This window comes from Streptomyces sp. BR123 (genome assembly GCF_013401435.1).
Taxonomy (GTDB): domain Bacteria; phylum Actinomycetota; class Actinomycetes; order Streptomycetales; family Streptomycetaceae; genus Streptomyces.
The window spans coordinates 1-42,846 of the sequence record NZ_JACBGN010000030.1; the positions used below are offsets into that span (position 1 = coordinate 1).

Below are 42,846 nucleotides of genomic sequence, written 5' to 3' on the forward strand. Positions count from 1 at the left end.
CCGTCTCCCCCTCCCCTTCCCCCTGACGACGAGAGGACACGATGCGGCGCATCGCCCGGGCCCCCTGGGAGCTGCTGAAACGGGCCTTCGGCTGGCTGGTGCTCTTCGAGGCCAGGAACAAGGTCCTGCTGGCCCCGTCCGCCGTGCGGCTGCGCCGCTTCGAGGACGCCGAGACCCGCCGGCTCGCCGCCCTGCTGGGCCGGCCGCCGAGCGCCCTGGTCGCCACCGTGATCGCCACGCACCGGCGTCCGGAGGCGCTGCGCGCCGCGGTCCGCTCGGCCCTCGGGCAGACGGTGGCCGACCAGGTGGTGATCGTCGTCGACGACGGCGCGGGCCTGCCCGGACTCCCGGCGGACCCGAGGCTGTTCGCCGTGTCCCTGGCCCGCAACACGGGCACGGCAGGAGTGGTGCGCAACGTGGGGATCCGGCTGACCCGCTCGCGGTACGTGGCCTTCCTCGACGACGACAACCTGTGGGAGCCCGACCACCTCGAGCAGGCGCTGGCGGTGCTGGAGCCGCCCGGCGGGCCGGACGCCGTGTACACCGCCCTGCGCCGGGTGCTCCCCGACGGCTCCGAACGGGACGTGCTGTCGGTGCCGTTCGACCGGCGCCGGGCCGCCCGCGAGGCGTTCCTCGACACCAACGCGTTCGTGGCCCGCCGCACCCGGTCCCTGCACTTCAGCCGCCTGCGGCGCACCCCACAGGTGCTGCCGCGGGAGGACTGGGAGCTCGTACGCCGCTACGGGCGCCGCCACGAGGTCCGGCACCTGCCCCGCCCCACCGTCCGCTACCTGGTCAACCCGGGAAGCTTCTACACCGCCTGGGACGGTCAGGCACCCCCCGGGTGACCCGGTCGGCTCCTCCGGTGAGGCGTCGGCCAGGGCCGTCCCGGCCCTCTTTCGGACCGCAGGGTGCCGGCCTCGTGGCGCCGCGCCCCTCACCGGCAGCGCGTCGCGGACGCCGCGGTCACGCGGGCCCGGCCACCGCCGTGGCGACGCCGGGCGGATCACCCGTTGGGTCCGCCGTCCGCTCCGGATCGGCGCGCTGCGCGCGAGGGACCGGATCGCTGCGCTCGATCACGGTCCGGGCACGGACCGCAGGACGGACGGGGTGGCCAGGGCGCGGGCCGCGGCGAGGCTCGCGGGGCGGCCGAGGGCCGCGCGCGAGGCTTCCCGCAGGAGGACGGCCGTGCGGAACGCGGCGGTCGCGGCCGGGCCGTGGCGGCGCCCGTAGAGGCGTACGCGGTTGAGGGTCAGCAGCGTCCACAGGCGCGGCGAGACCTGCGATTCCCCGCCGAGGTGGACGGCCGAGGCGGCGGGCTCCAGGCGGGTGGCGAAGCCGTGGTCGCGGGCCCGCAGGCAGTACTCGGTCTCCTCCGAGTACAGGAAGAACGACTCGTCCCAGGGCCCGCAGGCGTCCAGGCAGGGGCGGGAGAGGGCCATGAGAGCGCCGGTCGCCCAGTCGGCCACGGTGGCCCGCCGGTACGCGGCCGGGTCGGTGACCAGTTCGCTGAGCAGCGCGTACCGGCCGGCCCGGCGGTTGCCGATCACGGCCTCGCCCAGGGCGCGGGTGACGCGCGACTCCCGGCGCAGCGAGTGGTGGAGGGTGCCGTCCTCCTCGTACAGCAGGGGGACGCTGATCCCGACCCGCCGGCCCCCGGACAGGGGCGCGTCGAGGGCGTCGACGAGGCGGGCGGCACAGCCGGTCCGCATCCGGACGTCCGGGTTGCACACGAGGGCGGCGCGGAAACCGCCCTCCCATCCGGCGGCGGCCGCCAGGGCGGCGTTCACCCCGGCGGCGTAGCCGGCGTTGCGGCCGGTCTGCACGACGGTGGCGTCGGGGGCGAGGGAGCGGACCAGCTCCGCGGTGCCGTCGGCGGAGTCGTTGTCGGCGACGACGAGGCGCCAGTCGAGCCCGGCCGTGCCCTCGGGGAGGGAGGCGAGGAACGCCGGCAGCACCCGGGCGCTGTTCCAGGTGACGACGAGGACGGCTACGGGACCGGTACCCGGGTCGGGGTGACGGGAGGGCATGGGGACTCCGCGGTTCGGGGCTTCGGCGCCGCGCGCCGGATGAAGCCGAGGTAACTGCCTCCGGCGGCGATCGTCAGGAAGAACATCCCTGCGAACATCGGGAAGCTGAGGCTGTCGAAGGTGGCGCTGATGACCAGGGAGACCACGGCCGAGGCGAAGAACGCCTGCCCGAGCTCCCGGTCGGATTCGGTACGGGCCAGGCGGCGGATGGCGCCGCCCTGGTGGATGCCGGTGACGAACAGCACCAGCAGGACGGCGAGGCCCACCAGGCCCATTTCCGCGAGGGTGAGCATGTACTGGTTGTCGGTGAAGAAGTACAGGTTCGGGGTGAACGTGCCGAAGCCCCGGCCGAACAGCGGGCGCTGTTCCAGGTAGGGGACGATGGCGCCGTACTTGACGGTGCGGGCCTGGGTGCTGCTGTCGCCGTTGGAGAGGAACGAGGCGAACAGGGCGGTGATGGTGCCGATCAGGCCGGGGATGATCACCTTGAACGCGGCGACCGCCCCGCACAGCAGCCCGATCGCCGCCCAGCGCCGCTCGGGCTTCCAGCGGGGCAGCATGACCAGGACCACCAGCAGGGCGCCGATGATGGAGGTCCGGGACACGGTGAGCGGAAGTGCGCCGCCCATCAGCACCACGGGCGCCCAGCGCCGCCAGCGGGCCAGGTTCCGGCGGACCGGGTCGAAGGCCTGCTGGACGGCGAAGGGCAGCAGGATGGCGAGCATCCCGCCGAATTCCAGCGGCTGGGCGGTGGTGGAGCGGGGCCGGGTGAACGAGCCGCGGTCCAGGGTGGCGATCTGCGGGACGCTGGACTGCAGGCCCGGGATGCTGATCTTGTCGGCGATGTTCGTCGCGGTGAAGAAGTCGTAGAAGCCGATCGCGGCCACCACCGCCCCCATCACCACCATCCGGCGCATCAACACGTCCAGCCGGGACCGGTCGTGGATGCCGGCGGTCACCAGCACCACCAGGGACACCCACACCAGGAGCCCGATCAGGCCCCGGTCGGCGCCGAGGACCTCCTTGTGCGAGCTGCCCCGGGTCGCGTTGGCGAGGTACGAGCCCAGCACGGCGAGCGCGAGGACGAGCATCACGGTACGGGGCAGCCGGGTCCCGGGAACCGGCCGGATCCGGCCGGTCAGCCAGGTCGCCAGGTACCAGAGCAGGCAGAGCAGGGCGTAGGCGTTGGCCGGGGTTCCGACCCCGCCGAGGCCGGGCAGGGTCAGGTTCGACGGGATGAAGAAGGCCAGCACCAGGTAGCCGGTGAGCAGGGCGGCGGCGTCCGCGCTGCGGCCCCGGCGGCCTCCGGGGAGCCGGTCGCGGGCGGCGTCGCGCAGGGCGGCCCGCCGGGACCTTCGGGGCCCGGGGCTGCCCGCCGTCTCGGCGGCCGCCCGGGCGGCCTGGGCGGCGGTGCGCCTGCGGCGCCGGGCGGCGAGCGCGCCGTCCGTGACGAAGGACAGCGTGAACCCGGCCGTGGTGCCGAGGATCACCACGCCGAGCACCTGCTGGTAGCGGCTCTTGAGCAGCGGCACCGGCGTCTGCGGCAGCACCACCGGGGCGGTCTGCACGAAGTAGGCGGGCTGCACGCCGGCCGCCGCCTGGAGGGCGGCCAGTTGCTCCCCGGCGAAGGAGGTCAGGATGTTGGTCTCCCGGAGCACCTTCGCCCGGTCGGTGCCGGTGACCGACAGCGTGAGCATCGGCCCGGAGGCGTTGGCGGCGAAGCCGACCGCGTACGGGTCGGTGACGCCGAGGCCGTGGAGGGCGCGGGCGGCGTCCGCCCCCGACAGGGTGCGGATCAGCACGTCCGCGGTCACCACGAGCGAACCGCCCGCGTTCGAGATCGGGTTGCCGAAGGTCGGGGCGAGTTCGGCGACCGCGGTGGAGTCCAGCAGGGCCACCGAGCTCTCCGACCGGTACTCCACCGGGACCGAGCGGTACAGGTGCAGTCCGGCGAGCAGGCCGAGCAGGGTCAGCGAGACCATCACGTACCAGCGGCGGCGCAGGACGGCGCCCAGCTCGCGGATGCTCATGCGCGCCCCCGCGAGCTGCCGGATTCGATGGCGGGCCGCCGGATGTCCTGGAAGGATCGTGCAGGACGGAAGGAATCCCCGTGTCGCCTGGTGAGTTGGTCCGTGCGCTGCGTCGGCGCTGGTACGTCCTGGTGGTGGCGGCGGTGCTCGCCGCGGCCGGAGCGGTGCCGGTGCTCCGCCCCACCCCGGTCCACGTGAGTGCGGCGATCGTGGTGCTCAAACCGCCGGTCACCGGGAGGCACCCGAACCAGCTGGCCAACCTGCAACCGCCGCTGGCCGCCGTCTCGTACGCCGTGGTGCAGCAGCTGGAGTCGCCCGAGGGCCGGGCCGAGCTGCGGTCGAAGGGGGTGACGGCCGACTACCGGCTCCTGCCGCGGAACAGCGGCACCAGTGTCACCCCGCGCTATCTGATCCCCTCGCTCCAGGTGCAGGCCGAGCACACCGACCCGGAGGCCGCGAACGCCGCGGTCCGCGCGGTGATCGAGGCGTACGCGCGGCGCGTGACGGCGCTGCAGGAGGCGGAGGGCGTACCCGCCGCGTCGCGGATGAGCGTGGACCAGCTGGTGCCGCCGGCCGCGGTCGCGCAGCAGGGCACCAAGAGCCGGGCGTTGGCCGGCCTCGCCCTGCTGGCGGCGGTCGCCGGGGTGCCGGCGGCCCTGTGGACCGATCGGCTGCTGGTACGCCGGAACCGGCGCCGGCGCGAGGGCGCCGACGCCGGAACCGGGAGCGGTGGAGGGACCCCCGCGCAGACGCCCGCCGGGGCCGGAACCGGCGGCCGGCGGCCGGGCGGGGAGCGGGTGCCGAGCACCGTGGCGGCCGGCTGAGCCCTCGGGGTACCGCGGGCGGGACCGCCGCGGAAGGCGGCGGTCCCGGTCGTACGGAGGGTGCGGATCGTTCGGGTGGTGCGGGTGGCGCGGGTCGTGCCGGTGGTCCATCAGATGCCTCGCCGCTTCCACGACTGCCACCACAGCCACTCGCGCCCCCGGTCGGCGACCGCCGACAGGACCAGCGGCTGGAGGTAGGGCATGGTGCGCGCCCCGATCCGCCGCCGCCGGGCCAGCGCCCGGTACTCGGCCAGTGCCGTGTACCGGGGCACGCATTCGGCGGCGAAGGCCTCCAGCTCGTCCACCGGGACCACACCGGTCCGGCCCCGGTCGTACGCCCGGTAGGCGCGCCGCAGCGCGTACCGGGCGAGGCGGGTCCGGGCGGCCCGGGACAGCCGGACCCTGTCCGGCAGCAGGTCCCCGCACTTGTCGAGCACCGAGTCGAAGGCGACCAGGCGCTGGCGGAGGTCGTCGAGCTGGCCGCCGAAGTCGGTGGTGGACATGTTGTTGCCGTGGACCCGGTAGAAGGCCTGGTCGGCGCCGCGGACATAGCCCACGTCGGCGTGCGCCGCGAGCCGCATCCACATCTCGATGTCGCCGGCGTGCGGCAGCTTCGGGTCGTAGCCGCCGACCTTGCGCTGGAGCGCGGTGCGGACGACCACCTCGGGCGAGGTGATGCAGCCGGTGCCCTCCCGGAAGCGGCGCTCCAGCCACCAGTGGCCGGGGTAGACCACCGACCCGGTGGACCGGGTGCGGGCCTGCGGGAGGGGGTCGCCGTGCCGGAAGCGCAGCGGCCGCCCGTACGCGAACCCGGCCCCGGGGTGGGCGTCGAGCAGGGCCGCCGCCCGTACGAGGGCTCCGGGGACGAGCCGGTCGTCCGCCGAGAGCAGGGCGACGTAGTCCCCGTCGGCCCACTCCAGCAGGCCCTCGTTGTAGGTGGCGATGTGGCCGCGGTTCTGCTCGTGCACGCGGACCTCGATGCGCGGGTCGCCGGCTGCCAGGGCCCGGGCGACCTCCCCGGAGCCGTCGGGCGAGGCGTCGTCGATGATCAGTACGCGGACGTCGACCCCCTGCTGCTCGTCCAGGACGCTGCGGACGCAGTCGGCCAGGAAGTGGCCGTAGTTGTAGCAGGGGATCACGACGCTGACCGTGCTCACCGGGTGCTCACCTCCGAGGAAAGCCCGGCCTGCGCGGCGGGCGGCGGGGTCGTGGTGAAGACCGGGCCGACCCAGTAGTTCACCGAGCCGAAGGTGTTCGCCGGGAAGACGGCGGAGGCACCGTACTTGTAGAGGCCGTTGGCGCCGCCGGTCCCGTCGGCCGGGGCGACCAGCGGGTAGGAGCGGTGTGCTGCGGTGAAGTAGCCGCCGTCGACCGAGTAGTTGCCGTTCGGTGCGTGGTAGGAGGCCACGTACGTGGTGCCGGCCGTGATGGGGACGGGGGTGGCGAAGCTCAGCTGCTGCCAGCCGGACAGGGTCTCGCTGCCGAAGGTGCCGGTCGCGAGCAGCCGGCCGGAGGCGGACCACAGGCTGCCGGTGTGGGTGCCGGTGTTCTTCGGCCCCTTGTAGAAGGTGACGCCGGTGACGTAGCCGTCGACGGCGGACTGGAACCGGGTGCCCAGCTCCACGGAGTTGGCGTCGCCGGCCACGTTGGCGGTGCTCGGGGTGGCGGCGCTGTTCCACAGGGTGCAGGGGCAGTTGACCTGGGGCGGGGTGGGGCTGGTGGTGAAGGTCCAGGTGACCGGTTGGGGCATGGTGTTGCCCCACAGGTCGGAGGCCTTCACGGAGGCCGTGTAGGTGGTGTTGAGGGCCAGTTCGCCGGCCGGGGTGAAGGTGACGCTGTTGGAGGCGCCGAAGACCTTGTTGCCCGGTACGGCCGTCCCGTTCGCGTCCTTGACGGTGAACTGGAGTTCCTCGGGGTCCACGGCGGTGCTGAAGGTGGCGGTGACGCCGGAGGTGATCGCGGTGCCGGTGGCCGCGGACTGCGGGGAGGTGCCGCTGACCGTGGGCGGGGTGGTGCTGGCCGTGGAGGTGTCCAGGACGGCGTCGACCCAGTAGTTGCTGCCGTTGGCCGCGGTGGACGGGAAGCCGCCGGTCGCGCTGTAGCGGTAGACGCCGTTGCCGCCGTCGGTGCCGCTGCGCAGTGCGGTCAGCGGGGCCAGGCCGGCTTCGGCGCCGGCGAAGGTGTTGTCGAAGGCGTAGCCGCCCTTCGGGGCGAAGTAGGAGGCGATGTAGGTGGTGTCGGGTTTGATCGGTACCGGGGTGGCGAAGTTGAGCTGCTGCCAGCCGGAGGCCGTCTCGTTGGTGAAGGTGCCGGTGGCCAGGCGCTGCCCGGAGGCGGACCACAGGCTGCCGGTGTGGGTGCCGGTGTTGGCCGGGGACTTGTAGAAGCGGATGCCGGTGATGGAGCCGGGCGCGGAGGAGCGGATCTTCACGCCGAGTTCGACGGCGCTGCCGTCCCCGGCGTTGACGGTGCCGGGCACGGCCGCGGCCGGCCAGACGGTGCAGGGGCACTGCTGGGGACCGACGGTCAGCGGCACGGTGGTGGTGGCGCCGATGTTGACGCTGTCGTCCACGGCGCGGACCTTGATCTGCGCCGGTCCTGGGGCGGTCGGGGTCCAGGTGTAGCTCCAGGACCCGATGCCGCTGGTCGCCTTCCAGGTGGTCCCGCCGTCGGTGGAGACCTCCACGCGGGCCACCACGCCGCCGCTGTCGGCGGCGGTGCCGGTGATGGTCACGGGGCGCAGTGCGGGCACGGTGGCGCCTGCCGCGGGGTTGGTGACCGTGACGGTCGGGCCAGTGGTGTCGGTGGACGCGGTGGCCGCGACCAGGTCGGCCTGGAGGCTCTTGGGCTGGACGCCCATGTCGGCGAACACGTTCACCGTCGCCTGCTGCATCCGCTTGTCCTCGGTGACCACGACGGCGTCCGGGTTGGAGGTCGGCATGTTGGTCAGGCCCCAGGACCACTGGACGGTGCCCGCGCCGAAGACGAGCGCGCGGGAGTCCGGGTCGCGGAAGGCGAGGAGGCTGTGGGTGGCGGTGCCGTTGCCGTAGGTGTTGCCGTAGTCGAGGCGGAGCTTGCCGTCCTCGATGTCGACGGTGGTGGAGGACAGCTGGATCTGTCCGGGCGGGCGGGCCGCGTCCTCCACGTCGCTGTCCCACTCGTAGCCGAGGGTTCCGGCCGGGAACGTGGCGGTCTGGGAGGGGGTCAGGTTCGCGACGGTGGTGCCCCGCCACAGGCGCATCTTGGCGAAGCGGCCCGGCACGGTGATCGCGTCGCTGCGGTAGCCGTTGACGCTGAACAGCGAGCCGGTCAGCTGGTTCTGCGGCTGGTAGGGCCGCCCGTTGGTGGCGCTGGCCGGGTCCATGAAGGTGCCCGTCCAGATCCCGCTCGGGTCGGGGATGCCGTTCGGCTGGGGGAAGGAGAGCTTGGTCTCCTTGTAGCAGACCAGGGTCCGGTCGGCGGTGCCGGTGCCGTCGATGCTCGGGGCGAGCCGGGTCTTCCAGAAGATCTCGTTGCCGCTGAAGTACGTCTGGTGCTGGCCCGCCTTGCGGGCGCCCAGGGCGTTGGTGAACTGGTCCTGGGTCCAGTACTCGTCGTGTCCCGAGGACATGAAGACCTTGTGGTTGCGGAGCAGGGTCGCGCCGCGCCTCGACATGTCGATGCCGGACATGTAGCTGACGTCGTAGCCGTTGCGCTCCAGCCACGAGATCATCTGGAACTCGGATCCGTAGATCCCGTTCTCCCCGCCGATGTCCATGGGCCGGTTGTAGCTGACCTCGTAGGCGCGGCCGTCGGGCGCGGGGCCCGCGCCGTCGTACAGGTCCTGGCCGCCGTAGTTGTTGTACGCCTGCCAGGTCTGGTCGCTGGTCTGGACGATGATGTCGGAGTGGCCGGCGTCGTTGCGGACGACGAACGGGTAGGGCATGACGCCGTTGCCGTCCGCCTGGTCGAAGTTGGCGATGTACACGCCGGAGACCGCGTCGGCGGGCACCGTCCACGTGGCCGTGGTCGGCCAGTTGCCGCAGTCGACCAGGCCGGTGGAGGCCTTGGTGGTGCAGCTCTGCGGCTGGCCGCCCGCGGCGAAGTTCGCCGGGTGGGTCTGGGCCGCCTGGGCCGCGGTCGACATCAGCCGGGCCCCGTTGCCGCCGTAGTGGCCCAGCCGGTAGACCGAGATCCGGTACGGGGTCGGCGACTGGACCTTGAACTGCACGGTTTCGCCCGCCTGGACGCTCATCTGGGCGCTGAAGCCCTTGATGTCGCCGTAGGCGCTGGGCGCGAACCAGTCGGACATCGGTGTGCCCGGCTTGGAGTTCTCGCACACGATCGCGTTCGTGCCGGGACCGCAGGGGTCCACCGCCCCCGCCGACGCGGACGGAGGCAATACCGTGGCCATCAGGGCCGCGACCACGGTGAAGAGGCCGTACCTGGCCCACCGTGTCCGTCTGTTCATCTGTACCTCTTTTTTTGCGTCAGCGCAGGGCGTTCGTGAAGGCGTCCACGACCCGCTGCTGCTGGGCGGCGGTGATCTGCGGGTAGAGCGGGAGCGAGAGCATCAGGTCCGCGGCCCGTTCGGCATGCGGGAAGTCCCCGCGGCCGTGGCCGAGGTGGGCGAAGGCCGGGGTGAGGTGGACGGGGGCCGGATAGTGCACGCCGGCGCCGATGCCCTCCGCGTTGAGCTTGCCGACGACCTCGTCCCGGTCGGCTCCGCTGATGCGGACGACGTACAGGTGCCAGACGTGGACGTTGCCCTCGTCGGTGGCGGGGAGGGTCACGCGGCCGGCGGCGGCCAGGCCGCCCAGCAGGTCGCCGTAGCGGGCGGCGGCGGCGCGGCGGGCGGCGTTCCCGTCGGCGAGCCGGGCGAGCTTGGCCCGCAGCACCACGGCCTGGAGGCCGTCGAGGCGGCTGTTGAACCCGGCGACGTCGTGCCGGTACTTGGTGGTGCCGCCGTGGTTGGCCAGGGCCCGGACCAGGGCGGCCGCTTCCTCGTCGTCGGTGACGACCGCTCCGGCGTCGCCGTACGCGCCGAGGTTCTTGCCCGGGTAGAAGCTGGTCGCGGCGATCGTTCCGCTCCCGGCCGGGCGGCCGTCGCGGGTGGCGCCCTGGCTCTGCGCGGCGTCCTCGACGATGCGGGCCCGCCCGGGGAGCCGTGCGGCGACTTCCGCGGCGGGGGCGCACTGACCGTACAGGTGGACGGGGACCACGGCGCGGGTCTTCGGGCCGACCGCGTCGAGTGCGGCCTGCGGGTCGATCAGAAGGGTGTCGGGGAGGCAGTCCACGAGGACGGGGCGGGCACCGATCCGGTGGACGGCGCCGGCGGTGGCGATGAACGTGTTGGCGGGCAGCACCACCTCGTCGCCGACGCCCACGCCGACGGCACGCAGGGCCAGTTCGAGGGCGTCGGTGCCGTTGGCGACGCCGACGCAGTGGGCGACCCCGGCGAAGTCGGCGTACTCGCGCTCGAAGGCGCGGACCTCCTCGCCGCCGATGAAGGCGGTGCCGGCGAGCACGCGGTCGAAGCCGGCGCGTAACTCCTCCGCGATCTCGGCGTGCGCGGCCTTGAGGTCGACGAGCGGTATCTGGTTCATCCGGCGGTGCTCCCCATCCGTGTCTCCGGCCGGTGGCCGGTCTCCTTGCTCTCGGCCCGGGCCTCGTCGGCCCGTGCCTCGTCGGCCCGCAGTTCGTCGAGGGCCGGGGCGCCCGCCTCGCGCAGCCGGCGGGCCGGGCTGCCGGCCCAGACCTCGCCGGGCGGCACATCGGCGAGGACCGTGCTCCCCATGCCGGTCAGCGACCAGGCGCCGACCGTGGTGTATTCCCGGACCAGGGCGCCCGCGCCGACGTAGGCCCCCCGTCCCAGCCACACGCCGCCGCCGAGGCGGACCCCGGAGGCGAGGGTGGCGAAGTCCCCGACCGTGTCGTCGTGGGTGAGGACCGCATGCGGCATGACGGCCACGTGCGCGCCCACGCGTACGGCGGCGGTCAGCGCGCAGTGCGCGAGCAGCACCGTGCCGGGACCCAGCACCGAGGACGCCGAGACCGCGGCCGTGGGGTGGACCACGGTCGCGTAGCGGCTCTCGGGCAGGGCCAGGCGGCGCACCAGGCGGGCCCGGACCCCGTAGTCGCGGGGGCTGCCCGCGCAGACCACGACCCGGGCGGTGGTGGGCAGCCGGTGCACCAGGTCGCAGTCGCCCAGGACGGGCACGCCGTCGACGTCCCGTCCGCGCAGGGCCGGGTCGTCGTCGAGGTGCCCGGCCAGCCGCCAGCGGGGGGCGCGGCCGCACGCCAGGTCGGCGGCGGCCGCGTCCCGTACGGCCTGGGCGGTCTCGCGGGCGAAGCCGCCCGCGCCGACGATCAGCAGGTCCTCGGTGGCCGGCCCGCTCATCCGCCGGCCTGCCCGCGCAGCACGGCCACGACCCGGTCCTGCTGCCGCCCCGTCATCGTGTGGAACAGCGGCAGGATCAGCGAGTCCCGGGTGATCCGCTCGGTCACCGGAAGCGGGGCCGCCCCGTGTCCGGCGTACGCGGGCTCCAGGTGTGCGGCCATGATCCCGCGCCGGGCCGAGATCCCGGACTCGGCGAGCACGGCGAGCAGGTGGTCCCGGCCGACGGGGAAGTCCTCGCCGAGCAGGACCCAGTACGACTGGAAGTTGCCCTCGCCGTACGCGGGGTCGCGGACCGGGGTCAGGCCGGGGATGTCGGCCAGGAGGTCCGCGTACCGGGCTGCGAGGGCCCGCCGGCGGGCCACGATCGCGTCGAGCCGGCCCAGTTGCACCAGGCCGACCGCGGCCTGGATGTCGGTCATCCGGTAGTTGTAGCCGACCTCCAGGTAGCTCTCGGCGATCGGCTTGCTGCTGGCGTGCCGCTGGGCGGCGGACACGTTCATGCCGTGCTCGCGCAGCCGCCGCAGCCGCGCGGCCCACTCGGCGTCGTCCGTGGTGACCATGCCGCCCTCGCCGGTGGTGATCACCTTGCGGGGGTGGAAGGACCAGGCGGCGATGAGGGCGCCCTGGCCGACGGACTTGCCGCCGACGGTCGCGCCGATGCCGCAGGCGGCGTCCTCCAGGAGGGCGACCCCCCAGTCGGCGCAGGCGGCGCGCAGGGAGTGCACGTCGGCGGGTACGCCGCCCTGGTGGACGGCGAGGACGGCCCGGGTCCGCGAGGTGCGGACGGCGTCGACGGTGGCCGGGGTGAGGTTCCCGGTGGCCTCGTCGACGTCGGCGAACACCGGGTGTGCTCCGGTGTGGCGGACGGCGTTGGCGGTGGCGATGAAGGACAGGGAGGGGACGACGACCTCGTCGCCGGGGCCGAGGTCGAGCGCGATCAGGGCGAGGTGGAGGGCGGTGGTGCACGAGCTGACGGCGATGCCGTGTTCGGCGCCGACGCGCTCGGCGAACGCCCTCTCGAACTCGGCGACGCGGGGGCCCTGGGCGACCCAGCCGGAGAGCACCGCGTCGGCGGCGGCCCGTGCCTCCTCCTCGCCGAGCCAGGGGATCATGACGGGGATGCGGGCGGGGGTGTCCGGGGCGCTCATCGGGCCGCCTCCCCGGCCGCTCCTGCGGCGGTGCCGGCGGCGCGTTCGGCCCGCCACCAGTCGACGAGGTCCCGCAGTCCGGTGCGCAGGTCGATGCGGGCGGTGAAGCCGAGGCGTTCGGCGGCCTGCGCGGTGTCGGCGAGCCGGCGGGTGACGCCGTTGACGGCGCGGGCCGGCCCGTGCTCGGGCGCGAGCCCGTCGGCTTCCATGGCCTCCAGCAGGCCGAGGGCCAGCTCGCGCAGGCTGGTCTCGGTGCCGCTCGCCACGTTGAACACCTCGTCGGTCAGGTCCGATTCGGCGGCCAGCAGGTTGGCCCGCGCGATGTCCCGGACGTGGACGAAGTCCATGGTCTGGGTGCCGTCACCGAGGATCAGCGGCGGTTCGCCCGCGGCGATCCGCTCCATCCACCGGATGAGGACCTCCGTGTACAGGCCGTGGATGTCCATCCGGGGCCCGTACACGTTGAAGTAGCGCAGTGCCACGTAGTCCAGGCCGTACATGGCGTGGAAGCTGCGCAGCATGCCCTCGTTGAAGGCCTTCGCAGCCCCGTAGAAGGTGTCGTTGTTGTACGGGTGGTGGCGTTCGGTGGTGGGGAAGGCCTCGGCCAGCCCGTACACCGAGGCCGAGGAGGAGGCGATCACCTTGCCCGCTCCGGCGGCGACCGCGGCCTCCAGCACGTTGAACGTGCCGTCGACCATGACCTCGTTGGCCAGCCGCGGCTCTTCCGCGCACTGGGTGATGCGGATGGCGGCCAGGTGGAACACCAGGTCGGCGCCCTCGGTCGCCTTGCGCACGGCGGCCGTGTCGCGGATGTCCCCTTCGACGACGTCCACCACGCCGCTGGGCAGGGAGCGGGCCAGGTTGGCCCGGCGTCCCCGTACGAAGTTGTCGAGGACGACGACCTCGCGGGCCCCGCCCTCCACCAGCAGGTCGACGACGTGCGAGCCGATCGTGCCCGCTCCGCCCGTCACCAGGATCTTCTTGTCTCGAACCGTGCTCAACGCCTTGCCCCCACTGAGTCTGTCGTGTTGCTGCGTGCCGGGCCCGCCGCGGTGTGCGTCGCGGCGGGCCGTGGCGTGACGTGCGGTCGAGTGGTCAGTGTCCGGTGCGCAGTCCGACGACCGCGCCGCGGAATTCCAGGCTCCGGGAGGCTGCCTCCAGGATGTCGAGCAGCTGGAGGCCGGACCGGCCGTCGGTGAGCGGCCGGCGGCCCGTCCGGACGGCGGAGGCGAATTCGTCGACCATGCTGCGCAGGGCCTCCTTCTCGCCGATCGCGGGCGCGACCATGTCGCCGCTGCGGTAGGAGACGAGCATGTCGCGGCGCTCTGCCTCGCCGATCTCCTGCGGGGCGGTCAGCTCCACTCCGCGGTCGTAGACGGCGATGCGCTGGGCGGGGTTGAGGTCGTCCCAGACCAGGGTGCGCTTGGAGCCTCCGACCATGGTGGTGCGGACCTTCACCGGGGACAGCCAGTTGACGTGGACGTGGGCTATGGCGCCGGTGTTGAGCTGGAGGGTCAGGTAGGACACGCAGGACTGGCCGGCGCCGATCGGGTCGGCGCCGTGGGCGGCGACGGCGACGGGCCGGACCGTGTCGGGGAGGATGAAGTCGAGGACGGACAAGTCGTGCGGGGCGAGGTCCCACAGGACGTCCACGTCCTTCTGGACCAGTCCCAGGTTGATCCTGACCGAGTCGAAGAACTGGATCTCGCCGAGTTCGCCGGAGCGGACCATCTCGCGGATGCGGACCGCCGCCGGGGTGTAGCAGTAGGTGTGGTCGCACATGAGGGTGAGGTCGCGCTTCTCGGCCTCGGTCACCAGCCGCAGGCCGTCCTCGTAGGTGGCGGCGAGGGGCTTCTCCACGAGGACGTGCTTCCCGGCGCGCAGCGCGGCCAGGGCGACGTCGAGGTGGGTGCCGGCCGGGGTGGCCACGGCGACCGCGTCGACGGCCGGGTCGGCGAGGACCGCCCGGAGGTCCGAGGTGGCCTGGACCGTGGAGTACCCGCCGAGGACCTGGCGGGCCCGGTCGACGTTCAGATCGCACAGCCAGCGGAGCCGGAACTCCGGGCTGGACTGGAAGTTGCGGACGAGGTTGGGGCCCCAATAGCCCGCGCCGACGACGGCGACACCCAACGGCTTCACCGGCCTCGCGCCCGCCGCTGCGGTGTCCTGCCCCGCGTCCTTCGCGGTGTCTTTCACAGTGTTCCCCTTCTCCGTTCCGCGCACGCCCGCGGGCGTGACGACAACCCATGGCGGGGACGCGTGCGAAGGAAGGGGGTGCCGTCGGCGGCGGGCCGGGCGCCTGCGCGACCCGAGCGTGACCCGCCCCACGGTGATGGCCCCCCACGACCGATGCCCTACGTGTTCCACGTACTTCCGCCCCCGGCCGGCCCCGGCACCCCACGCGCCGTTCCGGCCCGCGGACGGGCAGCCAGTTTCCCCCCGGCCGCCGCACCCGCCTCTTCCCCAACTGCCCTGCTCCGGCGGGACGTCAGCGCTGCCGAAGCACGCCGAATCCGGTCGGCTCCGTTCAATCTAGACCACCGGCCCTGTGGCCGGGGCGAGTTGGGGGAAACAGCCGGCAGCGCGGTTCGGCGCGTGCATACTTCCCGGGTGACCAGCATCGTGATACCGGCCCACAACGAGGGCCGGGTCATCGGCCGCCTGCTCGACGCGCTCCTGGCCGAAGGCGCGGAAACGGGCCGCCCGCAGCCCGACATCGTCGTGGTGTGCAACGGCTGTACGGACGACACCGCCGCGGTGGCACGCGCGCGGGGCGGCCGCGTCCGCGTGGTGGAGATCCCGACTCCCTCCAAACACACGGCGCTCCGGGTCGGCGACGAGCACGCGCGGGGCTTCCCCCGGCTGTACGTGGACGCCGACGTCGTCCTCGGCGCGGCCGGCGCACGGGCCCTCGCCGATGCCGTCGCCGGCCCGGAGCTGCTGGCCGCGGCCCCCGGCCGGGACATCCCGCTGTCCGGGTGCGCCTGGCCGGTCCGCGCGTACTACCGGGTCTGGCAGCGGCTTCCGGCCGTCCGCGAGGGGCTGTTCGGGCGCGGGGTGATCGCGGTGTCGGAGCAGGGGCACGCCCGGCTCGCCGCCCTGCCGCCGCTGATGGCCGACGACCTGGCCGCCTCGCTGGCCTTCGGGCCCGGGGAGCGGCGGGTGGTCGAGGACGTGCGGGTCGTGGTGCGGCCGCCGCGGACCTGGGCCGACCTGATCCGGCGGAAGGTGCGGGCGTCGACCTCGTCGGCCGAACTGGAGCGGTACCAGGCGCAGTCGGGGTCCGGCTACGGCGGGGGCGCGGGGTCGCCGGCGCCGTCCGCCCGCACGGGGCACGGCGACCTGCGGGCCCTGGCGGTTGCCCGGCCTCGCCTCGTCCCCGCGATCGCGGTCTTCGCCGTGGCGGCCCTCGCCGCCCGCCGGGGGTCCCGCAAAGCCATCCGGGCCGGGGACTTCTCCACCTGGCTGCGCGACGAGAGCAGCCGGCAGGGCTGACGCCCGCCGGGCGGGTCACGGCCGAATCCCGCCGTACGCCGCCCGGTTGGCCCGTACACCCATTAGGGTTCCCCTCGCGTGGGCGAACGCACGTGCCCACCCACGCACGGCCGTGCCAGCGCGGCCCGGACCGTCGGCATCGGGAGCTGCAAGCGCATGTACCTGGCGGACCGCTCCGCGCCCGGCGGCACCAAGGGCGTACCGGGCGGCGGGCCCGCCGCCCGGTCCCGCGCCGTCGCCCCGGCCGTCCTCGCGCTGGGCACGGTCAGCCTGATCACCGACGTCTCCTCCGAGATGGTCAGCGCCGTCCTGCCGCTGTACCTGGTCGCCGGGCTGGGACTCAGCCCGCTCGGCTTCGGCGCGCTGGACGGCCTGTACAACGGGGTCAGCGCGCTGGTGCAGCTGGCCGGCGGCCACCTCGCCGACCGGGTCCGCAACCACAAGCTGGTCGCCGGCATCGGCTACGGCCTGTCCGCCCTGTGCAAACCCCTGCTGTTGCTCGCCCACAGCCTCGGCCCGGTGAGCGTCGTCCTCGCCCTGGAACGCACCGGGAAGGGGCTGCGCACCGCCCCGCGCGACGCGCTGATCTCCCTGTCCACCCCGCCCGGGGCGCAGGGCCGGGCCTTCGGCGTGCACCGCGCCATGGACACCGCCGGGGCCCTGCTCGGGCCCCTCGCGGCCTTCCTCATCCTGGGCGCGGCGGTCGACGGGTACGACGCCGTCTTCGGGGTCAGCGGCTGCGTGGCCGTGCTCGGGGTGGTCGTGCTCGTGCTGTTCGTCCCGTCCGGCGGCGGGCCCGGCACCGGACGGGAGAAGTCCGGATCCGCCGGCGGGGGTGCCCGCGCGGAAGCCCCGTCCTCAGCCTCGGCAGCCGGTGCCTCCGCGGGGCCGGAGGCGGCCAGCCTGCGGGAGGCGCTGTCCCTGCTGCGCCTGCCCCGGCTGCGCGCCCTGGCGGCCTGCGCCGTCCTGCTGGGGCTGACCACCGTCAGCGACGCCTTCCTGTACCTGCTGCTGCAGGACCGCACCGGGATCGGCGAGCGCTGGTTCCCGCTGCTCCCCCTCGGCACCGCCGCGGTGTTCCTGCTGCTGGCCGTTCCCGCCGGCGTCCTCGCCGACCGGATCGGGCGCCGCACGGTGTTCCTCACCGGACACGCCCTCCTGCTGGCCGGGTACGGGCTGCTGCTGTGGGCGCCCGGCTGGCCGGCCCTGCCGTTCCTGGTCCTCGTCCTGCACGGCTTGTTCTACGCCGCCACCGACGGGGTGCTGCCCGCCGCCGTCGGTGCGGCCGTGCCCGCCCGGCTGCGGGCCACCGGGCTCGCCGTCGTAGGCACCGGCCAGGCGCTGGCCCGCTTCGTCTGCTCGCTCGCCTTCGGCGGCGCGTGGACGCTGTGGGGGCCCGGCCCCGCTCTCGCCGCCGCCGCGGCCGGCCTGTGCTGCTGCGCGGCCGTCGCCGGCCTCGTACTCCGCCCCATCGGACCGGACGGCGCTCCCGCCGCGGCCCGACGCTCCCGAGGAACCCGATGACGCGCTCCCGCCGCCTGCTCGTACTCGCCCTGGCCGTGCTGCTCCTCGGCGGACTCGCCGTCGTGCTGGTGGTGCGCGCCGCCGCCCGCACCGAGCAGACCCGGGAGGGCGACCCCGCGGTCGCCGGGGGCCGGGTCACCCTGGACCGGCCGGACGGGCTGGCCTTCCTCAACGGCGCGCAGGGCCCGCACCGCGGCTCCCTCGTCTCGGTCGCGGCGCGGGAGCCCCAGGGCGGGCGCACGGCCTCGGGCCTGAACTGCAAGCGCTTCCACGCGGCCGGCGGAACCGGGGTGTGCCTGGTCTCCACGCCGGGCGCGCTCGCCCAGGACAACCGGGCCGTGGTCGTCGACCGGGAGCTGCGCACGGTGCGCAGCTTCCCGCTCGCGGGCACGCCCTCCCGGGCCCGGGTCTCCCCGAGCGGCCGGTTCGCCGCGTGGACCGTCTTCGTGTCCGGGGAGTCGTACGGCTCGGCGTTCTTCTCCACCCGCACGGCGATCGCGGACACCCGGACCGGGGCCCTGGAAGGGGACCTGGAGAAGTTCTCCGTCGTGCTCGACGGCAAGCCCTACGCCGCGGCGGACGTGAACTTCTGGGGCGTCACCTTCGCCAGGGACGACGACACCTTCTATGCCACGCTCGCCACGGCCGGCCAGACGTACCTGGTGAAGGGCTCGATCACGCAGCGCAGCGTCACCACGCTGGCCCGGAACGTCGAGTGCCCCTCGCTGTCTCCCGACGAGACGCGGATCGCGTACAAGAAGCGGGTGCAGGGCGGCGCGCAGCTGTGGCGCGAGCACGTCATGGACCTGCGGACGCTCCGCGAGCACCCGCTCGCGGAGAAGCACAGCGTGGACGACCAGGCCCTGTGGCTCGACGACCGCACCGTGGCGTACGCCCTGCCCTCCGAGGGCGCGGCGGACACCTCGGACCTGTGGACGGTCCCGGCGGACGGCACGGGCGCCCCCCGCCTCCTGGCCCCGTCCGCCTCCTCACCGACCCGCCTCGGCTGACGGCCCTTCCGCGCCGACGGGACCTCCGCCCGGGAGGCGGCACCCGGGCGACGGGGGCTCAGCGGCGCCGTCCACGCCGTACCTTCAGCTCCCCGAACCGGGGCACATCGCCGTCGCGGACCCGCTGCCAGGCCCGCCGGTAGAGGGCGGCGACCGGTTCGGCCGGGACCAGCACGCCGAGGAGCGGCACCCGACCGGCGAGCAGCCCGTACATCGGCGTCTTCCACTCCTCCAGGGGCAGCGAGGGCGAGTCGGGCTCCACCCAGCCGCCGGGGAGGAACAGGGTGCGTCCGGCCCGGGTTCGGGCGGCCGTGACCACCAGGTCGGTGGCGGCCAGTTCGGCGCGGGCGGCCTTGAGGCGGGCCGGCTTCCAGCCGGTCCACCGGGCCGTGTTCCGGTCGGTGGGATCGGGCATCGCCAGCAGCATCAGGTACAGCACCGCCGCGTCCGCGCCCAGGCCGTACGCCGCCCGTACCTCGGCCACCAGCTCCGGCACCGACCGGCCCGGGTCCTGCGGCCACCACGTCCCGTCCTTGTCCGCCGTCCCCGCCGCCGGGGCACCCGGGTCGGCGAGGAGCGACGCGAACCGCGGCTCGTGGACGCAGCGCAGGGCGGCCTCCACCGGCAAGGGCCGCTGGTCGGTGGGGCGCAGCAGCGGCACGTACGGGTCGCTGCCGGTCGAGTCCAACAGGCTCGGCCGCAGCGCCGGCACGGAGGTCCCCTCGGTGAGGGGCAGGACCACCGCTCCGTACTCCTCGAAGTGCTCGGACGTACCGGTCGGCGCGCCGGCGGCCCTGCGGAACTCCGCCGGGGCGGTGAACGCGCCGATCTCCAGCAGCAGCTGCGGGTGGGCGAGCCGCTGCCGTACGGCGGTGAGCGCCGCCGGCAGGAGGGCCCGGAGCGGGTCGCCGGCCGGCAGCCGGTGGGCCAGCCAGGCGGCCATGGCCACGGCACCGGTCAGCACCTCCGGGGAGAACGCCCCGGCGTCCGGCACCCGGAGCACCGCCCGCCCGTCCCTGACCTCCCACGGCACGTCGGTGCTCAGCTGCGGGGCGGCGGCCGGGTCGAGCACCGCGGGCAGGGAGCGCAGGGCGGGCCACCAGGTACCGACGCCCCGGTGGGCTTCGTTGGTCAGCCACTCCGGGACCGGGACGCGGCGGCCGACCCGCCGGTTCCACACCTCGGCGGCGGCGGCCACGTCCGGGCCGTCGGTCCACAGCCGGGCCGGGTCGGCGGGCAGCAGGGCCGCGACGAGGGACCGGCGCAGGTCGGCGGCGAGGCCCTTGAGGTCGTCGCGTGCCACGGCGGCGTCGCCGGCCTTGACGCCGATCGCCTCCCGCTGTCCTGCGGTCAGGAAGCTGTGCTCGTGGTGGTCCACGGCGGGCAGGCCGGCGACCACCAGCCGGGCCAGGGTGCCGGACACGCCGGTGAGCCGGGCGAACTCCTCGGCGGCCGCCGGCCGCCCGGGGGCGGGGCCCCGCAGCGCGGCCTCGTCGAGGAAGCGGGTCAGCCAGTCGGGCCGGCGCCCGGGGTCGCCGAGGAGGGTGTGCCGGCGCAGGGTGTAGGGCCCCGGCACCGTGAACCGGCCCGCAGGGTCGTACTGGACGGCCTCGAGCTCGAAGCCGTCGCCCGTCGGCTCGCAGTCCCAGCCGGTGGCGAGGAAGGCCCCGCCGCCGAGGGGGAGGATGCTGTTGCGGTACGGATGGCGTGCGGTGACCGGCTTGTTCAGGAGCTCCCGCCGGGCCAGGTGGATGCGGGCCAGGCGCCACCGGCCGCCGGCCGCGGAGGCCAGGCCCAACCGGTCGACCTCACGCAGCAGGGCCAGCAGGGCTTCGCGCTGCTCATCGGCGATGCCTGCGGCGACCGCCCGGTAGGCGAGGACGGCCGGCTGCTCCAGCAGCCGGTGCCAGGCCAGCAGGGTGGACGGCAGGCACGGCATCTGGGTGTGCAGCAGGCCGGGCTCGGCGGCGGCACCGGTGTCCGCACCGGCAGCGGCGAAGGCGGACAGGTTGCGGAAGACGTTGTCCTCCTGACCGCCGCCCCAGCCGTAGTGGACGGCTCCGGTCAGTCCGGACAGCGCCTGCTCCAGCAGGTGGTCCGAGGGGCGAGGCGGGGTCTGCCCGCCGTCCGCCCCGCCCCGGGTCCCGGAGGCGGGGCGCGCGCAGAAGGCTTCCAGTGCTGCCCGCTGGTCCAGGGCGAAGCGGACCCAATCGGCGACGCCCCGGACCAGTACGGGATCGGTGATCTGCGGCAGCGCGTCCCGGACCGGGGCGGGCAGCATGTCGGTCCCCTCGGTGCCGTCCGCGGTGCCTGCGGCTTCCCGGGCTGCGGCGGCCGCGGCGAGCAGTGCCGCCGCGGCGTCCCGGTCCACGGCGCGCAGCGCCGCCGAGCCCTCGGGGTCGCGCGGGCGCAGGCAGAACCAGTGTCCGGCGGGCGGCATGTCGTTCACGCTGACGCCGGCGGCGGTGCGGTGGCGCGAGCAGGCCGTGACCACGCCGTCCGGGTCGGTGAGCCGGAAGTACTGCCCGTACCCGGACAGCGCGCGCGGACGCTCGTCGCCGGGGAAGGTGACCGCGGCGAGCGGGAGTCCGCCGCCCTCGGGGACGGAGACGCTGCGTCCGGCTGTGTCGCAGGCCCGCCGGCCCTGCCCGGGCACCTCCGCGACGCGCCAGCCGAGGAGGCCGTCCACGGGTGCGCCGAGCACCGAGCCCGCGACGGCGGGCGCGGGCCGCAGCCAGCTGCTGTCGGCGCACAGGGTGCTGCCCTCGGGCAGGCCCTGCACGGCGTCGGCGAGGAAGCCGGGCAGGGAGCGGCGGCCCAGGGCGTTCCGGGCCGGGTCGTAATCGGCCCAGCCGGCGGGCTCGTCCGCGCTGTCCCAGGCCCAGTACGAGACTCCGTCGGACAGGATCGGGCGTTCGTCCGGCAGCGCGGTGTCGCCACGGTGCAGGACGCCCGCGCCGGTGGTGAGACCGCCGTCGGCCAGCGGCAGGGCGGTGTGCCGGGGGCTCAGCCGCCAGGGGTCCTTGCCGGTGTCCACGGTGAAGACGCGGTCGGGGGCGGTGTGCCAGTAGCCCTGCGCTTCCCTGTCGCCGTACGAGGGCCGCCAGCAGACCAGCAGCGCCCCGTCGACGTAGTGGAAGCCGAGGTGGCGGCTGGCGGTGCCGGGGGTGCGCAGGTCGTGCACCAGAACGGTGGAGTGGGCGTCGATCACCCGCACCTGCCGTTCGTTGGCCACGATCAGGTGGGGCCAGGCGGCGACCACGGTCAGGTCGCGGTGGACCCGGCGCGGCGCCAGCTCGTCGACCGCCTCCTCCCAGGCCGGCCAGGTCAGTTCCTCGAACAGCCCGCCGTTCAGGGTGCGGGCCAGCAGGGACTCGACGTCGGTGGCGGCAGCGGCGGCCACTTCCTCCTCGGCGAGGGCCAGTGCCTCGGCGGGCAGCCAGGTGAGGCGGCCGAGGGCCTCCGGTATCCCGGGCAGTCCGGTGTCGGCGCAGGCCAGGGCCACCTCGCGGACCCACTCGGCGAGCATCGGGCGGCCGCCGGGCGACTCGGCCAGGCGCAGGATCACGTCGTGGGCGGACTCGTTGCCGCTGTAGATGTACAGGGCACGCTTGAAGGCGGGCCGGAACCGCTCGTCGGCAGCGAGCCCCAGGAGGTCGCACGGCTTCTCCCGGGCCGCCCAGTCGGCCAGGTCGAGCACATCCCGTTCCCCTGGTGCGGCGACGGGGATGCCCAGGGAGAGGAGCCGGTCGAGCAGGGCGATGTCCTGGATGCCGATCCTCAGGGCTGGCTCCTCCCGGCCCGGCGCGGCCAGTTCGGCGCGCAGCCGGTCGGCCGAACGCTCCACCACGTCGAGCAGGAGCGGCAGCTCGGACCGGGCGCCCCAGCCGGCGTGGCGGGCCGCGTGGAACCGCTCCAGCCAGCCGCTGGTGCCGTCGGCGCAGCGTTCCGCGGCGGCGGGCGCCTCGGAGGCCAGTGCGGCGGTGGCGCCCGCTTCCTCCAGGACCTCCAGCCACAGGGCGGCCATCTCGCCGTTGTCATTGCCGCACTCCGGCACGAGGGACAGCAGGGCGCCGCGCACGGCGGGCTCCCGGCGGGCGAGGGCGGCCAGCGCGGCCCTGTGGGCCTTCCACCAGGCGGCGTTCGCCCGGGGGAAGGCGGGCAGCGGCAGCAGCTCGGCGAGGTACTCCTGCTCGGCCTCGGCCGGGTCGAGTCCTGCCGCGCGGGCAAGGCGGCGCAGGGGGGCGGCAGCCTGCGCCGAGGGCGCCATCCCGCCGACGGTGCGGCGTATGCACAGGCGGCGGAAGCGCTCGTACGCCTCCGGCGCGGGAACCCGCGCCTCCAGTTCCTTGCCGTGGCCGGTGAGCACCCGTACCGGGAGGGCGCCGGCCAGTGCGAATTCGAGGAGGACGGCGTCGAGGCGGTCCTCGTCGACGGGGAGTCCGTGGCTGGTCTCGCTCTTGCGGGCCCGGGCGAACAGCTGTGCCGCGAACGCGGGGTTGTCGGCGGCGAGGAAGAGGCGTGCGGCCTCCTCGCAGACGAGGGGCAGGAAGTGCGGCAGGGAGCCGGCCAGCCGCTCCGCCAGGTCGTGGCAGGCTGCCAGGGCGGCCTTGGGCCTGCTCCTGGCCTGGTGGGCGATCCGCTCCAGTTCGGGTACGAGGGCCAGGGCGTGGTACCCGTCCTGCGGGTGGTGGACGAGCAGCCACTCCGGGAATCCGAGGGTCCGGCGGCGGCCGAGGCCGACCGCGGCCGGCTCGCCGTCGGGCTCCAGGCCGAGGAAGCCGACGGCGAGGTCCTCGGCCGCGCCCAGTTCGGCGGCGGCGAGCCGGACCACGACTCGGCCGTCGTCGGCGAGGCCCGGGTGGCGGTAGGCGCGGGCGGTGAGCTCCACGGCCTCGGGCCCGGCGTCGTCCGTGCCGTACGGGAGGACCGCGCCGGCCTTGAGCAGCAGTTCGGCCTCGCTCGCGCAGTCGCGTCTGCCCGCCGTGGTGCTGACGGTGGTGCCGACGGTCATGTGGGTCCCGCCCCCTTCGGTCGTTGTGGCCGAAGTACGGTGCGGCGGCCCCCGCGTCCCGAGCATCACCCCCTGAGCTGCGGTACGGAGGGACTTTAGCGCCCCCCACCGACAGCGGTGCCGCCCTGCCGGTCAACGGGTGAGGGGCGGTACGGGCGGCGGGGTGTGCCGTCCGTACCGCCCCTCTCAGGGACCGCCGGGGTGAGCTCGGGTCAGCTCGCGGTCAGCTCGCGTCAGCTCGCATCAGCTCGCGGTGCGGCCCGAGACCAGCGGCCACTCGCGGTTGAGGGATCCCAGCGGGATCTTGCGCTCGAACAGCGGGGTGCCGAAGAGGGACAGCTGGAGCTGGAGGTTGCCGCTCAGGTCGAAGCCGCCGTAGAGGGCCCACGCGCCGCTGACGGAGGTCTTGCCGTCGGTCGAGGCGGAAGCCTTGGCCTCGGCCTCGCCGCGCAGGTACGGGGCGAAGTCCGCGGAGACGCCGACGGCCCCGTACAGGCCGATGGACGCCTCGGCGCCGAGGGCGCCCTTGACCTTGCCGGAGGCGGTGACCTCGGCCTTCACCGGGGTGCTCTTGACGTTCGAGGTGCTGACCGGGCTCCAGCCCTTGCCGGTGGCGTAGCTGCCGCCGACGCGGAAGTCGCCCTTGACGTCCTGGCTCACCTCGAGCGTGACGCGGCCGTCGGCTTCCACCTGGACGTAGCAGGTGAGGTCGAGGTTGACGACGACGGGGACGGGGCCCACCTGGATGACGGGCGCCGCGTGCAGCTTCGCGAACGGGATCCGCTTGGGCGATCCGGTGCTCGCGGCGGCGTGCCCCTTGAGGCTCCACTGCGAGGACCAGTCACCGCTCATGCCGAGGAAGGCCGTGCGCGGGCCGACGCCGCCCGAGCCGTCGTAGGCGAACTCCACGGTCGGGGCGAGCTGGACGAATCCGTTGACCGAGGCGCCGGCCGAGACCGGGGCGCCCGGTGCGGTCTCGATCGGCGCGTTCACGTCGAGCCGCAGGTTGCCGAGGGGCAGCTTGGCGCCCTCGGGGCCGAACTTCATGCCGCCGGTCTTGGCCCAGGAGAAGTCGACGCCCTTCATCAGGGGCTCGACCGTGATCGCGGACGGGTCGACGGGGACCTTGCCGTCGGCCTTGTCGTCGTTCAGGACCGAGGCCAGCGTCGTGGGGGCCGTCTTGACCTCGGTACCGCGGTCGGTCTTCCCGACGACCTCGGTGACCTTCGCGAGAAGGCCGTTGGGGGCGCCGGGCGCGGGGGCGCTGGCGATGACGTCGCCGACGGCGACCGGCTTGTCGGCCGCCGGGGCCTGGCTCTGGCTCTGGCTCGGCGAGGCCGACGAACCGGGCGCGTTCTGCGGGGCCTTGGAGCTCGGGGGGTTCTTCGTGGGGGCAGAGCTCTGCGGAGCCGGGCTCTGCGGAGCCGGGCTCTGCGGAGCCGGGCTCTGCGGAGCCGTGGCTATGACGGCCCGGCCGGTCTTCTGGTCGAAGGAGGCGACCTTCAGCGCGGACTTCTCCGGGGTGCCCTTGCCGGCGCCGACCCGGGCGATCTCCACCGGTGCGGGCGCGCCCTGCGGAGCTGCGGCCACCTCGAGCTGCTGCGTACCGTCGGCCACAGGGGTGGGGTTGGCCGGGTCGGCGGGGGCTGCGGCACCGGTGTGCGTGGCCGAAGAGCAGCCTGTGACGGTGAGCGCCAGGGTGGTTATGCCGGGCAGCAGGAAGCGTCTGGCGAGCATGCGCACGTACGTAAGACCTTCTGGTTGGGGGGAAGTTACGCTACCGACAGGTAACGTGAGAGGTGATCATGCCAGGCATGTCCACCCCAACGCACCACAACGGCGATATCCGGCCACCCCGCCCGGAGTGTCACGATCGACAGCCTGTGCGCCGGGCCGTCGCCGTACGTAACGGATCGCCCCGCTCCGGCCGAAGAGCACCCGGGGACCGTACGGCGCATCCCCGGACCTGCGTCCTGCGCCCGCGTCGGAAGTCGGCGCAATCCACTGCGTGTTGCCGTACGCGCCGCCGCGGCCGGCCACCGGCCCACCCGGTGGACGGCCGCGGCTCCCGCGTCACTCCAGCCCGGCCTCAAGGGCGGCCGCGAGCGCCTCGTGGGACGTGAACACATGGCCTTGGAGGCCGAGTTGGCGTGCGGCTGCGACGTTCTCGGCGCGGTCGTCGACGAACAGGATCTCCTCGGCGGGCAGTCCGAGTTCGCGAACGCACCACCGGTATGCGGCCGGTTCGGGCTTCACGCTGCCGATCCTGCAGGACAGGCCCACGACCGCGAACCGGTCCAGCCAGGGCTGGGTGGCTTCGTACCGGGCGGCGAGCTCCTCGGGGATGTTGGAGAGGAGCCCGAGGACGGTGCCACGGTCGGCGAGCACGCCCAGCAGGTCCACGCTGCGCTGGTCGACCTCGCTCCAGCTGGCGAGGTCGGCGGCGATCAGCTCCTCGGTCTGCCGGTCGTCGAGCGGGACGTCCAGCTGCGCGCAGACGCCCTGCCAGTACGCCGGGCCGGTCACGTCGCCCCGGTCGTAGGGGGCGCGCCGGGACCAGTACGCCTCCCAGAAGCGGTCGGGCTCGGCGCCGGCCGTGCGCTCCAGTACCGCCCGGGACTCGGGCGACTGGAGGCGGGCGATGACACCGAACATGTCGAAGAGAACGGCTTTCACCTTTCGCGGTCCCATCTTCTCGGGCTCCTCGCCTTCCTTGTGTTCCTTGGCGTGGTTGCGGTGGTCGCGTGGTTGCGGTGGTTGCATTCCGTGCGCCGCGGGGGCGTTCGTGTGCAGCCACGGGCCGCGGGCGGCACACGCGACGGCGGGTCCGAACAGCACCAGGGGTACCGTCTCCGCTTCCATCGCACCGATCACCGCGCCGAGCAGCGCAGGCCGAGCGGTGCGACGAGGACCGTCCCACGGCCATGGCAGCCCGGCAGGCGCAGGCGGCCGTCACCGTGAGCCGGCTCCCGGGCGGTCGACGCACTGCGGGACCGGGGCGTGGACGTACTGCGTCCCGGACCGGACGAAGACCGGGAGGAGCCGGGGGCACTGGCATGATGCCGGGATGATCGTTTCCATACCCGACGTCGTGCCCCCGGGCCGCCTGGCCGGGGCCGGGCATCCGGTCTTCTCCCTGCCCTGCGGCCTCCGACTTCGCCCATGGGCCCGCGACGACGCCCCCGTCCTCGCGGCGTCGTGCCACGACCCGGACGTCCAGCACTGGAACCGCCCCGGACACCTGACCCTGGACGCGGCCCGCGAAAGGATCGCCCGGTGGGAGGAGCGCCGGCAGGCCGAGGAGGCGGTGATCTGGGCGATCGCCGAGCCGGACGGCGACCGCCCCGTCGGCCTCATCGGGATGGCCGACGTCGACCTGCGCGACGGCAGCGCGGAGTTCCTGTACTGGCTGCTCCCCGCGGGCCGCGGCCGCGGTGCCATGGTCGACGCGGTGGCCCGGGTGAGCCGCTGGGCGCTGGAGGACCTGGGCCTGCACCGGCTCCGCATCACCCACTCCGTCGCCAACGCCGCCTCCTGCGCGGTGGCGACGCGTACGGGCTTCGCCCTCGAGGGCACGCTGCGCAGTGCGCTGCTGCACGCGGACGGCTGGCACGACGAGCATCTGCACGCCCGGGTCCAAGGGGATCCCCCGCCCGTGGAGCAGGCGGGCCGGGAGGCGAATTGACCGGTGATCGAGGAGCCTCTTTGCACCCTGCCGGGGGCCACCCGGCGCTTTGGGGTGCGCAGTGGGCGTGAGGGGGCCGATGCCGCGGTCAGGAAGCGTCCATGACGGACCGTGGGGTGTGGCGCACCGGCCCACATCCCACGGCTCGTCGCCCGGCACGACACGACGAGAGGACTCGGGACATGTTCGCTGTGATCTACCGGTGGCGGCTCCGCGAGGGCATGGAGCAGCAGTTCGCCGACGGATGGCACCGGGTGACGGCCGCGATCCACGCCACGTGCGGCAGCCACGGGTCGCGGCTGCACCAGGCCGACGACGGGACGTGGGTGGCGTATGCGCGCTGGCCCGACGAAGAGACGCGAGCGCAGTGCGCGGAACCCGACCCGGACGGCCTGGCGATGATGCGGGAGGCCGTCGCCGAGGGCTTCCCGGAGACCCGGATGCTCATCGTGGACGACATGCTCGACGAACCGGACGCCGCCGGCGCACACCGTCCTCAACCGTGGGCACACCGGCCCGGCAGCCCGGAACACCCGTCGCCGGACCTTCGTTGAACCCCTCATGAAGGCATCTGTCACACCGGAGACCCCCGAGACGCTGGACCGCCGGGAAGGCCCGTTCGGCGAGGTCGTACTGCGGCGACGGGGCACCACGTACGAGATCATCGCCAACGGCTGCTTCCTGATGGACACCTCCGACGGCCGTTCGGAACGGCTGCTCGTCGACGCCGCGTACCTCGCCCTCGACCCGCCGCCGGGCGCCCCTGCGCCGTCGGTGCTGATCGGCGGGCTCGGCGTCGGCTTCTCCCTCGCGCACGCCGCCGCGCGGAAGGACTGGGGCCGGATCGCCGTCGTGGAGCGGGAGGCGGCGATCATCGAATGGCACCGGACGGGCCCGCTCGCCACGGTGTCCGCCGCGGCGCTCGCCGACCCGCGGACCGAGATCCTGCACACCGACCTGGTGGCCTACCTGACGGACTCCGCCGACCGGTACGACGCGCTCTGCCTGGACATCGACAACGGCCCCGACTGGACGGTGGACGAGGACAACCGGGGGCTGTACTCCTCCGCCGGACTCACCTCGTGCCTGGACCGGCTCCACCCGGGCGGGGTCCTCGCCGTCTGGTCGGCGCAGCCGTCCCCCGCCTTCGAACAGGACCTGCGCGACGCGGGGTTCGCCTCGGTGCGGACGCGGGAGGTCCCCGTGGCTCGCGGCGTCCCCGACGTGGTCCATCTGGCCCGCAAGCCTGCCGACGGCGTCCCGGCCGGGTAGTGGGTTCACTCCGGCAAGGCGAAGACCGGACATGGTCGTGTGCGCAAGGGCGAACCAGGGCAGGGCCGACCGGCCGACCGGCCGACCGGCCGACCGGCTGACCGACTGACCGGCTGACCGGCTGACCGGCTGACCGACAAGAAGGTGGCCGGGCAGCCGCCGGCACGCGCGGCACCTTGGGCCTGGCTGTGTGGAACAGCGCCTGACACCGGCCGAAGGCGACCGCAGCCCCGGGTCGGGGATGATCGGGGCATGAACGATCTCGTGCACTTCACCCGGACCTGGCGCATCTCGGCCTCCCGGGGATACGACACCTCGTGGGGCGGGTTCACCGGGGACGCGATGCACGCGCGGGGCCGGGCCATGGCGCTGGAGGGCGGGCCCTACTGGGTTGCGTACGAGCTCCGGACCGGGCCCGGCCACGTCACCCGGTCGCTGCACGTGCGCGTGGACGGCCCCGGCGATGAGGTGCGCGAAACGGAGCTGCTGCGGGACGCGGGCGGCCGGTGGACCGTGGACGGGCGCGAACGACCCGACCTCGACGGGGCCGCCGACTGCGACCTCGGGCTCTGCCCGCTGACCAACACCATGCCCGTACGGCGCCACGGGCTGCACCTGGCCGGTGCGGCCGGTCCCGGGCGGCGTTTCCTCATGGCCTGGGTGTCCGTGCCCGACCTGGCCGTGGTCCCCTCCGAGCAGACCTACACGCCGCTGGGCGGGGGCCGGGTCCGCTATTCGTCCGGCAGTTTCCGCAGCGACGTGGCCTTCGACGGCGAGGGGCTCGTGCTCGACTATCCGGGACTCGCCACCCGGCTGGCGGACAGCGGTACCTGACGCACAGCCGGCCCTCGGCCCGAGGCGGCCGGTCCGCCATTCGGTGGGGCTCCGCCGGCCGCACGGTGTGGGACCGCGGGGGCTCGGGGGGAACGGACCGATCCTGCGGGGAGTGCCCCTCGCCCGAAAGGCCTCCCCCATGCCGCTGACCCGTCGCAAGGACCTCGGGCTGCTCGCCCTGCGCCTCGGAGCGGGCGGCGTGCTGATCGCGCACGGCACGCAGAAGCTGTTCGGCTGGTTCGGCGGGGGCGGTCTCGACGGCACCGCCCAGGCCATGGAGCACATGGGCTTCACTCCCGGGCGCCAGAGCGCGATGGCGGCCGGGCTCGGCGAGGCGGGCGGCGGCGCGCTCCTCGCCCTGGGCCTCGCGACCCCGGCGGCGGGCGCCGCCGCGGCGGGTGCCATGGCCGGGGCCGTTTCGGTGCACGCGCCGGCGGGGTTCTTCGCGCAGGGCGGCGGCTTCGAGTACCCGGCGTTCCTCGGCTTCGTCGCGGCCGCCCTCGGGGTCTCGGGTCCGGGGTGCTTCTCGGTCGACCACCTGACCCGGCACAGGCTGGACCGGCCCGCGGTCCTGCTGGCGGCCTTCACGCTGAGCGCGGCCGCCGCCACGGTGGTGGTCAGGCGGCGCATCGCGGCGATGGAGACCGCGGAGGCATCGGCGGGCCGGCAGAACGGGCGCCCTGACAACGGCGCCTGAGTCCGGCGGCCGACGGGGCTGACCTGCGTCCGCATGCCGGTCAGAGGCCCGGCGACGCGAAATCTCATGGATTCAGGTCGCCCTGGCCGGAAATATTTGGCCAATTTGGCGGTTACCGGAATGATGTTCCATCATCGTGACTGCACGTCAGTTATCGGCGTGCGTCGAGGAGGCGGGGGCGCGGGGGTTCCCCCGCACCCACCATCGGCCGATGCGCAGGGGGCACGTGGCCCCTCCGCGCCCTGAGGTGGCTCCCGCCCCTGTTCCCGTTCTCCTAGGCAAAGGCCCATGTCCGCCCAGCAGCTCTCGGACCTCATACGTTTCGCCCGCCACAACTCACCCTTCTACCGGGACCTCTACGCGTCCCTCCCGCCGGACGCCGGCCGCCTCACCGACCTGCCGATCGTGGACCAGCAGGAGTTCTGGGCCGCGAACACCCTGCACGACAACCGGGTCCTGACCGGCCCGCTCAGCGAGGCCACGGTCTACAAGACCGGCGGCACCACCGGCTCCCCCAAGTTCTCGGTCTACACCCGCGAGGAATGGCGCACGTTCGTCGGCGCCTTCGGCCAGGGGCTCGTGGACACGGGCCTGCGCCCGGGGCACCGCGTGGCCGACCTCTTCTACGCCGGGGAGCTGTACGCCAGCTTCCTGTTCATCCTGGACTCCCTCGCCCACGCGCCCGTGGACAACGTCCGCCTGCCCATCGGCGGCGCGGCACCGCTGGAGTCGACGGTCCCCACGCTGCGCGACCTCGCCGCTCAGGTACTGGCCGGCACGCCGACCACCCTGTGCCGGCTGGCCGAGCACGTGGTCGCCGCCGGTGTCCGGCTCGACTCGGTGGAGCTGCTGCTCTTCGGCGGCGAGGCCCTGTTCGACGACCAGCGACGGCTGCTGGCCACCGCGTTCCCGCGGGCCGAGGCCCGCTCCGTCGGATACGCGAGCGTGGACGCAGGCTTGCTCGGCCGCCCGGTGCCCGGCCCCGACGCCCGCGTTCACCGGGCCTTCGCCCCGCACTCGGTCGTCGAGATCCTCGACGACACCACGGGTGAGCCCATCACCGAGCCGGGGCGGCCCGGCCGGGTCGTCGTCACCAGTCTGTTCCGGCGCCTGATGCCGGTCATCCGCTATCCGGCGGGCGACCGGGCCGAGTGGACGGGCACCGGGGAGGGCCACTTCCGGATCCTCGGGCGCGCCGAGGAGGGCGTGCGGGTCGGACCTGTCTCCCTCCACACGCAGGACGCCCAGCAGGCGGTGGCGGCGGCGGACACCGCCGGGCGGGTCGTCGGCATGCAGCTCGTCGTACGCCGCTGGGAGGGCCGCGACGGGCTCGTGCTCCGGCTGGCGACCGCGCCCGGGGACGCCGGCCGCGGTGACGGCGGGCCGGGCGGGCTGGAGGCGCTGGCCGACGCGGTCGTCACGGAGCTGGAGAGCGTGCGGCCGCTGTACCCGGACAGTGTGCGCGCCGGGTTCGTGCACCCGCTGTCCGTGGAGTGGGCCCGCCACCGGGACCTCGCCGTCAACCCGCGCTCGGGCAAGCTCGTCCGCGTCCTGGACGAGAGGCCGACCGCATGACCGCCACGCCCGTGACCGAGACGGAGGCCGGGGCCGGGATCGGAACCGGGGCCCGTGCCGCTGACCAGGGCCAGGCCCCGGATCAGGCCGCGGATCAGGCCGACGCCGGCGGACGGACCGGCACGCGGCGGCTGCCGCTGGTCCTGCGCAACCGTGCCTTCGGGGCCGTCTGGCTGGGCCAGGTCCTGACCCAGGGGGCCGTGCGCATGTTCCAGGTCGGCGTGTCCTGGTGGCTCGTCGCCTACGCCGTCCAGGACGCCGGCGGGCTGGCCTCCGGGCTGTTCATGGCCGTCTGCACACTGCCTGCCGTGGCCCTGGCGCCCGTCGTGGCCGGTGCCGTCACCCGGTTCGCGCACCGCTCGGTGCTGCGGACCGCCGCCGCCGCGGCCGGAGCCGCCGCGGCCGCCCTCGCCCTGTGGGCGCAGGGCAGCGGTCTGCCGGTGGCCGCCGTGTACGCCGCCGCCCTCGCCCTGGCCACCTGCCAGGCCTTCTTCGACCCGTGCCTGACCACGTCGGTGCCCGAGCTCGTCGACGACGCCGACATCGAGTCCGCCACCGGCTTCGAGCTGTCCACCCAGTCCCTGGCCGGCCTGGGCGGGGCCCTGCTCGGTGCCCTGGCCGTCGACCGGGCCGGGGTGGCCGGGCTGGCCGCCGGCTGCGCCGCCGCCTACCTGGGCGCCGCCCTGCTGGTCGCGACCGCGCGGTTCCGTACCACCGCGGCGGACCCCGGGCCGGCAGCCGCCGACGGCGGCGCCACGACCGACGGGCCGGCCGCGGTGCCCGGGCAGCGCCGTACGCTGCGGGGCATCCTCGGTGAACTGCCCTACGTACGAAACATCCTGATCTGCTTCACCGCGGCGAACCTCTTCACCGCCGCCGTGTTCGTCATCATCCCCCTCTACACCCGCTCCGTCTTCCAGGGCGGCGGAGGCACCGTCGCGCTGCTGGAGGCCTCCCTCGGCACCGGCGCACTCATCGGCGCCTTCACCGGATCCCGGGTCCCGGGCCGGCCCGCCGTCGCCGGCGCGTACTGCCTGGGCCTGATGGCGGTCGCGCTGGCCCTGCCCGGTCTGGCCCCGCTGCGTCCGGTGTTCGCGGGCTGCCTGGTCGTCTCCGGCTGGTGTGCCGGGGCCGTCAGCGTCCGCTTCGTCGCCCTGTTCCAGCGGCTGGTGCCCGCTGCCGACAAGCCCGGGTTCTTCGCCGTGATGCAGGCCGTGCTCGGCGCCTCCTTGCCGGTGGCCTCGCTGGTGTTCGGCTCGGCCGGCGACCACCTCTCGCCGCAGACGCTGTGCCTGGTGCAGGGCATCGGTCTGCTGCCCGCCGCCTGCGCCCTGGCCCTGCTCGGCCGGCGCCGGTCCGAAACCGCGGAGGCGGACACGGAGGCGGAGGTACGGGCGGAGGTACGGGCGGAGGCGGGCGCCGCCGGTGACGCGGCCGCCCGGTCGGCGGGAGGCACGCGGTGAATCCCGTCATCACCCCGGCCGCCTGCGCGGACATCGCCGAACTGCGCCAGCTCTACTACGCCGTCTACGGACCCCACTACCCCGTCGCCCTCGGCACCGACCCCGCCGAGATGGCCCGGCTCATCGCCGACCCGCACTCCCTGTGGCTCGTCGGCCGCTGTCCCGGCACCGGGGCGCTGACCGCCTCGGCCGCCATCCACGGCGAGGCCGGCAGCCGCATCGGCCGCCTGGAGGGCATCGCCGTGCATCCCGAGCACCGCTCCGGCGGTCTGGCCGCCGCGCTGACCGAGGCGCTGTGCGCCGGGATGCTGGACTCCGGGCGGCTGGACTCCGTGTACGCCACCGTCCGCACGGTCAGCGCCGGCCCGCAGCGCGTCGTCGCCCGCAACGGCTTCCGCCCGCTGGGCATCCTGCCCAACGCGGTGGATCTCAGCAGCCGCGAAAGCCTCGCTCTCTACGCGCGTCACTCGGCGGGGGTGCTCGACCGCCGGATACCCGTCGCCGAAGTGCCCGCCCCGCTGCTGCCGTTGCTGCGGACCGCCGAGACCGTCCTGGGCATCGGCTACCCGGGGGTCCGGGCGGCCGCGGCCCCGGCCACCCGGGCGCCGGCGGCGGAGGCCGCCACCCGGCTGGAGGTCATCGAGGCTCCGGCGTTCGTCCGGCGCCGGTTCCGCGACCACTTCCCCGGCGCCGAGGGCTGGTTCTACCCGCTGCACACGCCGAACGTGCTGCTCACCCCCGAGGACGGCCGGTTCGAGGTCTACGCCTACCTCAACCGCGCCGGGGGCTACTGCTCCCTGCTGACCGCCCACCCCGACCCGGCCGCGGCGGCCGCCCACCTCGAACCCGTCACCCGGGCCCTGGCCCGCGCGGGCGCCGGATACGTCGAGGCCCTTGTGCCGCTCGCGCACCAGGAGGCCCTCGCGGCCTTCCTGGCCCAGGGGTTCGTCGCCGGCGCCCTCTACCCGGCGATGCGCGCGGACGGCCACGGCTTCCACGACTACGTCGTGCTGTCCCGCTCCACCGAGCGGATCGACTTCCGCGGAGTCGCCGTCGAACCGCCCCTCCAGCCCTACCTGGACTGCTACGTGTCGGCCTGGGCGTCGACCCATCTGCCCACATCACCCGAGGTTGCCCCGTGAACCCCCATCTCGCCCCGGTCGGCGTGCCCGACCCCGCCCTCCTGCCGCACGTGCAGCAACTGTGCGACCTGACCGACCCGTACGCGTACGGGCCCGCCGAGGACGAGCTGTTCGCCGCCGCCATGGCGGAGATCAACGCCTGGCACACCGAACGGTCCCCGTTCTTCCGCTCGTTGTACGCGTCCACACCCGCGGCGGAGGGCGACGAGCCGTACCGGACACCGCTGGTCCACGCGAACTTCTTCAAGCGGCACGAGGTGCTGTCCATCCCGCGCGAGGACGTCGAGCTGCACCTGACCTCCTCCGGCACCACCGGCCAGAAGTCGCAGATGTTCTTCGACCACTGGACGATCCGCTCCGCCCAGCGCATGGTCGCCCGCATCTTCGAACGCAACGGCTGGATCACCCCCGAGCAGGAGGTCAACTACCTGCTCTACAGCTACGAGCCGGCCCCCTCCCTGAACCTCGGCACCGCCTTCACCGACAACTACCTCTGCGACTTCGCCCCGGCGCGCAGCGTCGAGTACGCCCTGCGCAACACGGGCGGCGGCGCGGGCGGTGACCACGAGTTCGACCCCTTCGGCTGCATCGCCGCGCTGCGCCGCTTCGAGCAGGACGACGCACCGGTCCGCATCCTCGGCTTCCCCGCCTTCCTGTGGTTCACCCTGGAGCGGATGCGGGCCATGGGCATGCCGCCGCTGCGGCTGCCCGAGGGCTCCCTCGTCGTCCTCGGCGGCGGCTGGAAGGGACACGCCGACCGGCAGATCGGCAAGGAGGAGCTGTACGCCCGGGTCACCGAGCAGCTCGGCATACCCGGCGAGCGGATCCGGGACACCTTCGGCTCGGTCGAGCACTGCATCCCGTACATCGAGTGCGAGCGGCACCGGCTGCACGCGCCCGTCTGGTCGCGGGTGACGATCCGCTCCACGCGCACCCTGGAGCCGCTGCCGTACGGGGAGCGGGGCTACCTGCACCTGGTGTCGCCGTACATCACGTCCGTGCCCGCGCAGAGCGTGGTCATGGGCGACCTGGCCTCCCTCCGGCCGGGGGACGCCTGCGGGTGCGGGCTTCGGACCCCCTGGTTCACCGTCCACGGCCGGGCCGGGGTGAGCCGCAACCGGAGCTGTGCGGTGGCCGCCGCGGAACTGATGAAGGGAATGGCGTGACCGTGACCACGACCACCGGCGAGAACATGAGCCTGAACGAGACCATGACCGTGCCCGTGCCCATGACCGCGTACGAGAACGGCGGCGGGCCGACCGCCGCCGCACCGCACTTCTGGCAGGGCGCCTTCATCGGCGACGAGGAGGCGGGGCGCCGCCTCGCCGGGCTTCCGGCCGCGGTCGGGGCCGCGCTCGCCACCGTGCTGGAGACGGGGACCGTCCTGGCCGCCTGCGACGCCCTGGCCTCGGCCCTCCTCGACCCGGAGCACCCCGTGCACGCCCGGCTGGCCGGGCACCTGCCCGAGGACGAGGACCCGACGGCGCTGCTGGCCGAACTCGGCCGCCACCTCGGCCGCCGGGAGCTGACGCGCAAGCTGCGCCGGGAGCTGGGCAGCGCCGCGCCCGGCAGGCTGAACCGGCCCGATGCGCGCGAGGCGGTGTACGAGGCGTGGGCGCCGGTCGGCATGGTCGCGCACATCGCCCCGGGCAACGCGGCCACCGTCGCCCCGCTGAGCATCGTGGAGGGCCTGCTCGCCGGGAACGTGAACGTCCTCAAGACCAGCAGCGCCGACACCCTCTTCGCCCAGGCCCTGATGGCCGAGCTGGCCGCCCTCGACCCCAGCGGGGCACTGGCGGCGCGGATCGTCGTCCTGCGCTTCGGGTCCTCCCGGCAGGAGTGGCTGCGCCTGATGTGCGCGCCCGCGGACGCCGTCGCCGTCTGGGGCGGGGAAGCCGCCGTCGAGGGGGTGGCCGCCCATGTGCCGCCCGGCTGCCGGCTGGTGGAGTGGGGGCACCGGATCTCCTTCGCCTACCTGACCGCCGACGCCTGGTCGGAGCCGGGCACGCTCGACGCCCTCGCCGAGGACGTGTGCCGACACGAGCAGCAGGCCTGCTCCAGCCCGCAGGTGGTCTACCTGGACACCGACGACGAGGCCGAGGTCTTCGCGTTCGCCGAGCACTTCGCCGGCGTCCTCGCGGCCCGGTCCGCGGCGAGCCCGCCGCCCGGCGCCGCGGACGCGGACCGGGAGCCGGCCGAGGAGGCGGAGCTGACCACCACGGAGCTGGTGGCCAGGCTGGAGGAACACCTCGGCCTGACCCGGGTGTTCGCCGCGGCCGACGGTTCGTGGCGGGTCATGGCGGACACCCGGTCCCCGCTGACGGCGTCCCCGCTGCACCGCAGCGTGTGGGTCAAGCCGCTGCCGCGCGAGCGGATGATCGCGACCCTGCGTCCGATGCGCCGCTACCTGCAGACCGCGGGCATCGCCGGCACCCGGACCGACACGGCGGAGCTGGCGCGCACCGCGCTGGCGGCCGGCGTCACCCGGGTCACGCCCGTCGGCGCGATGCTGGAGAGCTACGCGGGCGAGCCGCACGACGGGGTGTACGCGCTGCAGCGCTACAGCCGGCGTGTCGCGGTGCAGGCCGACCCGGCCCGGTTCGCGACCACCGCCTGCCTGGACGACCTGGCCCGGCCCGTCGTCCTGCCGGTACCCGCCGGCCCGCTGCTCGGCAAGGAGGAGGTGCAGGAGCGCAACGGCCGCGTGGGCCGGGCCGACGCGGAGCTGTACTTCCACAGCGGCGGCAGCACCGGCGCCCCCGCGCTGTCGCTGTTCAGCTACGACGACTACGACACGCAGATGCAGGCCGCGGCCCGCGGCCTGCTCGCCGCCGGCTACGACCCGGTCGGGGACCGCACCGCCAACCTCTTCTACTGCGGCGGCATGTACGGCAGCTTCATCAGCTTCTTCTCCATCCTGGAGCGGCTCGGCGGGGTCCAGCTCCCGCTGGCCGCCGGACCCGACCACTGGGCGACCGCACAGGCGCTGATCGACCGCGGGGCGAACACCCTCTTCGGCATGCCGTCGTACCTGTGGCAGCTGCTGCACGCGGAGGCGGACGCCCTGCGCGCCTACGGAGGCCTGCGCAAGGTGTTCTACGGCGGCGAGCACTTCACGCCGGAGCAGCAGCGCACGCTGAAGGACGAGTTCGGCATCGAGGTGGTCCGCTCCATCACCTACGGCAGCACCGACCTGGGCCCGCTGGGCTACCAGTGCACCGAGAGCTCGGGCGGCGTCCACCACCTCCACGCCGACCTGCACACGATGGAGATCCTCGACCCGGACGGGGACCGGCCGGTCGCGCCGGGCGAGACGGGCCGGCTGGTGTTCACCACGCACGCCCGGCGCGGCCAGCAGCTGGGCCGGTACGTCATCGGCGACCTGGGGCGGGCCGTGCCCGGCCGCTGCCCGTGCGGCAGCCACGCACCGCGCTTCGAGCTGCAGGGCCGCACCGGGGACGTGGTGCGGGTGGCGACGTACTTCCTCAACCACCGCCGCTTCCTGTCCCTGGCGGAGGAGCAGGGCGGCCACCGCGGCGAGCTGCAGATCCTGCTCGGCAACGGGGAGGCGCGGGAGCGGCTGACGGTGCGCGTGGAGGGCGCAGCCGGGACGGACCCCGAGCGGCTGCGCGAGGTCTTCCTGGCCGGCTATCCGGAGCTCCGCTCGGCGGTGTCGGAGCGGCTCCTGGACCTGGTGGTCGAGGCGGTCGACGGCGCGTCGCTGGACCGCAGCCCCACCAGCGGCAAGCTCCGCTCCGTGGTGGACACCCGCCGCTAGGCCTCGGGGCCCTCGGTCGTGATGCGGCGGCGGACCTGGTCCTCCTGGGCCAGGCGCCGCAGAAGTTCGAGCACGGGGGCGGAGAGGGCGAAGACGACGACCGCCTGCTCCGCCAGCGCCGCCGACTCCCGGAAGGCGGCGGCGCGGCTCAGGTCGAGGCGGGCGATGGAGTCGGCCAGCTCGGCGTAGGGGAGGAGGCCGTCGGGCCGGTACCCGGCGTCGAGCCGCCGGAGCTGCTTGAGCGCGGCGGCGAGCCCCCGGACGTGCGGGGAGGTGTCGGGGACCTGCCACTCCATGGCCGCGATCAGCTTCTCGACGTCCTCCCGGGCGGCCGCCTCGGCCTCCGCCTCCTGGCCGGAGTCCCCGGCCGGCGCCTCGGCCACCGGTACGGGCAGGGCGTAGCTGATCGCGCCGAGGGCGGCGTCGGTGGTGTCGGCGCGGTCGACCGCGGCGAGCACCTCGCGGGTGGCGGCGATGGACAGCCCGCCCAGGGTGGTCAGCGCCTTGATCAGTCGGAGCCGGTGGACGTGCTCCTCCCCGTACTCGGCCAGGGTGGCGGCCGTGGCCCGTCCGGCGGGCAGGAGCCCCTCCCGGCGGAAGTACTTGATGCTGGCGACCGGCACGCCTGTGCTGCGGCTGAGCTCCGAGATCCTCATGGGCTACCTCGTGGTGGTGCGGTCGGGCTTCCGACGCCGTCGATTGGACACTCCAAGAAGATACTGCCACTATCTAGCACTGGATACCTTGAATATCCAACTACTCCATGTAATCACCCTGGAGCCGCCATGTCTTCGCCCCAGCCGTCCGCCCCGCCGCCCTCCTCCGCCCCCTCCGAGCGGTCCTCCGTCCTGCGCAGCCCGCGGCTGTGGCTGGGCACGGGCGCGATCCTCGCGGCGGTCTCGACGCTGTTCGCGCTGCTGTACGTCGGCGGCAACGTCAACCCCAAGGGCAACCTGCGCGACCTGCCCGTCGCGCTGGTCAACAACGACCGGGGCGCCGACTCGGGCGGCAAGCGCGTCAACTTCGGCGAGCAGGTCGTCGCGGGGATCCAGAAGTCCCCGGCGGCCAACCGGAGCATCTCCTGGCAGGTGCTCAGCCGCGAGGAGGCCGACAAGCGGCTCGGCCAGGGCAAGCTCTACGGCGCGCTCGTCGTGCCGGAGGACTTCACCACGTCGGTGTCGGCCCTGACCGCCCCGCCCGCCCAGGCACAGGGACAGGCCCAGGGCCAAGCCCAGGGGCAGGCGCACGGGCAGACGCAGGCGAAGCCCCAGGCGCCGGGCCAGACCCAGGGCCAGGCTCCGGCCCAGCCGCAGGGCCAGGGCCAGGCCCAGCCGCAGCCGGTCCGCCCGAAGCTGACGGTGCTGACCAACCAGTCGGCGGGCAGCTTCGGCTCCTCCATGGCCTCCCAGGCGACGCAGCAGGCCGCCCACGCCGCCTCCGCGCAGCTCGGCAAGGAGCTGCTCTCGCGTGTGTCCGCCCAGGGCGCGGCCGCCGCCCAGCTTCCCCCGGCCGCCAAGCTGATGCTGGCCGACCCCGCCGCCGTGGAGGTCGCCGACGGCCATCCGGTCGGCGCGCGCAGCGCGATGGGCCTGAGCGCGTTCTACTACGCCCTGGTCCTGCTGGTGTGCGGCATGCTCGGCGCCAACGTGATCACCTCCCAGGTCGACAACGCGCTCGGCTACCTGCACACCGACTACGGCCCGATCCGCCGCCGCACCCCGGTCCGGCACACGAGCCGCGTGCGCACCCTGGCCATCAGCACCGTCCTCATGCTGGGCCTCTCGGTCGTCATGGGCTCCCTCGTCGAGGCCACCACCGTGGGCCTGCTGGACATGGACGCCTCCCACCTGGGCCTGCTGTGGCTGTACTCGGTGGCCACCATCGCGGTCGTCGGCATCAGCGGCCTCGCCCTGCTGGCCGCCTTCGGCACGCCGGGCATGCTGGTCTCCACCATCGTCTTCATCGCGATGGCCGTCCCGTCGTCCGGTGCGACCGTGCCGCTGGAGGCGCTGCCCGGGGTCTTCCGTACGCTCGCCGAGTTCGAGCCGCTGCGGCAGCTCACCGGCGGTCTGCGCTCCATCCTCTACTACGGCGCGCAGGGGGATGCGGGCCTCACCCGGGCCTGGGCCGCTATGGGGATCGCGCTCGCCGCCTCCCTGGTCTTCGGCTTCGGCACCACCCGCCTCTACGACCGCAGGGGCCTGCACCGCATCCCGCAGCCCGCGCAGTCCCCCGACGCCGCCGCGGCCCCCGCGGCGGCCTGACCGGACGCGCCGACCCGCACCACCGGCTCCCCCTCGGGCCGCGCCCGTTCCCGGGCGCGGCCCGACGCGCGTTCCGGGTCAGTCGCGGGGCGTCCAGAGCTCGGCCAGGCGGGCCGCCTTCCACGCCAGGCTCCCCCAGCTGCCCTTCACGGTCAGCACGGCGACGGCACACGTGGGGAACTTGTCGTTCAGGCCGGCCACGAGCGGTTCCGGCCCATCGCCGCACAGTCCCACCGCGAGCTCGTGCACGGCCGGGTTGTGACCGACGACGAGCAGGCCGGTCAGCTCCTCGGCCTGCTCCCCCAGTACGCCGAGCAGTTCCTCGGCGTCGGCCTGGTACAACCGGTCGTCGAAGACGGTGGGCGGGGGATCGGCGAGCGCGGGGAGCATGAGCTGCCACGTCTGCCGGGTCCGCCGGGCCGGCGAACACAGCGCCAGGCCCACTGCGAACCCGGACTCGGCGAGCCGGCGCCCCATCTTCGGGGCGTCGGTACGTCCCCGGTCCGCGAGTTCGCGTTCGAAGTCCTCGACGTCCGTGGTCTCTCTGGGCACTGCCTTCGCATGGCGGACCACCACGATCCGGCGCTCGATGTCCGGCACCCGTCCACACCTCCCGAGCCCGGCCCGCCGGTCTCCCGCGCGGCCCCCGTTCCGGGCGCTGTTCGTCGTCGGCGGTCCGGGTCCGGAACCGCCCCCCTGCGTTTTCCCCGGCCGGCGGCGCCGCAAGCGCGGCCGAACGAAGGACCCCGGACTGTCCGGAACCCTCCACTTCGGCACCGGGCCGGTCCGCCCCCGTACGGGGGCGGCCTCGCCCTGGCCGCCGCCGCCCTGGCCGCCGCCGCCCGTGTCCGCCGGGGCCCGCGGCCTCGGCGGTGCGCTCGTCTCTGCCTGGGTCGATGACGTTCCGCCATCGCCGCGCAGACGGAGACGGAGACGAGGAGAGCGAGGCGGTGAGCGAGGCGGTCTCCCCTGTGAAGCGTGTGCCGAGGGGGTGCAGCCGTTTCTCGCCGGCTCCCGCATCACGGCCACGGACCGTGACGAAGGCGCGGTACCGGCCCTGGGCCGGCCGACTCGGGTGGGCCCCCTTGCCCCGGGCGGGGCTTGCAGAATCGATTAGCTGCATGGCGTTCGGAAGGCCGGGGCCACCCGTCGCTTACCGTGACCGGACACCGCTCCACAGCCGCCCCGGCCAACGTCAGACCCCCCGAAAGGTGATCGAGGCATGAGCCAGTCCACCCGGGCCGCCGACCGCGGACTCGACGCCCTCGGCGGCACCGCCGCGCCGGCCGTCGCCGGGGCCGCCGACAACATCCGCTTCCTCGCCACGCACACCCTGCCCGCCTTCGTCCGCGGGTTCGTCAACGCCCGCCCCACCGTCGTCAAGATCTATGCCGCCGTCGGCCAGCCCGCCTGGTCGGCGGCCACCCTGCGCGCGCTGCGCGCCCGCCACGGCGGGGCGCCCGTACTGCTCAAGGGCATGTCCGGGCCCATGCTGGTCCTCCTCGACGAGCCCGAACTCCGCCGGTTCTACGCAGAACCCGTCCGTACGCTGGCCATGGACTCGCCCGACAAGACCGCCGGCCTGTCGGTGCTGGAGCCCACCGGGGTCATCTGCTCGCACGGCGAACTGCGCGAACAGCGCCGGACGATCAACGACGAGGCCGTGGCCGCCACCGAGCCCGTGCACCCCTGCGGCCGGGACTACCTCGCCGTGGTCGCGGATGAGGCCCGGCGGCTCACCGCCCGCAGCGTCCTCGACACCCCGGCGCTCGAACGCGCGCTGCAGCGGGTGGCCCGCCGGATCGTCCTGGGCGACGCGGCCGCCGACGACCGGCAGCTCACGCAGTGGCTGATCTCGCTGCGCAACGAGGGCAACTGGATGGGCAAGCGGAGGAAGCAGGCCCAGGCGGCGCGCACGCTGTACGCCCAGGCCAACGCGCGGATCGCGGCGTACGCCGCCGAGGCGCCCGCGCACACCCTGGCCGCCCGGGCCCTCACCCACCCGGACCCGGACGGCAGCCTCGACCCGATCGGCCAGACCCACCACTGGTTCCTCGCCCTGGACGGGCTCGCGCCGGTCGCCGCCCGCACCCTGCTGCTCATCGCCACCCACCCGGCCGAGCAGGACGCCGTCCTCGCCGAGGTGTCCACCGTCGGCGGTCCGCTCCTGCCCCGTCTGCAGGCCTGCGTCCGGGAGTCCCTGCGGCTGTTCCCGCTGGTCCCGGACCTGGTACGGGTCACCCGGGCCGAGTCCACCTGGCGCGGCGCGTCCTACCCGGCGGGCACGTCGGTCCTGGTGCCCGCCCTGTTCCACAACCGCGACCCGTACCGGGTCTCCGCGCCCGACGCGTTCGTGCCCGGCCGCTGGCTGGCCCCGGGCGCGACCGGGATCCTGCAGTTCGCGCCGTTCAGCCACGGCGGCGGCCGCTGTCCCGGCGAGAACCTGGGCCTGCTGGTCACCACCGCCCTGTGCGCCGAGCTCCTGCGCGCCAACCGCCTCACCGGCGCCCGGCCCGCGCTGCCGTCCTCGGGGCCGCTGCCGCTGCTCGTCGACACCGCCGGCATCCGCCTGGGCCTCGTACCCCGCTGACCTCCCCGACGCCACCCGCTCCTTCCCGCTCTTCGACCGCCGAGCCGGAGACCGCCGGCCGGCCGAAACCACGAGGCCCCGATGACCGACAC

Annotated in this window: 31 protein-coding genes; 17 read left to right on the top strand and 14 right to left on the bottom strand. The window is 74.5% G+C overall.

Annotated features, from left to right (window positions below; all coding sequences use genetic code 11):
- The first annotated feature begins 41 nt into the window (after positions 1-41).
- Positions 42-848: a glycosyltransferase family 2 protein gene (locus HYE82_RS07585; protein WP_179173168.1), complete on the top strand. Its 807-nt coding sequence runs from the start codon at positions 42-44 to the stop codon at positions 846-848.
- 228 nt (positions 849-1,076) lie between these two features.
- On the opposite strand, the gene HYE82_RS07590 is transcribed toward HYE82_RS07585, so the two are convergent.
- Positions 1,077-2,030: a glycosyltransferase gene (locus HYE82_RS07590; RefSeq protein ID WP_179173169.1), complete on the bottom strand. Its 954-nt coding sequence runs from the start codon at positions 2,028-2,030 to the stop codon at positions 1,077-1,079.
- Positions 1,991-4,060 (bottom strand): O-antigen ligase, encoded by a 2,070-nt coding sequence (locus tag HYE82_RS07595; RefSeq protein ID WP_179173170.1) that lies wholly within the window; start codon positions 4,058-4,060, stop codon positions 1,991-1,993. The genes HYE82_RS07590 and HYE82_RS07595 overlap by 40 nt, the downstream gene beginning before the upstream one ends.
- Before the next feature lie 80 nt (positions 4,061-4,140).
- On the opposite strand from HYE82_RS07595, the gene HYE82_RS07600 reads away from it, so the two are divergent.
- On the top strand, positions 4,141-4,884 hold the full coding sequence (locus tag HYE82_RS07600) for a hypothetical protein (protein ID WP_179173171.1): 744 nt from the start codon (positions 4,141-4,143) through the stop codon (positions 4,882-4,884).
- A gap of 110 nt (positions 4,885-4,994) precedes the next feature.
- On the opposite strand, the gene HYE82_RS07605 is transcribed toward HYE82_RS07600, so the two are convergent.
- From HYE82_RS07605 to HYE82_RS07635, 7 genes are all read right to left on the bottom strand, one after another.
- Positions 4,995-6,041: a glycosyltransferase gene (locus HYE82_RS07605; RefSeq protein WP_179173172.1), complete on the bottom strand. Its 1,047-nt coding sequence runs from the start codon at positions 6,039-6,041 to the stop codon at positions 4,995-4,997.
- Positions 6,038-9,334 carry a DUF4082 domain-containing protein gene (locus HYE82_RS07610; protein ID WP_179173173.1) on the bottom strand — a complete coding sequence of 1,099 codons (3,297 nt, stop codon included), beginning with the start codon at positions 9,332-9,334 and terminating at the stop codon, positions 6,038-6,040. Before HYE82_RS07610 ends, HYE82_RS07605 begins: the two co-directional genes overlap by 4 nt.
- A gap of 19 nt (positions 9,335-9,353) precedes the next feature.
- Complete coding sequence (locus HYE82_RS07615; RefSeq protein WP_179173174.1) at positions 9,354-10,469, bottom strand: DegT/DnrJ/EryC1/StrS aminotransferase family protein; 1,116 nt, start codon at positions 10,467-10,469, stop codon at positions 9,354-9,356.
- A complete protein-coding gene (locus HYE82_RS07620; protein ID WP_179173175.1) occupies positions 10,466-11,263 on the bottom strand; it encodes an acetyltransferase in 798 nt (265 codons plus the stop codon). The genes HYE82_RS07615 and HYE82_RS07620 overlap by 4 nt, the downstream gene beginning before the upstream one ends.
- A complete protein-coding gene (locus HYE82_RS07625) occupies positions 11,260-12,411 on the bottom strand; it encodes a DegT/DnrJ/EryC1/StrS aminotransferase family protein (RefSeq protein WP_218782360.1) in 1,152 nt (383 codons plus the stop codon). The genes HYE82_RS07620 and HYE82_RS07625 overlap by 4 nt, the downstream gene beginning before the upstream one ends.
- Complete coding sequence (locus HYE82_RS07630; RefSeq protein WP_179173176.1) at positions 12,408-13,412, bottom strand: NAD-dependent epimerase/dehydratase family protein; 1,005 nt, start codon at positions 13,410-13,412, stop codon at positions 12,408-12,410. The genes HYE82_RS07625 and HYE82_RS07630 overlap by 4 nt, the downstream gene beginning before the upstream one ends.
- 94 nt (positions 13,413-13,506) lie before the next feature.
- On the bottom strand, positions 13,507-14,607 hold the full coding sequence (locus tag HYE82_RS07635; RefSeq protein ID WP_309144231.1) for a Gfo/Idh/MocA family oxidoreductase: 1,101 nt from the start codon (positions 14,605-14,607) through the stop codon (positions 13,507-13,509).
- Positions 14,608-15,021: 414 nt separating this feature from the next.
- On the opposite strand from HYE82_RS07635, the gene HYE82_RS07640 reads away from it, so the two are divergent.
- From HYE82_RS07640 to HYE82_RS07650, 3 genes are all read left to right on the top strand, one after another.
- A complete protein-coding gene (locus tag HYE82_RS07640) occupies positions 15,022-15,906 on the top strand; it encodes a glycosyltransferase (protein WP_179173177.1) in 885 nt (294 codons plus the stop codon).
- 156 nt (positions 15,907-16,062) lie between these two features.
- Positions 16,063-17,430 carry an MFS transporter gene (locus HYE82_RS07645; RefSeq protein WP_179173195.1) on the top strand — a complete coding sequence of 456 codons (1,368 nt, stop codon included), beginning with the start codon at positions 16,063-16,065 and terminating at the stop codon, positions 17,428-17,430.
- Positions 17,427-18,440 (top strand): TolB-like translocation protein, encoded by a 1,014-nt coding sequence (locus HYE82_RS07650; protein WP_179173178.1) that lies wholly within the window; start codon positions 17,427-17,429, stop codon positions 18,438-18,440. Before HYE82_RS07645 ends, HYE82_RS07650 begins: the two co-directional genes overlap by 4 nt.
- Before the next feature lie 58 nt (positions 18,441-18,498).
- Here the strand turns inward: HYE82_RS07650 and HYE82_RS07655 are convergent, their stop codons facing one another.
- The 3 genes from HYE82_RS07655 to HYE82_RS07665 all read right to left on the bottom strand — a co-directional run bounded on the left by HYE82_RS07655 (position 18,499) and on the right by HYE82_RS07665 (position 26,316).
- Positions 18,499-23,454 carry a DNA-binding protein gene (locus tag HYE82_RS07655; RefSeq protein ID WP_179173179.1) on the bottom strand — a complete coding sequence of 1,652 codons (4,956 nt, stop codon included), beginning with the start codon at positions 23,452-23,454 and terminating at the stop codon, positions 18,499-18,501.
- A gap of 243 nt (positions 23,455-23,697) precedes the next feature.
- Positions 23,698-25,191: a hypothetical protein gene (locus HYE82_RS07660; protein WP_218782362.1), complete on the bottom strand. Its 1,494-nt coding sequence runs from the start codon at positions 25,189-25,191 to the stop codon at positions 23,698-23,700.
- Between the two features lie 336 nt (positions 25,192-25,527).
- Positions 25,528-26,316: an HAD family phosphatase gene (locus tag HYE82_RS07665; protein ID WP_256987000.1), complete on the bottom strand. Its 789-nt coding sequence runs from the start codon at positions 26,314-26,316 to the stop codon at positions 25,528-25,530.
- 205 nt (positions 26,317-26,521) lie between these two features.
- Between HYE82_RS07665 and HYE82_RS07670 the strand changes: the two genes are divergently transcribed.
- The 10 genes from HYE82_RS07670 (at position 26,522) to HYE82_RS07715 (ending at position 37,900) form a co-directional block, all read left to right on the top strand.
- Entirely contained in the window at positions 26,522-27,139 is a 618-nt protein-coding gene (locus HYE82_RS07670) for a GNAT family N-acetyltransferase (protein ID WP_179173181.1), read from the top strand.
- Positions 27,140-27,321: 182 nt separating this feature from the next.
- Entirely contained in the window at positions 27,322-27,693 is a 372-nt protein-coding gene (locus HYE82_RS07675; RefSeq protein WP_179173182.1) for an antibiotic biosynthesis monooxygenase, read from the top strand.
- A gap of 7 nt (positions 27,694-27,700) precedes the next feature.
- On the top strand, positions 27,701-28,411 hold the full coding sequence (locus tag HYE82_RS07680; RefSeq protein WP_179173183.1) for a spermidine synthase: 711 nt from the start codon (positions 27,701-27,703) through the stop codon (positions 28,409-28,411).
- 252 nt (positions 28,412-28,663) lie between these two features.
- Positions 28,664-29,245: a putative glycolipid-binding domain-containing protein gene (locus tag HYE82_RS07685; protein WP_179173184.1), complete on the top strand. Its 582-nt coding sequence runs from the start codon at positions 28,664-28,666 to the stop codon at positions 29,243-29,245.
- Between the two features lie 139 nt (positions 29,246-29,384).
- The gene (locus HYE82_RS07690) at positions 29,385-29,942 is read left to right on the top strand and encodes a DoxX family membrane protein (RefSeq protein WP_179173185.1); all 558 of its coding nucleotides are present in this window, start codon (positions 29,385-29,387) and stop codon (positions 29,940-29,942) included.
- Between the two features lie 288 nt (positions 29,943-30,230).
- Positions 30,231-31,517, top strand: coding sequence for a phenylacetate--CoA ligase family protein (locus HYE82_RS07695; RefSeq protein WP_179173186.1), 1,287 nt, complete (start codon positions 30,231-30,233; stop codon positions 31,515-31,517).
- Positions 31,514-32,980 (top strand): MFS transporter, encoded by a 1,467-nt coding sequence (locus HYE82_RS07700; protein WP_179173187.1) that lies wholly within the window; start codon positions 31,514-31,516, stop codon positions 32,978-32,980. Before HYE82_RS07695 ends, HYE82_RS07700 begins: the two co-directional genes overlap by 4 nt.
- Complete coding sequence (locus HYE82_RS07705; RefSeq protein WP_179173188.1) at positions 32,977-34,122, top strand: N-acetyltransferase; 1,146 nt, start codon at positions 32,977-32,979, stop codon at positions 34,120-34,122. The genes HYE82_RS07700 and HYE82_RS07705 overlap by 4 nt, the downstream gene beginning before the upstream one ends.
- On the top strand, positions 34,119-35,288 hold the full coding sequence (locus tag HYE82_RS07710; RefSeq protein WP_179173189.1) for an acyl-protein synthase: 1,170 nt from the start codon (positions 34,119-34,121) through the stop codon (positions 35,286-35,288). The genes HYE82_RS07705 and HYE82_RS07710 overlap by 4 nt, the downstream gene beginning before the upstream one ends.
- A gap of 2 nt (positions 35,289-35,290) precedes the next feature.
- Entirely contained in the window at positions 35,291-37,900 is a 2,610-nt protein-coding gene (locus tag HYE82_RS07715; protein WP_309144232.1) for an acyl-CoA reductase, read from the top strand.
- Here HYE82_RS07715 and HYE82_RS07720 read toward each other — a convergent pair.
- On the bottom strand, positions 37,897-38,556 hold the full coding sequence (locus HYE82_RS07720; protein WP_179173190.1) for a MerR family transcriptional regulator: 660 nt from the start codon (positions 38,554-38,556) through the stop codon (positions 37,897-37,899). The two genes, HYE82_RS07715 and HYE82_RS07720, sit on opposite strands and share 4 nt — an antisense overlap.
- 129 nt (positions 38,557-38,685) lie before the next feature.
- On the opposite strand from HYE82_RS07720, the gene HYE82_RS07725 reads away from it, so the two are divergent.
- A complete protein-coding gene (locus tag HYE82_RS07725) occupies positions 38,686-40,164 on the top strand; it encodes a DUF3533 domain-containing protein (protein WP_179173191.1) in 1,479 nt (492 codons plus the stop codon).
- 78 nt (positions 40,165-40,242) lie between these two features.
- On the opposite strand, the gene HYE82_RS39225 is transcribed toward HYE82_RS07725, so the two are convergent.
- The gene (locus HYE82_RS39225) at positions 40,243-40,764 is read right to left on the bottom strand and encodes a histidine phosphatase family protein (protein ID WP_309144233.1); all 522 of its coding nucleotides are present in this window, start codon (positions 40,762-40,764) and stop codon (positions 40,243-40,245) included.
- 622 nt (positions 40,765-41,386) lie between these two features.
- Here HYE82_RS39225 and HYE82_RS07735 point away from each other — a divergent pair.
- Positions 41,387-42,754: a cytochrome P450 gene (locus HYE82_RS07735; RefSeq protein ID WP_179173192.1), complete on the top strand. Its 1,368-nt coding sequence runs from the start codon at positions 41,387-41,389 to the stop codon at positions 42,752-42,754.
- The last annotated feature ends 92 nt before the right edge of the window (positions 42,755-42,846 follow it).

Excerpts from the sequence above, each read along its gene's own strand:
- HYE82_RS07700 (WP_179173187.1), top strand. The coding sequence starts at position 31,514 with ATGACCGCCACGCCCGTGACCGAGACGGAGGCCGGGGCCGGGATCGGA.
- HYE82_RS07665 (WP_256987000.1), bottom strand. The coding sequence starts at position 26,316 with ATGGAAGCGGAGACGGTACCCCTGGTGCTGTTCGGACCCGCCGTCGCG.
- HYE82_RS07680 (WP_179173183.1), top strand. The coding sequence starts at position 27,701 with ATGAAGGCATCTGTCACACCGGAGACCCCCGAGACGCTGGACCGCCGG.
- HYE82_RS07650 (WP_179173178.1), top strand. The coding sequence starts at position 17,427 with ATGACGCGCTCCCGCCGCCTGCTCGTACTCGCCCTGGCCGTGCTGCTC.
- HYE82_RS07590 (WP_179173169.1), bottom strand. The coding sequence starts at position 2,030 with ATGCCCTCCCGTCACCCCGACCCGGGTACCGGTCCCGTAGCCGTCCTC.
- HYE82_RS07720 (WP_179173190.1), bottom strand. The coding sequence starts at position 38,556 with ATGAGGATCTCGGAGCTCAGCCGCAGCACAGGCGTGCCGGTCGCCAGC.
- HYE82_RS07595 (WP_179173170.1), bottom strand. The coding sequence starts at position 4,060 with ATGAGCATCCGCGAGCTGGGCGCCGTCCTGCGCCGCCGCTGGTACGTG.
- HYE82_RS07645 (WP_179173195.1), top strand. The coding sequence starts at position 16,063 with ATGTACCTGGCGGACCGCTCCGCGCCCGGCGGCACCAAGGGCGTACCG.
- HYE82_RS07735 (WP_179173192.1), top strand. The coding sequence starts at position 41,387 with ATGAGCCAGTCCACCCGGGCCGCCGACCGCGGACTCGACGCCCTCGGC.
- HYE82_RS07655 (WP_179173179.1), bottom strand. The coding sequence starts at position 23,454 with ATGACCGTCGGCACCACCGTCAGCACCACGGCGGGCAGACGCGACTGC.
- HYE82_RS07615 (WP_179173174.1), bottom strand. The coding sequence starts at position 10,469 with ATGAACCAGATACCGCTCGTCGACCTCAAGGCCGCGCACGCCGAGATC.
- HYE82_RS07620 (WP_179173175.1), bottom strand. The coding sequence starts at position 11,263 with ATGAGCGGGCCGGCCACCGAGGACCTGCTGATCGTCGGCGCGGGCGGC.
- HYE82_RS07585 (WP_179173168.1), top strand. The coding sequence starts at position 42 with ATGCGGCGCATCGCCCGGGCCCCCTGGGAGCTGCTGAAACGGGCCTTC.
- HYE82_RS07670 (WP_179173181.1), top strand. The coding sequence starts at position 26,522 with ATGATCGTTTCCATACCCGACGTCGTGCCCCCGGGCCGCCTGGCCGGG.
- HYE82_RS07660 (WP_218782362.1), bottom strand. The coding sequence starts at position 25,191 with ATGCTCGCCAGACGCTTCCTGCTGCCCGGCATAACCACCCTGGCGCTC.
- HYE82_RS07610 (WP_179173173.1), bottom strand. The coding sequence starts at position 9,334 with ATGAACAGACGGACACGGTGGGCCAGGTACGGCCTCTTCACCGTGGTC.
- HYE82_RS07675 (WP_179173182.1), top strand. The coding sequence starts at position 27,322 with ATGTTCGCTGTGATCTACCGGTGGCGGCTCCGCGAGGGCATGGAGCAG.
- HYE82_RS07690 (WP_179173185.1), top strand. The coding sequence starts at position 29,385 with ATGCCGCTGACCCGTCGCAAGGACCTCGGGCTGCTCGCCCTGCGCCTC.
- HYE82_RS07685 (WP_179173184.1), top strand. The coding sequence starts at position 28,664 with ATGAACGATCTCGTGCACTTCACCCGGACCTGGCGCATCTCGGCCTCC.
- HYE82_RS07625 (WP_218782360.1), bottom strand. The coding sequence starts at position 12,411 with ATGAGCGCCCCGGACACCCCCGCCCGCATCCCCGTCATGATCCCCTGG.
- HYE82_RS07695 (WP_179173186.1), top strand. The coding sequence starts at position 30,231 with ATGTCCGCCCAGCAGCTCTCGGACCTCATACGTTTCGCCCGCCACAAC.
- HYE82_RS07725 (WP_179173191.1), top strand. The coding sequence starts at position 38,686 with ATGTCTTCGCCCCAGCCGTCCGCCCCGCCGCCCTCCTCCGCCCCCTCC.